The 56,326-nt window shown below is 47.2% G+C and carries 63 protein-coding genes, 1 pseudogene and 1 riboswitch (2 of these 65 running past the window's edge); of the genes and pseudogenes, 45 read left to right on the top strand and 19 right to left on the bottom strand.

The genetic code is table 11. The annotated features are described in order from the left end of the window. Nucleotides 1–43, bottom strand: partial view of a YvrJ family protein gene (locus HWY38_RS01535; RefSeq protein WP_012118419.1) — the 5' end (the start) only. It extends 113 nt beyond the left edge of the window; only the first 43 of its 156 coding nucleotides appear in the window; its start codon is at nt 41–43; the stop codon falls past the left edge of the window. 242 nt (nt 44–285) lie between these two features. Between HWY38_RS01535 and HWY38_RS01530 the strand changes: the two genes are divergently transcribed. The 5 genes from HWY38_RS01530 (at nt 286) to HWY38_RS01510 (ending at nt 4,628) form a co-directional block, all read left to right on the top strand. Next, nucleotides 286–822: a sigma-70 family RNA polymerase sigma factor gene (locus tag HWY38_RS01530; RefSeq protein WP_087920805.1), complete on the top strand. Its 537-nt coding sequence runs from the start codon at nt 286–288 to the stop codon at nt 820–822. After that, complete coding sequence (gene rsoA / locus HWY38_RS01525) at nt 819–1,055, top strand: sigma-O factor regulator RsoA (protein WP_003151778.1); 237 nt, start codon at nt 819–821, stop codon at nt 1,053–1,055. Before HWY38_RS01530 ends, rsoA begins: the two co-directional genes overlap by 4 nt. Nucleotides 1,056–1,227: 172 nt before the next feature. Continuing rightward, a complete protein-coding gene (locus HWY38_RS01520) occupies nt 1,228–1,947 on the top strand; it encodes a response regulator transcription factor (protein WP_003151779.1) in 720 nt (239 codons plus the stop codon). Beyond that, nucleotides 1,944–3,686: a sensor histidine kinase gene (locus tag HWY38_RS01515; protein ID WP_007613700.1), complete on the top strand. Its 1,743-nt coding sequence runs from the start codon at nt 1,944–1,946 to the stop codon at nt 3,684–3,686. Before HWY38_RS01520 ends, HWY38_RS01515 begins: the two co-directional genes overlap by 4 nt. Before the next feature lie 63 nt (nt 3,687–3,749). Further along, nucleotides 3,750–4,628: an SMP-30/gluconolactonase/LRE family protein gene (locus HWY38_RS01510; protein WP_088461649.1), complete on the top strand. Its 879-nt coding sequence runs from the start codon at nt 3,750–3,752 to the stop codon at nt 4,626–4,628. Nucleotides 4,629–4,679: 51 nt separating this feature from the next. On the opposite strand, the gene HWY38_RS01505 is transcribed toward HWY38_RS01510, so the two are convergent. After that, entirely contained in the window at nt 4,680–5,471 is a 792-nt protein-coding gene (locus HWY38_RS01505; protein ID WP_003151783.1) for an SDR family NAD(P)-dependent oxidoreductase, read from the bottom strand. 187 nt (nt 5,472–5,658) lie between these two features. Between HWY38_RS01505 and HWY38_RS01500 the strand changes: the two genes are divergently transcribed. The 11 genes from HWY38_RS01500 to HWY38_RS01450 all read left to right on the top strand — a co-directional run bounded on the left by HWY38_RS01500 (nt 5,659) and on the right by HWY38_RS01450 (nt 15,494). Next, nucleotides 5,659–6,603: an ABC transporter substrate-binding protein gene (locus tag HWY38_RS01500; protein ID WP_224181120.1), complete on the top strand. Its 945-nt coding sequence runs from the start codon at nt 5,659–5,661 to the stop codon at nt 6,601–6,603. Continuing rightward, the gene (locus tag HWY38_RS01495; protein ID WP_174737173.1) at nt 6,566–7,612 is read left to right on the top strand and encodes a FecCD family ABC transporter permease; all 1,047 of its coding nucleotides are present in this window, start codon (nt 6,566–6,568) and stop codon (nt 7,610–7,612) included. The genes HWY38_RS01500 and HWY38_RS01495 overlap by 38 nt, the downstream gene beginning before the upstream one ends. Continuing rightward, nucleotides 7,609–8,835 (top strand): ATP-binding cassette domain-containing protein, encoded by a 1,227-nt coding sequence (locus HWY38_RS01490; RefSeq protein WP_224181119.1) that lies wholly within the window; start codon nt 7,609–7,611, stop codon nt 8,833–8,835. The genes HWY38_RS01495 and HWY38_RS01490 overlap by 4 nt, the downstream gene beginning before the upstream one ends. Beyond that, nucleotides 8,832–9,401, top strand: coding sequence for a cob(I)yrinic acid a,c-diamide adenosyltransferase (locus HWY38_RS01485; RefSeq protein ID WP_025853870.1), 570 nt, complete (start codon nt 8,832–8,834; stop codon nt 9,399–9,401). The genes HWY38_RS01490 and HWY38_RS01485 overlap by 4 nt, the downstream gene beginning before the upstream one ends. Before the next feature lie 164 nt (nt 9,402–9,565). Further along, entirely contained in the window at nt 9,566–10,834 is a 1,269-nt protein-coding gene (locus tag HWY38_RS01480; RefSeq protein WP_014305787.1) for an MFS transporter, read from the top strand. Nucleotides 10,835–11,000: 166 nt separating this feature from the next. Further along, nucleotides 11,001–11,381: a protein liaI gene (locus HWY38_RS01475; RefSeq protein WP_003151789.1), complete on the top strand. Its 381-nt coding sequence runs from the start codon at nt 11,001–11,003 to the stop codon at nt 11,379–11,381. A gap of 13 nt (nt 11,382–11,394) precedes the next feature. Next, nucleotides 11,395–12,072, top strand: coding sequence for a stress responsive protein LiaH (liaH, locus tag HWY38_RS01470; RefSeq protein WP_160183011.1), 678 nt, complete (start codon nt 11,395–11,397; stop codon nt 12,070–12,072). 105 nt (nt 12,073–12,177) lie between these two features. Further along, nucleotides 12,178–13,047 carry a DUF4097 domain-containing protein gene (locus tag HWY38_RS01465; RefSeq protein WP_038459785.1) on the top strand — a complete coding sequence of 290 codons (870 nt, stop codon included), beginning with the start codon at nt 12,178–12,180 and terminating at the stop codon, nt 13,045–13,047. A gap of 26 nt (nt 13,048–13,073) precedes the next feature. Continuing rightward, nucleotides 13,074–13,805 carry a cell wall-active antibiotics response protein LiaF gene (liaF, locus tag HWY38_RS01460; protein ID WP_025853872.1) on the top strand — a complete coding sequence of 244 codons (732 nt, stop codon included), beginning with the start codon at nt 13,074–13,076 and terminating at the stop codon, nt 13,803–13,805. Beyond that, a complete protein-coding gene (liaS, locus tag HWY38_RS01455) occupies nt 13,802–14,884 on the top strand; it encodes a two-component system sensor histidine kinase LiaS (RefSeq protein WP_003151796.1) in 1,083 nt (360 codons plus the stop codon). Before liaF ends, liaS begins: the two co-directional genes overlap by 4 nt. Further along, a complete protein-coding gene (locus tag HWY38_RS01450) occupies nt 14,862–15,494 on the top strand; it encodes a response regulator transcription factor (RefSeq protein WP_003151798.1) in 633 nt (210 codons plus the stop codon). Before liaS ends, HWY38_RS01450 begins: the two co-directional genes overlap by 23 nt. A 42-nt stretch (nt 15,495–15,536) precedes the next feature. On the opposite strand, the gene HWY38_RS01445 is transcribed toward HWY38_RS01450, so the two are convergent. The 3 genes from HWY38_RS01445 to HWY38_RS01435 are packed head-to-tail and all read right to left on the bottom strand — an operon-like array spanning nt 15,537 to nt 19,163. Continuing rightward, complete coding sequence (locus HWY38_RS01445; RefSeq protein ID WP_224181118.1) at nt 15,537–16,649, bottom strand: Ger(x)C family spore germination protein; 1,113 nt, start codon at nt 16,647–16,649, stop codon at nt 15,537–15,539. Then, entirely contained in the window at nt 16,646–17,746 is a 1,101-nt protein-coding gene (locus HWY38_RS01440) for a spore germination protein (protein ID WP_224181117.1), read from the bottom strand. The genes HWY38_RS01445 and HWY38_RS01440 overlap by 4 nt, the downstream gene beginning before the upstream one ends. Next, nucleotides 17,721–19,163, bottom strand: coding sequence for a spore germination protein (locus tag HWY38_RS01435; protein ID WP_224181116.1), 1,443 nt, complete (start codon nt 19,161–19,163; stop codon nt 17,721–17,723). The genes HWY38_RS01440 and HWY38_RS01435 overlap by 26 nt, the downstream gene beginning before the upstream one ends. Before the next feature lie 116 nt (nt 19,164–19,279). Here HWY38_RS01435 and HWY38_RS01430 point away from each other — a divergent pair, with 116 nt between their 5' ends. Further along, a complete protein-coding gene (locus HWY38_RS01430) occupies nt 19,280–19,465 on the top strand; it encodes a YvzF family protein (protein WP_003151806.1) in 186 nt (61 codons plus the stop codon). Nucleotides 19,466–19,532: 67 nt separating this feature from the next. After that, the gene (gene fumC / locus HWY38_RS01425) at nt 19,533–20,921 is read left to right on the top strand and encodes a class II fumarate hydratase (protein WP_224181115.1); all 1,389 of its coding nucleotides are present in this window, start codon (nt 19,533–19,535) and stop codon (nt 20,919–20,921) included. A gap of 36 nt (nt 20,922–20,957) precedes the next feature. Here fumC and HWY38_RS01420 read toward each other — a convergent pair whose 3' ends face one another. Beyond that, entirely contained in the window at nt 20,958–21,833 is an 876-nt protein-coding gene (locus HWY38_RS01420; RefSeq protein ID WP_017418948.1) for a TetR/AcrR family transcriptional regulator, read from the bottom strand. A gap of 178 nt (nt 21,834–22,011) precedes the next feature. Between HWY38_RS01420 and spxO the strand changes: the two genes are divergently transcribed. Then, nucleotides 22,012–22,176, top strand: a complete 165-nt coding sequence (spxO, locus tag HWY38_RS01415) for an anti-adapter protein SpxO (RefSeq protein WP_007410067.1) — start codon at nt 22,012–22,014, stop codon at nt 22,174–22,176. Nucleotides 22,177–22,204: 28 nt separating this feature from the next. On the opposite strand, the gene HWY38_RS01410 is transcribed toward spxO, so the two are convergent. Then, nucleotides 22,205–23,560, bottom strand: coding sequence for a sensor histidine kinase (locus HWY38_RS01410; protein WP_007613652.1), 1,356 nt, complete (start codon nt 23,558–23,560; stop codon nt 22,205–22,207). Beyond that, nucleotides 23,557–24,234: a response regulator transcription factor gene (locus tag HWY38_RS01405; RefSeq protein ID WP_007410069.1), complete on the bottom strand. Its 678-nt coding sequence runs from the start codon at nt 24,232–24,234 to the stop codon at nt 23,557–23,559. The genes HWY38_RS01410 and HWY38_RS01405 overlap by 4 nt, the downstream gene beginning before the upstream one ends. Nucleotides 24,235–24,510: 276 nt before the next feature. Here HWY38_RS01405 and HWY38_RS01400 point away from each other — a divergent pair, with 276 nt between their 5' ends. Beyond that, nucleotides 24,511–25,869, top strand: a complete 1,359-nt coding sequence (locus HWY38_RS01400; protein WP_224181114.1) for a S1C family serine protease — start codon at nt 24,511–24,513, stop codon at nt 25,867–25,869. Between the two features lie 46 nt (nt 25,870–25,915). Here the strand turns inward: HWY38_RS01400 and HWY38_RS01395 are convergent, their stop codons facing one another. Both HWY38_RS01395 and HWY38_RS01390 read right to left on the bottom strand, forming a co-directional pair. Then, on the bottom strand, nt 25,916–26,380 hold the full coding sequence (locus HWY38_RS01395) for a Dps family protein (RefSeq protein WP_007410071.1): 465 nt from the start codon (nt 26,378–26,380) through the stop codon (nt 25,916–25,918). A gap of 89 nt (nt 26,381–26,469) precedes the next feature. Beyond that, complete coding sequence (locus HWY38_RS01390; RefSeq protein WP_224181113.1) at nt 26,470–27,312, bottom strand: oxidoreductase; 843 nt, start codon at nt 27,310–27,312, stop codon at nt 26,470–26,472. 132 nt (nt 27,313–27,444) lie between these two features. Between HWY38_RS01390 and HWY38_RS01385 the strand changes: the two genes are divergently transcribed. From HWY38_RS01385 to HWY38_RS01370, 4 genes and pseudogenes are all read left to right on the top strand, one after another. Next, entirely contained in the window at nt 27,445–29,226 is a 1,782-nt protein-coding gene (locus HWY38_RS01385; protein ID WP_224181112.1) for a M3 family oligoendopeptidase, read from the top strand. Between the two features lie 118 nt (nt 29,227–29,344). Beyond that, complete coding sequence (locus HWY38_RS01380) at nt 29,345–29,782, top strand: YusW family protein (RefSeq protein WP_224181111.1); 438 nt, start codon at nt 29,345–29,347, stop codon at nt 29,780–29,782. A 155-nt stretch (nt 29,783–29,937) separates the two neighbouring features. Further along, nucleotides 29,938–30,762, top strand: coding sequence for an ABC transporter ATP-binding protein (locus tag HWY38_RS01375; RefSeq protein ID WP_012118397.1), 825 nt, complete (start codon nt 29,938–29,940; stop codon nt 30,760–30,762). Further along, nucleotides 30,720–31,032 (top strand): annotated as a pseudogene (locus HWY38_RS01370) (YusU family protein). The gene HWY38_RS01375 and the pseudogene HWY38_RS01370 overlap by 43 nt, the downstream one beginning before the upstream one ends. 192 nt (nt 31,033–31,224) lie before the next feature. Here the strand turns inward: HWY38_RS01370 and HWY38_RS01365 are convergent. After that, complete coding sequence (locus HWY38_RS01365; RefSeq protein WP_224181110.1) at nt 31,225–32,265, bottom strand: ketopantoate reductase family protein; 1,041 nt, start codon at nt 32,263–32,265, stop codon at nt 31,225–31,227. Nucleotides 32,266–32,277: 12 nt separating this feature from the next. After that, on the bottom strand, nt 32,278–33,024 hold the full coding sequence (locus HWY38_RS01360) for an acetoacetate decarboxylase (RefSeq protein WP_150941401.1): 747 nt from the start codon (nt 33,022–33,024) through the stop codon (nt 32,278–32,280). 140 nt (nt 33,025–33,164) lie between these two features. On the opposite strand from HWY38_RS01360, the gene HWY38_RS01355 reads away from it, so the two are divergent. Beyond that, entirely contained in the window at nt 33,165–34,052 is an 888-nt protein-coding gene (locus HWY38_RS01355) for a LysR family transcriptional regulator (RefSeq protein WP_007613631.1), read from the top strand. Between the two features lie 110 nt (nt 34,053–34,162). On the opposite strand, the gene HWY38_RS01350 is transcribed toward HWY38_RS01355, so the two are convergent. The 4 genes from HWY38_RS01350 to HWY38_RS01335 all read right to left on the bottom strand — a co-directional run bounded on the left by HWY38_RS01350 (nt 34,163) and on the right by HWY38_RS01335 (nt 36,980). Further along, nucleotides 34,163–35,758 (bottom strand): MDR family MFS transporter, encoded by a 1,596-nt coding sequence (locus HWY38_RS01350; RefSeq protein WP_224181109.1) that lies wholly within the window; start codon nt 35,756–35,758, stop codon nt 34,163–34,165. 20 nt (nt 35,759–35,778) lie between these two features. Then, on the bottom strand, nt 35,779–36,240 hold the full coding sequence (locus HWY38_RS01345; RefSeq protein WP_007613619.1) for a MarR family winged helix-turn-helix transcriptional regulator: 462 nt from the start codon (nt 36,238–36,240) through the stop codon (nt 35,779–35,781). A 138-nt stretch (nt 36,241–36,378) separates the two neighbouring features. Continuing rightward, the gene (locus HWY38_RS01340) at nt 36,379–36,711 is read right to left on the bottom strand and encodes a spore coat protein (protein WP_003151830.1); all 333 of its coding nucleotides are present in this window, start codon (nt 36,709–36,711) and stop codon (nt 36,379–36,381) included. A gap of 11 nt (nt 36,712–36,722) precedes the next feature. Continuing rightward, nucleotides 36,723–36,980, bottom strand: a complete 258-nt coding sequence (locus HWY38_RS01335; RefSeq protein WP_012118389.1) for a hypothetical protein — start codon at nt 36,978–36,980, stop codon at nt 36,723–36,725. An 89-nt stretch (nt 36,981–37,069) separates the two neighbouring features. Between HWY38_RS01335 and HWY38_RS01330 the strand changes: the two genes are divergently transcribed. Next, a complete protein-coding gene (locus HWY38_RS01330) occupies nt 37,070–37,978 on the top strand; it encodes a proline dehydrogenase family protein (protein ID WP_224181108.1) in 909 nt (302 codons plus the stop codon). 29 nt (nt 37,979–38,007) lie between these two features. Here HWY38_RS01330 and HWY38_RS01325 read toward each other — a convergent pair whose 3' ends face one another. Further along, nucleotides 38,008–38,148, bottom strand: a complete 141-nt coding sequence (locus HWY38_RS01325) for a YuzL family protein (RefSeq protein WP_074534247.1) — start codon at nt 38,146–38,148, stop codon at nt 38,008–38,010. Between the two features lie 190 nt (nt 38,149–38,338). On the opposite strand from HWY38_RS01325, the gene HWY38_RS01320 reads away from it, so the two are divergent. The 19 genes from HWY38_RS01320 (at nt 38,339) to sufB (ending at nt 55,123) form a co-directional block, all read left to right on the top strand. Next, nucleotides 38,339–40,708 (top strand): 3-hydroxyacyl-CoA dehydrogenase/enoyl-CoA hydratase family protein, encoded by a 2,370-nt coding sequence (locus tag HWY38_RS01320; protein WP_032876630.1) that lies wholly within the window; start codon nt 38,339–38,341, stop codon nt 40,706–40,708. 10 nt (nt 40,709–40,718) lie between these two features. Further along, nucleotides 40,719–41,894 carry an acetyl-CoA C-acetyltransferase gene (locus HWY38_RS01315; protein ID WP_003151841.1) on the top strand — a complete coding sequence of 392 codons (1,176 nt, stop codon included), beginning with the start codon at nt 40,719–40,721 and terminating at the stop codon, nt 41,892–41,894. A gap of 19 nt (nt 41,895–41,913) precedes the next feature. Continuing rightward, nucleotides 41,914–43,698, top strand: a complete 1,785-nt coding sequence (locus HWY38_RS01310) for an acyl-CoA dehydrogenase family protein (protein WP_072589545.1) — start codon at nt 41,914–41,916, stop codon at nt 43,696–43,698. A gap of 113 nt (nt 43,699–43,811) precedes the next feature. Continuing rightward, nucleotides 43,812–44,168, top strand: coding sequence for an arsenate reductase family protein (locus tag HWY38_RS01305; RefSeq protein ID WP_003151843.1), 357 nt, complete (start codon nt 43,812–43,814; stop codon nt 44,166–44,168). Between the two features lie 59 nt (nt 44,169–44,227). Continuing rightward, entirely contained in the window at nt 44,228–44,611 is a 384-nt protein-coding gene (gcvH, locus tag HWY38_RS01300) for a glycine cleavage system protein GcvH (protein WP_003151844.1), read from the top strand. 54 nt (nt 44,612–44,665) lie between these two features. Further along, complete coding sequence (locus HWY38_RS01295; protein ID WP_003151845.1) at nt 44,666–44,902, top strand: YusG family protein; 237 nt, start codon at nt 44,666–44,668, stop codon at nt 44,900–44,902. Between the two features lie 69 nt (nt 44,903–44,971). Beyond that, nucleotides 44,972–45,337 (top strand): toprim domain-containing protein, encoded by a 366-nt coding sequence (locus tag HWY38_RS01290; protein WP_038459761.1) that lies wholly within the window; start codon nt 44,972–44,974, stop codon nt 45,335–45,337. A gap of 2 nt (nt 45,338–45,339) precedes the next feature. Continuing rightward, entirely contained in the window at nt 45,340–45,660 is a 321-nt protein-coding gene (locus tag HWY38_RS01285; protein WP_003151847.1) for a thioredoxin family protein, read from the top strand. A gap of 96 nt (nt 45,661–45,756) precedes the next feature. Then, a complete protein-coding gene (locus HWY38_RS01280) occupies nt 45,757–46,107 on the top strand; it encodes an SCP2 sterol-binding domain-containing protein (RefSeq protein ID WP_007410085.1) in 351 nt (116 codons plus the stop codon). 110 nt (nt 46,108–46,217) lie between these two features. Continuing rightward, a riboswitch (SAM riboswitch) is annotated at nt 46,218–46,324 on the top strand. Between the two features lie 105 nt (nt 46,325–46,429). Next, complete coding sequence (metN, locus tag HWY38_RS01275; protein WP_003151850.1) at nt 46,430–47,455, top strand: methionine ABC transporter ATP-binding protein MetN; 1,026 nt, start codon at nt 46,430–46,432, stop codon at nt 47,453–47,455. Beyond that, a complete protein-coding gene (locus HWY38_RS01270) occupies nt 47,448–48,116 on the top strand; it encodes a methionine ABC transporter permease (protein WP_072589543.1) in 669 nt (222 codons plus the stop codon). Before metN ends, HWY38_RS01270 begins: the two co-directional genes overlap by 8 nt. Before the next feature lie 13 nt (nt 48,117–48,129). Continuing rightward, a complete protein-coding gene (metQ, locus tag HWY38_RS01265; RefSeq protein ID WP_012118382.1) occupies nt 48,130–48,945 on the top strand; it encodes a methionine ABC transporter substrate-binding lipoprotein MetQ in 816 nt (271 codons plus the stop codon). Between the two features lie 92 nt (nt 48,946–49,037). Further along, nucleotides 49,038–49,415 carry a carboxymuconolactone decarboxylase family protein gene (locus tag HWY38_RS01260; RefSeq protein WP_044801961.1) on the top strand — a complete coding sequence of 126 codons (378 nt, stop codon included), beginning with the start codon at nt 49,038–49,040 and terminating at the stop codon, nt 49,413–49,415. A gap of 192 nt (nt 49,416–49,607) precedes the next feature. Beyond that, a complete protein-coding gene (locus HWY38_RS01255) occupies nt 49,608–49,760 on the top strand; it encodes a hypothetical protein (RefSeq protein ID WP_003151857.1) in 153 nt (50 codons plus the stop codon). Nucleotides 49,761–49,936: 176 nt separating this feature from the next. Continuing rightward, nucleotides 49,937–50,722, top strand: a complete 786-nt coding sequence (gene sufC / locus HWY38_RS01250; RefSeq protein ID WP_003151872.1) for a Fe-S cluster assembly ATPase SufC — start codon at nt 49,937–49,939, stop codon at nt 50,720–50,722. A gap of 17 nt (nt 50,723–50,739) precedes the next feature. Further along, nucleotides 50,740–52,053 (top strand): Fe-S cluster assembly protein SufD, encoded by a 1,314-nt coding sequence (sufD, locus tag HWY38_RS01245; RefSeq protein ID WP_224181107.1) that lies wholly within the window; start codon nt 50,740–50,742, stop codon nt 52,051–52,053. Then, nucleotides 52,053–53,273 (top strand): cysteine desulfurase SufS, encoded by a 1,221-nt coding sequence (gene sufS, locus HWY38_RS01240; protein ID WP_069448967.1) that lies wholly within the window; start codon nt 52,053–52,055, stop codon nt 53,271–53,273. Before sufD ends, sufS begins: the two co-directional genes overlap by 1 nt. Further along, nucleotides 53,263–53,706 carry a Fe-S cluster assembly sulfur transfer protein SufU gene (gene sufU / locus HWY38_RS01235; protein ID WP_003151877.1) on the top strand — a complete coding sequence of 148 codons (444 nt, stop codon included), beginning with the start codon at nt 53,263–53,265 and terminating at the stop codon, nt 53,704–53,706. The genes sufS and sufU overlap by 11 nt, the downstream gene beginning before the upstream one ends. A gap of 19 nt (nt 53,707–53,725) precedes the next feature. Further along, on the top strand, nt 53,726–55,123 hold the full coding sequence (gene sufB / locus HWY38_RS01230) for a Fe-S cluster assembly protein SufB (RefSeq protein WP_003151878.1): 1,398 nt from the start codon (nt 53,726–53,728) through the stop codon (nt 55,121–55,123). A 35-nt stretch (nt 55,124–55,158) separates the two neighbouring features. Here the strand turns inward: sufB and csn are convergent, their stop codons facing one another. Together csn and HWY38_RS01220 are read right to left on the bottom strand one after the other, a co-directional pair. Further along, entirely contained in the window at nt 55,159–55,995 is an 837-nt protein-coding gene (gene csn / locus HWY38_RS01225) for a chitosanase (protein WP_015387749.1), read from the bottom strand. 136 nt (nt 55,996–56,131) lie between these two features. Further along, nucleotides 56,132–56,326 carry the 3' portion of a DUF2691 family protein gene (locus tag HWY38_RS01220; RefSeq protein ID WP_224181106.1) on the bottom strand. It continues 270 nt past the right edge of the window, so the window shows 195 of its 465 coding nt (coding positions 271–465); the start codon falls outside the window, past its right edge — the gene reads right to left on this strand; it ends in the stop codon at nt 56,132–56,134.

The following is a 56,326-nucleotide window of genomic DNA, read 5'->3' as shown; positions in this document are numbered from 1 at the left end:
TGCCGATCTGTCTGACCGCTTCTTCTATAAAAACCTGATCCATTATCAGCCACCTCCTGACTTGACCTGCAGTCATGTATATAAGTGAAAGAAAGAGCGGCTCCTGTAAACCTGATATCCCGGTTGAGGGTCTTTTTTTTGTTCCGGCAAATCCGGGACATAAGGAGTGCGGAATCTTAGTCGGAAAGGAGTAGTTTACTTTTTTTTGCTTTCTTTCATTTAATTTAAATAGGGGGCGGTTTTATGGACTATCAAGTTCTTTTACGGTCAAAATGCAAGGAAATTATGAAACATCCGATCGTTAAACATTTTTTAAGTGACCCAAAGCATTACGAGAAATTTAAAAATGTGCTGGAACATTCAGACGAGAAGGATGCAAAATCACTGGACGACCATTTTAAACAGTTTTATAAGGAAATCCGGATCATCAAATATATGAACTCTATGATCCGGATTTTCTCCATCGATTTTGACAAGCGCATCCGTAAAAATCAGAAGCGCTATCCGCTGACGGTGGATCAGCCGGAGGGAGGTGAAGCGCTTCCCTATGAAATGGGAAAAGACGCGTATGAAGAGTTTCTGCGGAAGCAGGGGGATTTGAGCCAGCATGTCCAAAACCGTGATTTATACGAAGCGCTTCAGACGTTAACCGATAAACAAAAAAGCGTGCTGACGAATATTTATCTTCACGGAGCGACGATGAAGGAAATTGCCGAGTCGCTGGGTGAATCACGGCAGAACATTTCCAATATTCATAAAAAAGGGCTCGACAATCTCAGAAAGCAGCTGGACAAGCAAAAAAAGGGGGAAAATAAGCAGTGAACGGGCCATTTGACTTCAACAAAGAGAACACAGATACCGACGAAATGGAACTTTTGATTTCGCGTTTTTCGCCAATGATAAAAAAAAAACTGAGCAATACATCATACCAGGAAAGAGAAGATCTTGAACAAGAATTGAAGATTAAAATAGTTGAAAAAGCGGACATGCTGTTATGCCAGGAAGTGCCGGGTTTTTGGGAATTTATACTTCATCTTATAAATGAAAGCTCCTGACAAAAGCGGCGGGATGATTGATATTCCGCTCTGACAACGTGAGAAAAACGAGAAGAGATGTCCGTCTCGTTTTTCTTTTCTGTTTCCCCGCAAGACCTCCGCACTAAAAAGGTACCAAATCTTATCCATATAATGATATGATGAAAAAAACAAAGAGAAAGGAACGTCCAAGGTGGAAAATGCGTCAATTTTAATTGTAGACGATGAGAAGGCGATCGTTGATATGGTCAAACGCGTTCTCGTCAAAGAAGGCTATCACAACATTAAGACAGCCGGAAGCGCTGAGGAAGCGATCGAGTTTGTTAAACATGAAACCGCGGATCTGCTCGTACTGGATGTGATGATGGAAGGCATGTCCGGTTTTGAAGCATGCACCGAAATCCGGAACTATACCGACGCTCCCATCTTTTTTCTGACTGCCCGTTCTTCTGATGCGGATAAGCTGTCAGGATTTGCATTGGGAGCTGACGATTATATAACAAAGCCGTTTAATCCGCTCGAATTGGCGGCGCGGATCAGAGCGACGTTAAAGAGAACCTATAAGCGCGAAGAGAAAACGGCGGTAAAGACGTATTCATACAGCCATTTTTCCTATTCACCGCAAAACGCCGAGCTGATCGTCGGGGGCGAGCCCGTCAGCTGCTCCGCACAGCTTCTGCAGCTGCTTCAATATTTCTGTGAACACCCTGATGTGGTGCTCTCAAAAGATCAGATCTATGAAAAAGTATGGGGATATCCGTCTTACGGCGACAACAACACCGTTATGGTGCATATCCGCAAGCTCAGAGAAAAGATTGAAAAAGACCCCAGCAATCCGTCTTATATTGTAACGGTGCGCGGCCTCGGCTATCGGTTTATTCCCGATCAAGGAGAAAAAGGAACCCGGTCATGAGAATGCGCGGAAAATTTCTGCTCCACTTTTTCGGACAGCTGCTGCTTGTCATCCTGCTGATGTCCGTTTTGGCCGTCGCTTCTTTCTTCTATTTGGATTGGCGTTTCAGCGAAGCGGAAGCCAATGCGGGACTGACCAAAGCGACGGCAGACTCGTTTGAAGCGTGGCTTGATAAAAACGAAGACGGCACATGGGATGTCGATGAATTTTTAAAGATGTCAGTCAGAAAGCAGAAGGGCTGGCTGCAGATCATTAATGACAATGAAAAAACGGACTACGCCTACAGAGTGCCGAAAGACGTCCCGAGCCATTACAGCAGAAAAGACCTCTTATCCATTTATCAGTACCGGAATTTTGACAACTACAAGCTGAATTACTGGACGGTCACGATAAATGATGAGACCTATTTGATTCTGTTCGGCTGGAAATCCGCCAGTGAGCAGCTTCTCACTTACATCGAATCACAGGAGCCATCCCTCGCTTCCCTTTCTCAATATAAAAAAAGCACGGTTGATTATATTAAACGGGAAAAAGGGGCGGTTTACCTTCTCGAAGACAGCGGCAGACTGCTCGGGGATATCAACAGCACGAAAAAAGAACGGAACACTGTCAATGAGCTTGAATTGCTGAAATACAGTTCCAAGCCGTGGAATTACAAACGGGAAATTTCTTTTAAAAGACTCGATAAAACGAAATGGATGGTCGCGTCGGTGCCGAACCCCGTGTACATCCCCGATCACGAGTTTAACAAATCATTTTTGAGAAATGTGATGAAAACCCTCTTTCTCTTGATCGGAATCCTGGTATTTATGATCTGCATCTTGACCATCTGGTACTCTTTCCGTTTCGGCTGGCCGCTGTTTCATACCATCAAATGGCTCGTCAATTTATCAAAGGGCCGGCTTGAAGAACCGAAGAACCGCAAAGGACAGCCGGTCAGCAAAAACAAAAAAGGCAAAACAAAGCAGCCGTTCCGCTTTTTCGCCGAGATTTTCGAATCGATGGATCAGCTGACTGACACGCTGAAGCGGGATAAGAAAAACAGAGAAAAAATCCAGGCGACAAGGGAAGAATGGATCGCCGGGCTGAGCCATGACTTAAAAACCCCGCTGAGCACGATTTACGGCTACAGCATGATGCTTGAATCGAAGCAATACGACTGGACCCCCGAAGAAGTCAAAGAGATGGGGCAGATCGTCCGGGAAAAATCAGAATATATGTCGAAGCTGATTGAGGACTTAAACTTAACATACCGCCTCAAAAACGCGGCCCTCCCGATCGAACGGCGGCTGATCAACGTCGTGCCGTTTATCAGAAACGTCACGAACGATTTCACGAAAAACACGTTCTCGGAAGGCTATGACATCGCCTTTGAAACCAAAAAGGAAGACATTCTTTTCGCCATTGATGAAGCGTGGTTCCGCCGTGTTCTGGAGAATCTGCTGGCAAACGCGGTTAAGCATAATAAGAAAGGGACCGCCATTCGGGTCGTGCTTGAGGAATCAGCCGAACAGCTCATTCTGAAAGTGAAAGATAACGGAAGAGGAATGGACGACGAAACGATTCACCAGCTGTTTAACCGTTATTACCGGGGAACGAATACGAAAGGCCCGTCAGAAGGAACGGGACTCGGACTCGCCATTGCCAAGGAGCTGGTACACCTTCATAACGGAACCATCCATGTCAACAGCAGAATCAGCGCCGGAACGGTGATTACGATTCTTTTTAAAAAAGATTAAGTTTGGACGCCGCTTTGTCGGGAATAACAATAGAAGACTGACAAGCAAAAGAGGTGTTCACATATGGAAGCAGCATTACGAGCAGATACGAGAGCAGTTATCGGAGAAGGCCCTTTATGGGACAAGGATAAGGAATGCCTGTACTGGGTGGATATACTGGGCAGCCAGCTCCATATCTTCACTCCGGCTGACGGAATCAACCGTTCCGTTAAATTCAAATCATTTGTCACGGCTCTGGCCTTGTATTCAAAGGAAGAGCTGGTGATGACGATGAAAGATGGGTTTTACCTGTACAATCTTCGGGAAGACACATTGACGAAGATGAAGCAGCCGAGAGACATGCGGGAAGATATCCGTTTCAATGACGCAAAATGCGACCCGTCCGGCAGATTATGGGCGGGAACGACGAGCATGGAAGGCAAAGAAGAGGAGGCTTCGCTGTACCGTCTGAATACGGACGGCAGCCTTGCCAAAATAAAAGACCAGGTCTCCACCTCGAACGGTTTGGATTGGGATCGGGACCGAAACTTGATGTACTATATCGACACTCCGACGCAGGAAATCGTCTGTTATGCATACGATCCTGAAACCGGGGCCGTATCAGATCCGAAAACGGTCTACCGCTTTCCGGAATCGCAAGGATCTCCCGACGGAATGACCATTGACCGTGACGGAATGCTGTGGGTGGCTCTGTTCGGAGGCGGCCGTGCCGTCCGGATTGACCCGTTTTTGCATAAGGAAATTGCATCTATCGAAGTTCCGGCGAAATACGTCACCTGCTGCGCGTTCGGGGGCAGAGACTTGAACACGTTATACATTACGACCGCGACAGAAAAATTGACGGAAGCCGAAAGACTTGAGCAGCCGCATGCGGGCGGCCTGTTTTCAGCAGAGCTTGAGACGGGCGGCTGGGAGCCGGTTCCGTTTGCAGGCATGATGTAAAAAAAAGCCCTGGCATATGGGGAAGTTCCCATTGTGCCGGGCTTTTTTGTGTTAAATGGAGCGGATGATGCCGCCTTCAACCCGCTGTGCGGTGCCATTAATGGCAGAAGCCGCTGATGAAGCGAGAAATACAATCGTATTGGCGACTTCTTCCGGGGTTGCATAGCGCTGAATCAAAGATGTCGGCTCATTCACTTTAAAATAATCCCGGACGAAGCTGTCCGTGTCTTCTCCGGCAGCCTTTGCGGCTCCTTCCATGTAAGAAGCGACGCCTTCGGTCCATGTAGGTCCCGGCAGCACGGAGTTGACCGTGACATTTGTGCCTTTCGTCATTTCAGCCATTCCCCGGGACAAGCTGATTAACGCCGTTTTCGTCATTGAATACGGAATCATTTGCGCAAGCGGTTTGACTCCGGCTTCACTGGAGATGTTCAGAATCCGTCCGCTGTTTCTTTCGAGCATTTGCGGCAGAAAACGCCGGCACAGGCGCACGGCGCTCATAACATTCACTTCAAAATACCGAGTCCATTCGTCATCAGACACCTCAGCGAAGTCCTTTACTTCAAAAAAGCCGAGGTTATTGACGAGAATATCGACTTCCCCGATTCCGCCGGCGCGCTTGATCAAGTCATCTGCCTCATCCTGACGCGATAAATCCGCAGCGATGCCGTGAACCGTTCCGTAAGCGGAAAGCTCCTCAACCGTCCGTTCCACAGTTTCTTTTTTTCTTCCGTTTACAATCACCTCGGCGCCTTCGGCTAAAAAGCTTTTTGCCGCGGCTTTTCCGATCCCGGAAGTTGATCCTGTAATCAACACGAGCTTTCGTTCAAGCTGTAATTCCATGATAATCCTCCTTTTTACGCCATTGTGTAACAGTATACATGATGAATTTTAGTGTGTACGAACAATTTGCTTTCATGCAAAAAGGCCGGATATACAAGCCTTAAAGACTTATAGTATAATTACTGCGAAAAAAGGATACGAATGTCAAAGAGACAATCGTTTACCATAATCAGGGGGAGTTAAAAGAATGAAGAAGATCACTGCCGTCTGGGCGGCGCTCTTTGTCACCGCCTTTGTGATCGCCGGCTGTTCCGGCGCACAGGAAGAAGGAAGCGCGGCCAAACAAAAAGCCGTCTCAACCGAAGCATTCCCGGTAACCATTAAGGATGCCGCGAACGAAAAAGTAACCATAAAGCAGGCACCGGAAAAAATCGTTTCCCTCATGCCGAGCAATACGGAAATTACATACGCGCTCGGACTGGGAGATAAGGTCGCAGGCGTTACGACAAATGATACATATCCGAAAGAAGCGGTAAAAAAACCGAAAGTCGGAGATATGAATGTGAACGCTGAAAAAGTCATCGCGCTGAAGCCGGATCTCGTGCTTGCCCACGCGTCCTCTATGTCCGCTTCCGCCGATGCGATGAAGCAACTGAAAGATGCGGGCATCACCGTCTTAACGGTCAATGATGCGCAATCGTTCCAAGACGTGTACAAATCAATCAGCATGATCGGAAAAGCGGCCGGCAAAGAAAAGCAGGCGGATCAGCTGATCAAATCGATGAAATCCGACCTTTCCGGCATAGAAAAGAAAGCGGCGGCCATTTCTGAAAAAGACGAAAAGAAAGTATTCGTCGAAGTGTCTCCTGACGGCTACACGACGGGGAAAGGCACGTTTATGAACGAAATGCTTAAAGATATACACGCGAAAAACGCCGCCGGCAGCCAGACCGGCTGGGTGCAATTGACGGATGAAGCGATTGTCAAAATGAATCCGGACGTCATCATTACGACAGACGGCGTAAAGGCCGCTGAAGTGGAAAAACGCGCCGGCTGGGGTGCCGTCAATGCGGTCAAACACCACAATGTCTATTCTGTTGATCCTGACCTTGTCACACGCTCAGGCCCGCGCCTTGTCAAAGGGGTCGAGAAGCTTGCGGAAAGCGTTTATCCTGAAACGTTTAAAAAGTAACCGCCCGCTGGCCTACACGGTCAGCCTGCTGTTTTTAGCCGTTTGTACGGCACTCGGCATTTCAATCGGCAGTCTGCATATTCCTTTATCCGACGTTTTTTGGATCGGGATCGGCCGGACATCCTCGGCTGACCCTATGAATGTAAATATTATGATGAATATCCGTTTGCCGAGAGTCGTTCTGGCCGCTCTTGTCGGAGCCGCGTTATCCATTGCGGGGGCGGCGTTTCAGGGACTTCTGAAAAATCCGCTCGCCGACCCTTATACACTCGGGGTATCTTCGGGAGCCTCGGCGGGAGCCGTTATCACCTTGTTTTTCGGCATTCAGATTCCCGTCATCGGCCGGTTCACACTACCGGTTGTCAGCATCGCCGCAGCGATTGCGGTCATGGCGGCGGTTCTGTTTTTCAGCCGCCTCGTTCATGCGTCGATGTCGGTTTCGACGCTCATTTTGACAGGCATCATCATGAATTCTTTTCTCGGGGCTCTCATTTCGCTTGTGATCGCTTTAACGGGAAATGATCTGCTCCCAATTGTCCGCTGGCTGTTAGGAAGCGTGTCAATGAGGGGCTGGGGCTATGTCGCGCTGTTTCTGCCTTTTTTTCTGGCCGGGACGGCGCTTCTGCTTATCAATGGCAGAGAATTAAACATTATGACTTATGGAGAAGAAAAGGCAAGGCTGTTAGGCGTCAGTACGGGAAAAAGAAAACTGCTGATGATCGCCGCCGGATCTCTGCTGACGGGAGGAGCGGTTGCCGTCTCGGGGACGATCGGATTTGTCGGCCTTGTCATTCCCCACGTGACACGGCTTTTATGGGGAACGGATCATCGCCATTTACTGCCGCTGTCAGCATTGACGGGTGCCGGGTTTCTCATTTTGGCGGATTTGTTTTCCCGCACCGTCATTGAGCCTGTCGAATTGCCGATCGGCATTATGACGGCTTTGGCGGGAGCGCCTGTATTTGCCTTGATTCTGCTTCGCCAGCATCATGGAGGGAAACGCTTATGATCAGGGTGAGCAGCCTGTCCGGCGGGTACGGAGGCCGGATGATTGTGGAAGATGTCAGCTTTACCGCCGGAAAAGGTGAATTTGTCGGCATACTCGGTCCGAACGGCTCAGGAAAAACAACGCTGATGAAATTGCTGACGGGAATGCTCTCTCCGTCAAAAGGCGAGGCGCTCGTCGCAGGCAGGCCCGTCGGCGGATACAAGCCGCGGGAACTTGCGAAAATCATGGCCGTTTTGCCGCAGCATACGGAGCAAGCTTTTACATTTACCGTTAAGGAAACAGTGTCCTTCGGCAGATATCCGTATCAAAAAGGACTCTTCAGACAGATGGATCAACATGACGAAGACATTGTCCGGGAAGCGATGGAAATGACGGGCATCGACCGATATGCGCAGCAATCCGTCCGCAATCTGAGCGGAGGGGAGCGGCAGCGCGTCTATCTGGCGCAGGCGCTGGCTCAGCAGCCAGAGGTGCTGTGTCTGGATGAGCCGACGACCTTTCTTGATCTCAAATATCAGAAAGACCTGCTTGATACGGTGAAGCGGCTGACGAGAGAAAGAGGCCTGACGGTCATCAGTATTTTTCACGACCTAAACGCCGCAGGCCAATATTGTGATCAGCTTCTGATGATGAAAGACGGACGCGCTTTTCCGAAGCAGACGCCGGATCAGGCTTTGAAAAAAGAGACGATTGAAGACATTTACGGCATCACTGTCAGCGCTGTTGCCCAGCAATCGTCGCCGAAACCGCTGATCGCTTTCATGCCGGAAGGGCGGGAGGAAAGAGAGCCCGTCAGCGTTCCGTTCGCCTCTCTGATAAACAAAAGCGGAAATACCGTAACGCTTCATACAGAACGGCCGTTCAGAATGTTGTCAACCGCATCTGACGGCCCGGGCTTTTCGTGGAGCCGCCGGCTTTCCGGCTCAGCGGCCGCTGGTTTGATCTGCCGTACGTTTGATTCGGTCACAATTGCCGTGACTGCGCAGCATACCGTTTGGGTGCTGATCAGCGGATGTTTATCGGAACAGGGATTTGTAAGGCTGTTAACGGCAGCGGCTGAAGCGAGAATGCAGGCTCTTTCCGGCAGACAGGCAAAAGGCGACATTGTCATTTGTGCCTTGCAGACAGGAGAGGCGATGGACGTCCCTCACGCGGAAAGAGCCGTCAGAAGAGGAACCGCGGCATGTGTAAAAGCGGCGGAAGAAGGAGGAATACAACGATGAAGCTGTATACAAAAACCGGCGATAAAGGACAAACAAGCCTGATCGGCGGCAGAACGGATAAAGACAGTCTGCGGGTTGAAAGCTACGGGACGATCGATGAGCTGAACAGCTTTATTGGGCTTGCGCTTGCGGAGCTAGATAATTGTGAGAATTGCGGTGATGTGAAAGCCGAACTCCGAAACATTCAGCATGAGCTGTTTGACTGCGGCGGCGACTTGGCGACGGTCACTGAACATAGAAGCTATACATTAAGAGAGACATCTATTTCCGCATTGGAAGACTGCATAGACCGTTACACGGCTGAAGCGCCCCCGCTTGAGAAATTTATTCTTCCGGGCGGGCATAAGGCGGCTGCTCAGCTTCATATCGCGCGGACCGTCACAAGACGGGCTGAGCGTCTCGTCGTGAAACTGGGCAAAACAGAAGAGATAAACGATACGGTGATGCGTTACTTGAACCGCCTGTCTGATTATTTTTTCGCGGCGGCAAGAGCAGTTAACGCAAGACAGGGCGTTCAGGATATAGAGTATGAAAGAAGCGCCGCGGTATTCCGTGATGATGAATAACGTTTTGTTCAGCCGGCAGCAGCAAGCCGGCTGTTTTTTTATAGAGATATCCATCAATTGAACCTTTATTGACAGAAGGAAAATGTATCTTATGCATTATTGACTGAAAAATTAAAAAATGAGATATTAGAAGAAACATTGTAAAATAATGGGGGATTTGATAGATGGATACATATAATAAGAGCGAGAGCATCTGGAATAAAAATTTCACCCTTCTGTTTATCTCGAGGCTTGTTAAATTGTCGGGCGACGGTTTTGCCTTTAATTCCATTCTGTGGTTTTTGATTTTTGACGGGGAAGGCGCGATCGGCACGTCCCTGCTCATTGCGGTCACGTTCCTTCCGGAGGCGATGCTGGCGCCGATTACCGGGCCTTTTATGAAGCAGCATACGCTGAAGTTCTGGATGTATTTCTCCGATCTCACGCGCGCGGCGGTCGTGTTGATCATTCCGGTCTGTTACTTTAACGGTTTTTCTCCTTTATGGTTTGTCATGCTTCTCATGATTTTGCATTCAGCCACGGGAGCCGCTTATAATCCTGCATCTATCTCATTAATCCCCAATATTGTCGGAGAAAACAGCCTGCAGAAAGCGAATGCGGTCATCCAGTCATCAGGCCAGATCGTCAGACTTGCCGCCATTACGCTGAGCGGGGTGTTCTTAACATTTATCAGTCCCGCTTATTCTTTGTTTATCGCTCTTATATTCTATCTTCTATCAGGTTTTCTCGTACTCTTTATGTCATACCAAGTCCAGCATGCCAAAGAGGATACCGTCGCCGTCAGACAGCGCGGGACGTATTTCGGAAGGCTCAAACGGGGTTTCGTTCTTGTCAGGAAACACCAGATTTTATACCCGCTCGCCATCTATTGTATCTTCATGAATTTTGCGGCCGCTCCGTGGGAGGCGCTCTCTGCCGTTTATGTCGCCGAAGATTTAAACATGCCGCCGATCATCTACTCGCTTTTGAAAGCGACAGGCACGGGCGGAGCCTTTTTAATGGGTTTTATTTTGGCTAAGGTGAAGGTGAACAAATACGGTCTCCTGTTTGTGTCAGCGGGAATCATAGAAGGGGCGGCATTTTTCATCACCGGCCTCAACACTTTTCTGCCGCTCGTCTTCCTCGCCGCGTTTGCGTTCGGATCTGCCGTCAGCGCGATTAATGTGCCGGAATATACGATTATTCAGACGTCTGTGGACCATGATGATCAGCCGCAAGTCTATGCCGTCATCCATATGATCTCAAACATATCCATTCCGCTCGGCGCGGTTCTTTGCGGATACGCGGCTAACGCCTTCGGTCCCGGAAAAGTCATTGCCGCCGGCGGTCTCGTTGAAGTCCTGTCCGGTCTCGGAATATTGCTCTTTACGAAGCTGGCCAAAGCTGAACGCTCAGATCTCATCAGGGAAAAAGAAGCGAGCATCAGAATATAGATTTTTCGTGAAACGCCCTGCGCCGTCCGGTGCAGCGGCGTTTTTTTATGCGAAGGTCCGGGGGGTTATACGACTCCGGTCTGATATGAAAATCAATCTCTGACTCGTTTTGCCGGCCGCGGGATTTGTTTATAGTAAAGACAAGGAAAACGAAAGGAGGATCTGCATGAATATAAATGTAAAAACGGCAGGCGGCTTTCTGCTGATTGTGTTCGGACTTTCAGTCTTTTTCGGAGGAGGCCATTTCGCATTTATCATCCCGCTGGCGATCGGAGGCCTGATGCTTTACTGGGGAATCAAACGTTTTTCAAAAGGCCGGGCGGTATCGGGTATCATCGCGGGCTTCATCGGAGCTATGATTCTCGTCGGTTCTCTTCCATTTATCGTTGCCATCGGACTGGCCGGCGCCATGGTGTATTTCGGGTGGAAGATGATGAAGCAGGGCGGCTCAGACACCGCTTCCCGCCAGTATGAACCGGAAGCGGCATCACCGGGCTATCAATCCGGATTTGACACTGAATGGGAAGAATTTCTGAAGAAAAAATAAGGAGGAAGACAAAATGGTCTTAAAAAGAATAAGAAATATGTTCGTCGCATCTGTTAACGAAGGGCTTGATAAATTAGAAAATCCGAAAGTCATGCTGAATCAATATGTGCGTGATATGGAAAGTGACATCGCTAAGGCGAAACAAACGATTGTCAAACAGCACACGATCGTCCATCAGTTTAAGAAAAAACAGGAAGACGCCTCCGAAACGGCGGCAAAACGGAAAAACCAGGCTCAGCTTGCTTTTGACGCCGGGGAAGAGGAGCTTGCAAAAAAGGCGCTGACTGAAATGAAATACCTTGAGGGAAAAGCGGCCGAACATGAAAAAGCGTATGAGCAGGCGAAAACACAGCTGGCAGAGCTGAAAGAGCAGCTGGAAACTTTAGAAACGCGCCTTCGCGACGTAAAGGATAAAAAACAGGCGCTCATCGCCCGCGCCAACGCGGCAAAAGCGAAGGAACATATGAACGCTTCTTTCGACAAAATTGACAGTGAAAGCGCCTACAGAGAGTTTCTTCGAATGGAAAGCCGCATTGAAGAAATGGAAGTCCGCGTCAAATACGGCACTTCAGCTGAGGCGAACACAGAATACAGCCGCTCCCAATATTCAGACGAGGTGGAAGCTGAGATTGAAAAAATGCGCTCGCTTTCTCTGGAGAAAACAGAGCGTCAAAAAGCGGCTCATGAATAATGTGCACAAGGGAAGATCGGCGCGTTTACGCCTCTTCCCTATACGCACGTATCAATTCTCCGGCTTTTCCTTTATAATAAAATGAATGAAAAAGGATGGAACGTAATGAAGCGTAAGATTGCCAAAGGACTGATGGCGGCGTCCGTTCTGATCTGCTGTCTGTTTTTGGTGAAAGAAGTGTTTGCCGGGCGTTTTTTTCCGCTGTACGAAACAGAAGCAGAATCGGCAAGCATACCGCCGCGTGCCGTCAACAGCCTGTCGGTTTCATCGGAACAGACGGATGTGAAAATCATCGCGGAAGCGCGGAATGATATCGCGGCAAACATGACGGGACCGGCGGGGAAAATGTTTGTCCAAAGCAGGGGAAAGACCCTCAATCTCAAAGCGAAGGAGAAAGGGTTCCAATTTCTGAATCTCTTTCAGCGCCCTCTGCTGATTGTCCGCATTCCGTATGATTATCATCGGGACATCACCGTCCATACGTCAAACGGCAGCATTGCCGTTGACGGAAACAAGGGGCTGTCTCTTACGCACCTCAGCGTCCGTTCTGTAAGCGGGAATATGTCGCTGAAGCACGTGAAGACGGATGTGTTTGAAGCGAAGGGGCTGTCGGGCAATCTCACAGCAGCAGGCCTTGCGGCAAAAACGGGGGCTGTCCGCTTATCCTCGGGACATGTCGGGCTTCAACATGCGGCGGGCGCCCTTGACGTGCGGGTCGCTTCCGGCAGTGTCGACGCCTCGCTTGAGACGGCGGATGCTCCCGTATCCGTCAGGCTTGCGAGCGGCAGCGCAGCGATCAGCCTGCCGAAAGACGGAAGTTTTACGGTGAACGCCGAGACGGCAAGCGGAAGGATCCGGCCGTCTTATTCCTTTGAGAAGACGAGTAAGGAAGGCGGGGCATTTACCGGCATGAAAGGCAGCGGCGCCAGGCCGATTGATATAAAAGTGACGAGCGGCAATATTGCACTGCAATAGTCAAGGAAAGGAGGGGCAAGCAGCTGATGGCAAAAAAACAGATTCTCGGACTTATCATCGCCTTATTAGGCGTCAGCATGTTTTTGCGTATTATCGGCATCGGCGACTTCTTGTTTTGGCCGCTCTTTTTTCTGATCACAGGCTATATTTTTAATAAATATTCCCGCGGCTGGCTCGGCTCCGTCCTGTATATCTTCGCCGCTTTTTTATTTTTGAGGAACCTGTTCAGCGCCACCTTTAACCTGTTCGGCTATGCCTTCGCCGCCTTTCTCATATACGCGGGCTACAGGCTCCTGAAAGGAAAGCGCGTGTATGAACATAAAGAGAAGAAAATCAATCTTGAAAAAGAAGAGCAGCCAAAGCCTTCCGCCCAGACGGAAAGCAGACAGCCGGACCTCCGCAGCTTTTTTATCGGCGAGCTCCGGATGATGAAGGACCCGTTTGAGCTGAATGATTTAAATGTTTCCGGATTCATCGGCGATGTGAAAATTGATTTGTCAAAAGCGATGATTCCCGAAGGAGAAAGCACGATGACCATCAGCGGTGTCATCGGCAATGTCGATGTGTACGTCCCGCCGGATATCGAAGTGTCCGTCAGTTCATCGGCTTTTATCGGCGATATGAACCTGCTCGGCTCTAAGAAAAGCGGCATGGGCCCGAATCTTTATAAAGTATCGTCTGAGTACGGCGACTCGCCGCGGCGGATTAAAATTTCAATTTCTTTATTCATCGGCGATGTGGATGTGAAGTATTTATGAGGAAAAAATTACTCGCCAATATTCAGTGGCGCGCCATGCGGATGACTGCGGGGCTCAGTCTGCTCCTTTGTGCGGTGTTTATTACGCTGATGCTGCTGTATTACGGGCTTGACCCGATGCTGCTGTTTTCTTCCGGCTGGTTCGGTATTCCGTTTGTGGTCATCCTGCTTCTGGCGTCTCTTTCGGCCGGATTGATTTCCGGTTATGTATACGGCGGCCGCCTGAAAACAAGAATGGATACACTGATTGAAGCGGTTTTGAAATTTGAAAACGGCAATTTCGCTTATCGGGTGCCGCCGCTCGGCGATGATGAAATCGGCCTGGCGGCAGATCAGCTTAACGAAATGGCCAAGCGGGTCGAGCTCCAGGTCACATCGCTGCAAAAGCTCTCCAACGAGCGGGCGGAATGGCAGGATCAAATGAAAAAATCGGTCATCACTGAAGAACGCCAGCGGCTGGCGCGCGATTTGCACGATGCCGTCAGCCAGCAGCTCTTTGCCATTTCTATGATGACATCCGCCGTCTTAGAGCAGGTGAAAGATGCGGATGACAAAATCGTCAAACGGATTCGCATGGTTGAACATATGGCGGGGGAAGCGCAAAACGAGATGAGAGCGCTGCTATTGCATCTGCGGCCCGTCACTTTAGAAGGAAAAGGCTTAAAAGAAGGGCTGATTGAGCTGTTAAAAGAGTTCAAAGCGAAGCAGCCGCTGGATATTGAGTGGGACATCAGCGATACGGGTGTGTCAAAAGGTGTTGAAGACCATCTGTTCCGCATCGTGCAGGAGGCGCTTTCCAACGTTTTCAGACATTCAAAGGCGACCAAGGTCACCGTCAGACTCGGCGCGAAACATCAAAAGCTGCAGCTTAAAGTCATTGATAACGGGGCGGGTTTTACGATGGATCAAGTGAAAGCATCCTCATACGGGCTGCATTCCATCAAGGAAAGAGCGAGTGAAATCGGCGGCATAGCGGAAATTATCTCGGTTAAGGGAAAAGGCACACAGATCGACGTGAAAGTCCCGATTTATCAGAAAACAAAAGGAGAGAACGACAGTGATTCGAGTGTTACTGATTGATGATCATGAGATGGTCAGGATGGGTCTGGCCGCATTTTTAGAAGCACAGCCGGACATTGAAGTCGCCGGTGAAGCATCAGACGGGCAGCAGGGCGTCGATCTGGCCGCAGAGCTTTTGCCGGATGTGATTTTAATGGACCTTGTCATGGACGGCATGGACGGCATCGAAGCGACAAAACAGATCTGCGCGAAACTCAATGACCCGAAAATCATCGTGCTGACGAGCTTTATTGATGACGACAAAGTGTATCCGGTGATCGAAGCGGGAGCGCTCAGCTATTTGCTGAAAACGTCCAAGGCGGCAGAAATAGCAGAAGCCATCAGAGCGGCTGCCAAGGGTGAACCGAAGCTTGAGTCGAAAGTGGCGGGAAAAGTGCTGTCAAGGCTGCGCCATTCAGAGAATCAGCTTCCGCATGAAACGCTGACGAAAAGAGAACTGGAAATCCTCTGTCTCGTCGCGGAAGGCAAGACGAATAAAGAGATTGGTGAAGAGTTGTTCATTACGATTAAAACGGTGAAAACCCACATTACGAATATATTGTCAAAGCTTGATGTCAGTGACCGCACGCAGGCAGCCGTATATGCCCACCGCAATCATCTCGTGACATAAGAAAAGGAGAGCGGCGCCAGCACACTCTCCCGAGGGACGGGGTCATTGGGACATTCCCTTTGTTCCGAAATCCCTGATGGCGACTTTGACTTTGTATTCAATATCCGATTCACTGAAGTGATGATCCCAGTCAGAGGACATCTTTTTCCATTTATCGGGATAATGAATCCGGACTTGATCGCCTAACCCGGTAATATCCACTTTCAACTCATGCTGCATGTAATCAATGAATGCCATGACATCTGAATGAATGCTGCGTTTTACCGCGTTTTTGATTTCATTTATATAGGACTCTTTGAAGGAATCTTCTTTCGGGTTCCAATCCTCAGACAGACGGCCTTCAACAAACCGGGTAACGATAAACTTGAATTTTCCATTTTTATATTTTGTTTTCACATTATATTTGCTGGAAAATACCTCGAAGGATAAATAATGATTGTCATGCTTTGCAAACGTGACGCCTCCCTTTACCGTGCCTGTGAACAGGTTCATATTCTGGACTTGTAAAGGCGTTAAATTCGCATACCAGAATTTATTTTTAATAATGGTAGCGCCCCAGATTTCCAGTCTGCTGCCCACTTGGCGCACTTGAGGAAGGGCAAAGGTCTCGCCTTTAGCGATTTTCTCTGATATTTCCCCCAATGTCACGGGCTCCATCATCCGGATGGTGACCGAATTATTCTCCGTTAAGTCATAGATCGTATTTGACGCAGGTTCTCCCTGGTCACTGATTTTGAAAATATCTTTCGTTTTATCCGGCACCGTCATCACATTGCAGCTTCTTCTCGTACCGTTGTCTCTGATAAATTGGTTCATCAGTGCGTCAAGCGGAATGTCATCCTTTAACAGCGCTTCGGAAAACAGCATGATACGCAAGTGCTGGGAGAAAGCGGGGTGGTTTTTTAACGATGCCGTCCTTAAGGCTTGGTGAACGGTTTCCCCGGAAGTGGAAGTCACCTTTGTCGGATTGCTTGATGTCGACTGCTGGGAACTTGCTTTTTGCGGGATCAGAATCTGCTGCGTCACTTCCACGTTTTCTTCCTCGGGTTTATCGAGCCCGACGCCGATAACGAGGCTCAAGTCTTCTAAATTCCGGCTGTCCCAGCACCCGGCCAAAAGCAATGAGCAAAGCATAATTACGATGTATTTCTTCATTGCGCTTTTTTCACCTTCCTTTTTACAGCGACGACTGCAAACATCAGTAAAGGCAGCAAAAAGAAAACCAAAAAGATATAGCCGAGAATATCACTGAACAGCATCAGCTTGTTCGCATCCTTTGGCATCAATGACCCCAAGAATGTCGCAATGCCTACGAAGATGATCCCTTTTTTCTGCTTCAGTCCGAAAATTTTATTAAGACCTGATGTCGCGAAATATCCGTACGATACATAGGTAGCGAAAAATTGAATAATCCAGACAACAAGCAGAAAGGACTCGAACCTTTCAATAAAAAGCCCTTTGATTTCAAATGATTGAAAGAGCGCGATCGTAGGCCAGATCATTGTTTTGACATCCTGGGTGGTTAAGGCGCCGACGACGAGAACATAGGTAATGATGTATAAAATAATCGGGATGCCAAAGCCCATGGCCGACATGCGGAACGTGTGCTTTTTATTTTTGAGGTACTCGGGGAGAAACAGCATAATCTCAATTCCCAAAAAGGAAACTGAAACGACGGTTAAGGAGGCCATAACGGGAGAAAACCCCTGTCCGAGCACCGGCCGCAGATTGTCCAGATCAAATATTTTAAAGCTGAAAGAAAACACCACCAGCAAAATAATGATCGTAATCGTTAAATAGAAAGGAAAGAGCCTGCCGATATCGCTCATGCCGCCGATAATCAAATAAACGGAACAGGCGATAAAGATAAACAGCGTGACCGGCACGGGCGTTCTTTCCAATAAAAAGAACTTGACCATTTCCGCCATCGCCCGGGCTTCGAAACTGGCGACTCCTATAAAATAGAGACAGATCATAAGATTGACGATATTTCCCGCCCATTTGCCGAGTCCTTCATTCATATAATCAAATAATGATCCGTACTGATGCTTTTTCATAATGACCGTATTGAGATAAATCAACAAGATAAAGATGACGCCTTCCAGACATAACGCGATCCAGCCGTCCGGCGAATTCGCCCTTGATGACAGCGCCCGCGGCATGGTGAGGAGTCCCGCGCCGAGCATCGTGTTTGAAATCAATGCTGTCCCTTGATAGCTTGTAAGCTTATTGTGAGTTGTTTTCTGGCTCATTTACGTTTTTCGCCTCTTTTGGTTGATTTTTAATAGGGAGACGGAGAATAGAGTCGTTGGCGTTTTTTAAGCTGAAAAATCCATTCGGCGAGAAATACGGAGAACCGAAGCTTCGCTGTCTCGATAAATGAGTGTAGATCGCCAGCATAAATAAAATCATGCCGTACAGCCCGAAAGCTGCCGCGGTAAACATCGAAATGAAACGGAGTACACGGAATGAAAGCCCCATTCCGTACTGCGGCACCGTAAATGAAGCGAGCGCGACAATGCTGACCACGATGACCATGATGGAACTGACAATATTCGCTTCAACGGCCGCCTGACCGATGACGACTCCGCCCACCAATCCGATCGTCTGGCCGAGCGGGTTAGGAAGCCTCAAACCCGCTTCTCTCAGCAGCTCTATCGTGATTTCCATCACCATCGCTTCAATGATAGGCGGGAAGGGAACGTTTTCTCTGTTCGCCGAGATAGTGACTGCAAGCGGCGTCGGCAGAAGCCCTTGGTGAAACGAGACGAGGGCGATATAAATGGCTGAAAAAAACAGTGTGATAAAAATAGACGTAAACCGCAGCGCCCGAATGAGCGAGGCGGAAATCCACCGTTCATAATAATCGTCGGGAGACTGCATTAAAATTCCTAAAGAAGCCGGAACCACCAGCGCAAACGGCGAGTTGTCGACAAGGATGGCGACGCGGCCGTTAAACAAGGCGGAGGAGACTTTATCAGGCCGTTCCGTATTTTGTATTTGCGGAAACGGCGAATACTTATTATCCTCAATAAGCTCCTCAAGCGTACCAGAATCCTGAATGTCGTCCAGCTTCACTTCGCTGAGGCGCTTTACAACATCGCTGACGACAGACGGGGCAGCCTCATCATCTATGTACATGACAGTGGCGTATTTTAACTTGCTTTCTCCGAGCGGAACCTTTTTCGTTTTCAGCTTTGGGTGGTTCGTCCGCTGCCTGATCATGGCGACGTTCGTATCAGAATCTTCTATGAAGGCGATTTTCGGACCTCTTACGACTTTTTCGGATGTGGGTTCATTTACGCTTCTTTTTTCTCTTTTTCCCGTGGACAAAATGTATACGCTGTCAAGTCCGTTAATAAACACGGCGCATTTTCCCCGCAGAATGGAGATGACTGCTTCCTTCGATGTAAAGACGGGACGGGCGTCAATCTTATCAAGACGTTTCGCCACCGTATCCAGCGTCAGAGTGTCTTCCTCCCGAAGCAGCGTTTCAATCGCTTCTTTTATTTTGTCTTCATCGTTCATTTCACTCAGATACATATAATAAAAAACAAGCCCGTTCGGAAGCATCTTTTTGTTTTGAACCAGGTCATCATTCTGTTCTACGTGGGGAAGCACCAGTGCCAGGTTAATGTGTATGTATTCCTTGAATTCCGATTGCGCCATCGACAGTCACCCGCCTTCCAATCCTTAATTGAGGTTATCTTTTCCTGTTAAAAAAATGATATACTATGATAAAGTATTTAATGGTACAAGTTTTTTTATGAAAGCGGAGGAGAGATGTGGCACAAGTCAGACTGGCAGGAAATGCCGAAGAAATTGAACAGCTCATCAAATCATTTGAAGCGCATTACGAAGTGGCTTACACGTCGAAAGAATACCGTAAAACAAATCCGAAGTATAAATACTCAAAGGATTCGCGCGTCTATCTTGAGCTGAAATTAAAAACGGCCAAGGCCGAAAAATAAAAAGGGTTTCATCTGTTACTGGCGAATAATACTCAGGGTGAAGCAACTGTTATGGAGGGATACATAAATGGACTACAGAATTGAAAAAGACACCATGGGAGAAGTTAAAGTTCCGGCAGATAAATTTTGGGGCGCTCAGACACAGCGCAGCAAAGAGAACTTCAAAATCGGTTCAGAAAAAATGCCTCAGCGTGTTGTGAAGGCGTTTGCAATATTGAAAAGAAGCACAGCGATCGCCAACGAACGCCTCGGCAACTTAGAGTCTGAAAAAGCACAGGCGATTGCCGCTGTATGTGACGATGTTTTAAACGGCAAATACGACGATAACTTTCCGCTCGTTGTCTGGCAGACGGGAAGCGGCACGCAAAGCAACATGAACATGAATGAAGTGGTGGCCAACCGCGCGACTGCTTTATTGAAAGAAAAAAATTCCGAGCTGAAGATTCATCCGAATGATGACGTTAACCGCAGCCAAAGCTCAAACGATACATTCCCGACGGCGATGCACGTTGCGGCGGTTCTTGCTGTATATGAGCAGCTCGTTCCGGCGCTTGATCAGCTGCGCGCGACGCTTGATGAAAAAGCGAAAGCTTATCAGGATATTGTGAAAATCGGACGCACGCATTTGCAGGACGCCACTCCGCTGACGCTCGGACAGGAAATCAGCGGCTGGGTATACATGCTTGACCGTTCGAAAGAAATGATTCTTGAGTCAACGGAAAAAATCCGCGCGCTTGCCATCGGAGGCACGGCAGTCGGCACGGGAATCAACGCCCATCCGCAGTTCGGTGAATTCGTCGCGGAAGAAATCACAAAAGTAACGGGGCAGACATTCAAGAGTTCGCCTAACAAATTCCATGCGCTGACAAGCCATGATGAAATCACTCACGTTCACGGCGCGTTAAAAGCATTGGCTGCCGACCTGATGAAGATTGCCAACGATGTCAGATGGCTGGCCAGCGGCCCGCGCTGCGGAATCGGCGAAATCGTCATTCCTGAAAATGAGCCGGGAAGCTCTATCATGCCTGGCAAAGTCAACCCGACGCAAAGTGAGGCGCTGACAATGATCGCCGCGCAAGTGATGGGAAATGACGCGACAATCGGATTTGCGGCCAGCCAAGGAAACTTCGAGCTGAATGTCTTCAAACCGGTTATTATTTATAACTTCCTGCAGACCGTGCAGCTGCTCAGTGACGGAATGAATTCCTTCCATGACAAATGCGCTGTCGGTATTGAGCCGAACCAAGAGACGATTCAGGAAAATCTCTCTAACTCATTAATGCTTGTTACGGCGCTTAACCCGCACATCGGTTATGAAAACGCCGCGAAAATCGCCAAGCTTGCCCACAAAGAAGGCCTGACGCTGAAAGAAGCGGCATTACAGCTGGACCTTCTGACAGAAGAACAATTTAATGAAATGGTGCGTCCGGAAGATATGGTGCACCCGAAAGCATAAAAAGAAAGAACGGCTGCAGTCATTGCGGCCGTTCTTCTAAATAAACTGCTGTTTCAGTAAAAATCTGAGCTGTTCTGCATCTTCAGCCAGCAGGTCGGATTCCTTCAAATTCAAAATCATTCCTTTGATGATTGCCGGTTTCGGCGACTTTTTCTTCATTTCCGCTTCCAGAATATCCAAGCTCTCGGTGAATTCAGATGCTTGCGCCTTGTCCATCGTGCCGATGCGCGTGCGGAGGGTCTGCAAGATCGATTGACTTAAAGGATCGGGCTGCCCGTTATGAAGGGGCCCAAACAGTGAGCTTGCCTCATCAAGAGAAATAAACGCTTCATCATGTCTGTCCGCCATTCCGTTTACGATGTCATCAATTCTGTGAATCACGGTATTTGCCAGAAGCGAAGGCTGTACGGACCGGCCGGTCAGAATGAGATATTCAAGATACATCTGACTGATTCCTTCTATTAAAAAACAAAGCTCGGCTGTGTATGGTTCAGCTTTTTCTCCGTAAATAGCAAGAAGACTGTCGATATGAAACTGCAGGATCGACCGGCGGATTCTCTTTCCGCACTGCGCCGCTTCCTCGGTATAAGGAAGTGAACCGTCTTTCATCTGCACGGTAATAAAATCTTGATGGGCGAGAATCGATTCGTAAAACACCGCAAGCTGTTTTTGGTAAGCGGCTCTCGGACTGTCACCCTCCGTTTGGATCGTCGTGATTCGGGTAAACGTTTTATCATAGTAGTAATTCAGCATGGATAGAAGCAGTGCTTCTTTGGAAGGAAAGTAAAGATAAAAAGCGCCTTTTGAGATTTTGCATTCATCGGCGATTTCCTGAACCGATGTAGATTTGTACCCTTTTCGGGCAAACAGTTTTATTGCTGCTTCAATGATCAGCTTTTCTTTTTCCTTCAATGGTTCCACCCTTTCGGAGCCAGGAGGCTGGCTTATGCTTCTCGTGTATGACTATATGGTCATATTGATATTCCGTAAATTTAACCTGATTGTAACTTGTTTTTTTGTTTTGTTTTATTTATATTATAAAGTGAGCTGACCGAATGGTCAAAGTTCTGGCGAAAGGGTGAATCTGAAAATGAAAGAATTAGATGAAATGATCAGCCGCTTGCGAAACAGAGGAATTAAAGTCGAAAAGGTGAAATATCCGAAAAAGACAATTTGTGAAAAGAAATGGGTTCATCAATGCCAAAAACCGCTGAAAACAAACTATAGAGATTTTAACGGCTACTCCTTCACATAAAAAAAAGACTGCAATGAAACACTACAGTCTACTTTGGTATGATAATTCGGTAGATTACACCTGATTGGCCATTTTCAATTGAAATTGATGCTTTATGCAGGGTTAAAATCCGTTTTACGATGCTGAGTCCTATGCCGAACTCGCCTTTCTTCCCTTTATTAAAAGGCTCGTACAAGCTGGATAGCATCTCATCCTCAATCGGAGGCCCGTCATTTTCAACCGTCATGACAATCTGCTGCTGATTTTGGCTGATCCGAATGTGAATCGCCGTCTCTGCATAGCGGATTTGATTTTCGAGAATGTTTTCAAGAAGTTTGCTCCATTGTTCCGGATCACCGGGCATCATTAATGCATCTTCTGTTTCAACGGTCCACGATAATTCCTTCCGGGCCCATTTGAGCCGTTCAATGACTTCTTCCGTGACCTTCACAATGTCAAATGTCTCATGGTGCACCCGCTGCTTCATTAAATAATCAAGCTTCGTTAAATATAATAAATCCTTAATTTTCTTCTCAAGTTTTTCTGCTTCGCCTTCAATGACATCAATTGTGGTTTCCAGATCCCCCTTAGGAAAAATCCCGTCCTTTATTGATTGAGTATAGCCCCTTATCACCATGACAGGCGTTTTTAAATCATGAGAGATATTTTGCAGGAGCGTTCTTTCCGTTTCGTCTTTTTGCACCAGCTTGCTCCGCATGTCTTCAATGGTATGGCCTAATTTTCCGATTTCGTCTTTTCTGTCGACGATGACCGGATCATCCCAATCCTGTTTTGAAATCCGTTTGACATGCTTCTCTAAGGAAACGAGCGGGCGCGAGAGATATTTGGCAAGCCAAATCGCCGGAATCCAGCTTAACAAAATCACGCCGGCAATGATAAAGAGCAGCTGCTTGAACAGGGTGAATGCCAGATCATCACGATAAGAATCAAGGGCGTAAGACAGCATCATCGCATCCTGGCCGTTAATGGTGAGGCCTTTTTTAATGACGAAAAACACTTTTTCCCCGCTGATGTCCGCGCTGTATCGTTTCGTGACGCTGTGCTGGCGGCCCGCGAGCTTGTACACCTTATGGATAAAGGAAGAAGAAAAGTAGTTCAAGTCTTTGTCACTGGCCGATTCCTCCCGTTCAGGCAGAAGAACGTGCTGAACGGATCGGAAAGTCGTCGGAGCGGTCGCATCCTCGCTGTAATATCCACGCTCGATCGATCCGGGCAGCCGGTACTCCGTCAGTACATGCTGTTCATTTTCAATGGTCGTATACGTTTCATCCGTGAAAAAATTACGCAGCGTATTTGAGAACAGCACGAGAAGCAGAATCGAAATGGCTAAGAGGATGCCTGAGATGACCACCCATATTTGAAAAGCAAGCGGCTTATTTTTCATGACGTCATCATCCTGTAGCCGAATCCGTAAATGGTCTCAACCTTTAATCCGGGCATTTTTTTTCTCAGCCTCCGCACAAGATCATCGACCACCCGGTCAGTGCCGAAATAATCATGGCCCCATATTTTCAGCAGAATATCTTCTCTGGAAAAGGGGTGTCCTTTATGGTGAAGAAATAAAAGCAGCAGATCAAATTCCTTAGACGTCAAATTGACCAGGCTGCCGGTTTCATCATAAACCTCTCGGGCATCTTCGATCACATTGTAGGAAGAAACGGTGATACCGGTTTTCTTTGCGGCGGGCTGTTCTTTATACACGAGCTCGAGCAGCTTCTGGACCCGTATAATAAGTTCTCTCGGCAAAAAAGGCTTGGCGATATAATCATTGCTTCCAAGCTCTAACCCGAGGACTCTGTCAATATCGGCATCCCGCGCGGAAATGAAAATGACGGGCACATCGGGATCTTTTTCTTTTATTTCTTTTATCAATGTATAGCCGTCCGTATCCGGAAGCATGATGTCAAGAATCCACAAGTGGGGAGACGGCTGCATCTGCTTTCTGGCATCTTCGCCTTTTGTGAAAGATGTAATGTTCCAGCCTTCATTCTCTAAATATTTTGTGAGCAGTTCATTCAGGTTATCCTCATCTTCAACTAGATAAATGGTGTATGACAAGGCATTTCACATCCTTTCAACGTCATTATACTAGTTTTAACACACTCAAGCCGCATTTTCATAATTTCACATATTCTTTTCATTTTTATCCCACGATGTTTGTTTATGATGTGTATAAGGGAAGAAAGGAAGAAAAAAAGCGGGGAAGATAACATGTTCAAACACATTTTGTTTTGGAGCTTTGCTTTTCTCCTTATTATTGGGACAATAGAACTTGTACATGCGATGAATATGTAATCGATAGAATGAAAACATGCTGAAGGAGTGTGCGTGAATATGAACGATCATCGAGATGACGGCAGAAGCCGTGATCAGTCAGATCTTTCACATACGGAGCAAAACAGAAATGAACAGCAGCAGATCAGCCATCAGGAGCCCGAGCTGCTCGAAGGCCCCGTCTCGAAAGCGGAAAACGAGACGGCGTCGGGTACGGAATTTGAAAAAACGGCTGCCGTGAAAAAAGAAAAAAAACGGAGAGCCGCTTGGCTGAGCCCGGTTTTAGGCGGCATTATCGGCGGAGGCCTCGTGCTTGGCATTGTGCCGAACCTGCCGGGTGAGCAGCATAAGACAGAAGCCGTTTCTGATACGAAACAAGTTCAGTCTTCGAATTTTACGTCAACGCCTTTGAAAAATACCTCAAGCGTAGCGGATATGGTGGAAGATTTGGAGCCCGCGATTGTCGGAGTGTCCAACTACCAAGCTTCGCAAAGCAGCCAGTTCGGACTTGACGGCGGTTCAAGCTCTGAAACGGAAAGCGGCACGGGGTCAGGCGTCATCTTCAAAAAAGACGGCGAAAAAGCGTACATCATTACAAACAACCATGTCGTAGAAGGGGCGAACAAACTGTCGGTCACTCTTTACAATGGGAAAACCGAAACGGCAAAGCTTGTCGGAAAGGATGCCATCAGCGACTTGGCTGTATTGGAAATCAGCTCGTCCAATGTCAAAAAAGCAGCCAGCTTCGGGGATTCCTCCAAGCTCCGCATTGCCGATAAAGTGATTGCCATCGGCAACCCGCTCGGCCAGCAGTTTTCCGGGACTGTCACACAAGGTGTCATCAGCGGGCTGAACAGAACGGTAGACGCCGATACATCCCAAGGCACAGTGGAAATGAACGTGATTCAGACGGATGCGGCGATTAACCCCGGAAACAGCGGCGGCCCGTTAATCAACTCAAGCGGCCAGGTCATCGGGATCAACAGCATGAAAGTCAGTGAAAACGGCGTGGAGTCACTCGGCTTTGCCATTCCGAGCAATGATGTAGAACCGATAGTCGACCAGCTCCTTGCAAAAGGAAAAGTCGAGCGCCCGTTTTTAGGTGTGCAGATGATTGACATGTCCCAAGTGCCGGAAACCTATCAGGAAAACACGCTCGGACTGTTCGGCGACCAGCTGTCTAAGGGTGTTTACGTAAAAGAAGTGCAATCCGGCTCACCGGCTGCGAAAGCGGGCATTAAATCCAATGACGTCATTGTACAATTGAACGGCAAAGATGTCGGCAGCAGCGCCGATATCAGACAGATCTTATATAACCAGCTGAAAATCGGCGATAAAACGACTGTTCAAGTGCTCAGAAACGGAAGCAAAAAGACGCTGAACGTCACATTAACGAAACAAACCGAAAGCGCAAGCTGAACGCATAAAAAAAGCTGAACCTTCAACTGAGGTTCAGCTTTTTTCGTCATTCTCCCAAGTAGGCTGACAGCATCCACACATGCTTGTCCGCTTCTTCAACTAATCCGACAAACAGGTCGGCAGTTGACGGGTCATTTTGTTCCTCGGCGATGCCGATGACAAATTTTGATTCGCGGCTGATTTGTTTATAGTCTTGAACCAGTGATTCCACCATTTCAGAAGCCGTTTTTTCCTGGCCTTCATCCGTAATGGAAGCTTGTTCAAGGTAAGTGTGTAAAGTCGCCGCAGGCTGTCCGCCGATGGCCAGAAGTCGCTCTGCGATGGCATCCGCCGTTTCCGCCGCTTCGTTATACAGTTCTTCAAATTTTTCATGAAGCGTAAAGAAGTGAGGGCCTTTTACATACCAATGAAAGCGGTGCAGTTTAGAGTAAAGGATAAACCAGTTTGATAATTGTGTGTTCATTGATTTCTCAACAAGAGTTTCAGTTTTTTTCGCGTTTTGTGTATTCATATTCATCGTCCTCCCTGTGATCTGTTAATTTAATTATACCACGTATCAAATAAAAATCAATACTAAATTATAATAATTATAATTTAGGTTCAAGTGAACAGCTTTTTCTTTATAATCGATTCCCAGGCGGACCACGGAAAGAGTGAGCGGAAAGCCAATGTGAGCTTAACGCCCCTGCCGATCGGATACCGCAGTTTCTTCAGCCGTTTCCTTTGTGCCAATTGATAAATCAGCTCCGCTACGTCATCAGGATCGCCGCTTTTGGATGCGTTGGCTTTGAAGTAAGCTTCGATTTGCTGATAATAGCGGTAATAGGGCGAATCTTTGCCGGGTGCCGTAAGATGATTGGAGAGAGACGTCTCCCAAATAGACGTTTTATAGGAGCCCGGTTCTATTAAAGCGGCATCAATTCCTAAAGGCAGCAGTTCGAGGCGCAGGCTCTCTGTAAACCCCTCAACCGCGAATTTGGAAGAGACATACGGAGATAGAGCCGGGAAACCGGTCAGTCCGCTGATACTGCTGATATTGAAGATTTTCGCCCCGCTATGTTTTCGCATATAAGGCAGCACGGTTTTTGTGACGTGAACCAGGCCGAATACATTCGTTTCATACTGTTGTCTGTAATGTTCCATCAGCACATCTTCAATAAACCCACCGTACGCAGTGCCGGCGTTATTGACGAGCAGGTCAATCGGTCCGAAACCGCTGATGGTGTTCCCGAAGTCAGACACCGACTGCTCATTTGTCACATCTAAAGAAACGACCGTAACATGTTCGGATGCACCCGCTTGAGCGGCGGCCTCTTTCAGTATTTCAGCTTTCTCCGGCTGTCTGGCTGTTGCGATGACGTGATAAGACCGGGCGAGCTTCAGCGCTGTCAGCAGTCCGAATCCGCTCGTCGCGCCGGTTACAATGGCAATTTTTCTGTTCATCTTATAATCCTCCCCGTTTGTGCTTATCTCATAGTGTATATCATCTCGCGGAAAGAAGGAGAAATCGTTCGGAAATATGTCAGAATTGTTTTATAATGGAGTCAGCTTCGGATAGAAAGGGGTAAAGAAAAGATGGCATTAGAGGGATTGAAGGAAACATGGGATTTAAACTCCATTTTTGAGGGCGGGAGCCGGTCGGAAGAGTTTCAGCAATACATACAAGAGCTCAAAAAGCATCTAAGCGCTTTTCAACATGCGGCTGAAGCGTTTACAGTTCCGACGCATGCGGATGAAAGCCGGGAGCTGATCAATCTGATTGATAGGTTTGAACGGTCAGCGATCATGATCAGGCAGGCGGGAGCGTTCGTCGGCTGTCTTCAGGCTCAGAACACTCATGATCAGAAAGCGAATGAATGGAGGGCGCGGATCAATCAGCTGAGCAGTGATTTTAAATCCGCTCTGGTCACCCTTGACGATACACTTGCCCGGATTGACGAGCGGGTCTGGGAGGAGCTGCTGCAAAAACCGGAACTTCAGGATCTCACATATGTTTTAAATGAAAGAAGAGACCGGGTCAAAGAGAAGCTCAGCGCTTCAGAAGAAAGGCTGATTGAAGGCCTGGCCGTTGACGGCTATCACGCATGGGGCGACCTGTATAATGCGGCTGTCGGCAGAATGAAGATTCCGTTTGAGGATAAAGAGCTGTCGGTCGGCCAAGCGGAAAATATGATGGCGCACCCGGATCGCCGCATCAGACATCAAGTGTTCAAAGAGCTTAATGAAGCGTGGAAAGGAGAAGAGGAGCTTTTCGGCAGCACGCTGAATCATCTGGCCGGCTTCCGCACGGAAATCTATAAAGCGCGGGGCTGGAAAAGCGCTTTGGAAGAGCCGCTTGCGATCAATCGGATGAAAAAAGAAACGCTGGATGTGATGTGGCAGGTCATTACCGATCATAAAAAGCCTTTTGCTGAATACCTGAATCGAAAGGCGTCTCTTTTAGGGCTTGAGCGGCTGAACTGGTATGATGTGGGCGCGCCGATCGGCGAGGCTCCGAAAGAATACACATATGATGAAGCGGCCAATCTGATCGTCAGCCAATTTTCGACGTTTGGCAAAAAGCTGTCCGCATTTACGGAAAAAGCGTTCCGCGATCGGTGGATAGAAGCGGAAGACCGCAGCGGCAAACGGGTCGGCGGTTTCTGCACCAGCTTTCCCGACAGCGGAGAATCCCGGATTTTTATGACGTTTTCCGGAAGCGCTTCGAATGTATCGACGCTGGCGCATGAGCTCGGTCACGCGTTCCATCAGGAGGCTATGCTTCAAGTGCGGCAGCTGAACAGAGCCTACGCTATGAATGTCGCTGAAACAGCCTCGACCTTTGCGGAAATGATCGTCGCCGACGCCGCTTTGAAACAAGCGGGGACAAAGGATGAAAAGCTGTTCTTGCTTGAAGATAAAATTCAAAGAAGCGTAGCCATGTTTATGAATATTCATGCGAGATTTTTATTTGAAACGCGTTTTTATGAAGAGCGGAAGCAGGGCGTCGTTCCGGCTGAGAAACTGAATGAACTGATGGAAGCGGCGCAGAAAGAAGCGTTTTGCGATTCATTAGGGGAATACCACCCTCATTTCTGGGCGTCAAAACTGCATTTTCATCTTACGGGAGTGCCGTTTTACAACTTTCCGTATACGTTCGGTTATTTATTTTCGCTTGGAATATATGCAAGAGCTCTTCGGGAAAAAGCGGATTTTGAAGAAAAATATATCGCGCTTTTGTGTGACACGGCTTCGATGACTGTTGAGGATTTGGCGATGAAGCACCTTGGAGCGGATCTGACGGAACGGTCGTTTTGGGAAGACGCGGTCCGCCTTGCCGTACAGGATGTGCAGGAATTTTTAGAGCTGACTGAATGATAATCTTGAGATGAACCGGCCGGAGTGTTACCGCTCCGGTTCTTTTTTGTTTAATGAATGACAGCCGCCTCCCTTGGAAATACCTAAAAACGATCGGAATGGAATGGGAGTGAATCGCATGAAATGGTTCAGGACGGCGGGCGTTTTATGTCTTACGCTGATGCTGATTGCCGGCTGCCGATTGAATGAAGAAAAACGGGAAGCGGAACAAGACAGCACACCCGTGTCATCCGCGAAGCCGGTTCCTTACAGCAGCTTTTCCCTTCGCGTCAGCTACGGAGCCGGGGAGCATAACCGCTATGAAGGTTTGTATGAGAGAAAAGGCGGTCATGAAAAGGCGGACATCCGGGACAAGCTCTCAGGGGTTCACAGAGAGGGCGAGGAAGCGCTTGATGAAATGAAGATGATCCTTGGAGAACTTGCCGTAAACAGCCGGATGCAGGAAAGCGAGGTCGTCCGGCAGGTGCTCTCGGCTTTTAATTTGGACAGCCGCTATGACCATTTTTATCTGATACTGAAAAAGAACGATGGAGAAATGACGGAAATAAAAAAATAACCGCCGTCCGCTGCTTTTTTGCCCAAAACTAATTGATAATGATATTCAGAGTCATTAATTTCTGTTACAATATAATCATGATCTCACGTTGAATGTTTAGGCAATTTGTTTATATACATAGTGTTGGGAAACTCAAAAAAGGAGCGGTTAGCGGTATGAGTGCAATTTCTACAGAGACGCTGAGCTTAGGGTACGGAGAAACTGTTATCATTGACGAATTGGATGTCGCGATTCCAAAAGGCGAAATCACTGTATTGATCGGAAGCAACGGCTGCGGAAAATCGACGCTTTTACGTTCATTGGCCCGGCTGATGAAACCGAGGGGCGGTTCTGTGCTTTTAGAAGGAAAAGCCATCGCTAAGCTTCCGACGAAGGAAGTGGCAAGAGAGCTCGCTATTTTGCCGCAGAGTCCGTCAGCTCCCGAAGGCCTGACGGTGCATCAGCTTGTGAAGCAGGGAAGATACCCTTATCAAAGCTGGCTGAAGCAATGGTCCAAAGAGGACGAAGACGCAGTGGCAAAAGCGCTTAAAGCGACGAAGCTTGAGGAAATGGCCGACCGTCCTGTGGATTCCTTGTCAGGCGGACAGCGCCAGCGCGCATGGATTGCGATGACACTCGCTCAGGATACGGATATCATTCTGCTTGATGAGCCGACAACTTATCTCGACATGACGCATCAAATTGAAATTCTTGATTTGCTGTTTGAATTAAATGAAAAAGAAAAACGCACAATCGTCATGGTGCTGCACGACCTCAATCTGGCATGCCGTTATGCCCATTATCTGGTCGCCATTAAGGATAAACAGATTTACGCAGAGGGCCGTCCCGAAGAAGTCATCACTTGCGAGCTTGTACAGCAGGTCTTTGCGATGAACTGCCAGGTAACGCAAGATCCGCTGTTCGGCACGCCGCTTTGCATTCCGCACGGACGCGGCAGATGTATCGTGCAGGAAGCGGCCCTCACCGCCCGATTGTCATAGTCATGAAAAAGGGAAGGGAACGGTATGGAAGAGAAACTGCAGCAGCAGCTGGACGGCCTGCTTGAGAAATACACGGAACTATTGCTTGGCGAAACAAACCCGGATGTAAAGGAAGAAGTCAGGCAGTGGATTTTGTATACACATATCGCAAAAAGCATGCCTCCGCTCGTCAAACATTGGAATCAATCCTACCCGGACGCCAAAGAGGGCATCAAAGCTGCGATACAGCATATTAAACAGCTCAATGAAGCACACAGAAAAAAACAATAAAAAGCTTTCGGCATCAAAGAGAGGTGCCGGAAGCTTTTTTTGCTGAAAATGAATCAATAAAGGCGCCATTCAATTCATAGGCGAAGAACTTTAATGTAACTAATGCACCCGTTTGTTTACGTATATGTCTTCCGCTTGCTGAACCAAGAAAAAAGGACCGCCGCAGCAATCCCTTTCTCTCTTTCCTATATATCACATTTCCTTTCGGCTACGTAATAACTCTTCAAATGCTTTTATATTTGTATCAAAATTGGGCACTGTTTGGGATTCCTCGGCACATTTGACTTGTGCCACAACCAAATCATGAAAAGGTGTTGAACTGCCAGTACCTTCTGCCATTTTGGGAATAACTCCATTAATATAATCAATTTCAGTTTTACGTTTTTTCTCAAGATCCTGGAGCATACTTGCTCTTAGCAGCCTGGATGGTTCCATGGCTGACCTAAATGTTTGGATACGTTCAGGAATATCATTTTCACTTCTTAATTCCAAAGATTCTAAATCAAGGCCGCCCATTTTCGCAAATTTGACACCATTGGCGTGTCCAACCTTAATCGTCTCATCTGCGATATGGACTGCACTAACAATGCCGATTTCATGGTCAAGAATGTCTCCGTATTCTCCGTTTAATGCTGCCGATAAACCACTGAATGCATTATTGATAAGTAATTTTGACCACTTCGTTCCAACTAAATTATCGGAAATATGTGTTCCGCCGATAAGGTCTAAAACCGATTTAATACGCTGGATTCTTTCTGTTGTTTCACCATGTAATTCTCCAATTTGAAAAGCGTACTCTTTAAATTGAGTATACTCAGTTGTAAGTCTGGATACGCCCGGCTCAATAAACGTAGCACCAAATTCAACAGAACCTGCAATAACACGTTCATCACCAACGATCGAAGCAACTTTCTGTTCAGGTATACCGTTTTGCAAGGAACATACTACACTGTCATCCTTTAAAAAAGGCAGCAACTCTTTAAGAATGGAGTCATTATATAATTGTTTCGTCAGAAGTAATATTAAATCATACTTGCCTGACTTGTTTTCAGGGGTAATGGCTTTCACCTTTGCTTGAAATTCCGTTGTACCAACTACTTTAGCACCTATTTGATTTAGAGTATCTACATGTTCTTTGTACGAATCAATCAATTCGACATCCATTCCGCCAGCAGACAGATATGCTCCAACTATGGTTCCTAAAGAACCTGCTCCTAAAACTGCAATTCTCATTGTAAACGCTCCTTATTTTTCCTCTAAGTAGTTATAAACCGGCTGTGCTGCATTTAAGGTTAAATCTGTAAGGATATGAGATGCTGAAACGACTTCTAATACAGGCAAATCTGCAAGCGGTGCCAGAGCATGTTCAAATAATTGAAGCCGTGCCGGTCCAGCCCAGGCACCTTTAACTTCTATATTCGTTATTTGCGTTCGCACCAAATCACAAACCCTTAAATCACCATTGTAATCAGTAGCAATCTTAACCATAAAATTAGGTCGGCAAATTTCTCTTTTCGCTTTTTCCTTGTCCATTTCGAAATGTTTATATCCCATAGTCGCAGTTGCCACACGAAGACTGCCATAATCCAATGTGCCAACAAGAGTATCAGAGTCTATATACAGCTTAGGGGCACCCAATTTCTTTGGATATGCAGTAAGTTCCCGTCCGCTTGCAATAGCCGGGAAATTGTCAACATACATAGAATGTACATAATCTCCTTCTTCACCATTAAAGCTGACAGGGATGACTTGTCCTGCCTCTGTATAGGCGCCAAGTCCGGAAACATCGGGCATCCACATCACTTCGAATTTCACTAAAGGTTCAGTAATTTCAAGAGGTTCTGGCACTGCCGCACGTAAAGCTTTTTCATCCGTTCGGTAAATAATATTAAGATATTCCCGGTTAACAAATTTATAGGTTGGCACGGGGTAAGCAGGTGATGTTAAAGGTGTGTTTAAATTTTTAACAATGTTATTCACATCAATTTTCATAGTATGAGACCCCTTTCTTTTTCTTTTTTATGTTTTTTCAATTTAACTATGCTATTATCTTACATTCGCATTTACATTTAATCTAATACATAATAAGGTATATATATATTTATTGAAATAAATGATGGGGGTGCAGACAGGTGGAATTGCTGCAGCTAAAATACTTTCAGACAGTTGCCTATACTGAACATATTTCTAAAGCGGCAGAACAATTAAAGATTGCCCAGCCTTCTTTAAGTCTCACTATAAAAAGACTTGAGAATGAACTGGGAACAACCTTGTTTGAGAGAAAAGGCAGAAATATTAAGCTGAGTTCAGCAGGGAAAATTCTTTTAAAACATGTAAACAGGATTTTTACTGAGATTGAAAATGCACAAACAGAAATTCAATTGGAGGAACATCAAATTTCTGACACCATCAGAATATCTATTTCCAATCCAAGATTCCTTGCAGGACTGATGAGTGAATATATCAACCGCTCCCCTCAATCAAAAATTCTTCAAGCTATCGGAGTTAAAAGCGAGATCATAACAAGTTTAAAAAAAGGGGACATTGATTTAGGAATAACAGGTCATCCGATTCAAGATGAAGAGATAGAGAGTTGTGTGCTGGTAAATGAAGATATTGTTCTGGCTTTGCCCTCAAACCACCGATTTACGGGTAAAACAGAAATTTCTTTACGCCTTGTCGCCGATGAACCATTTATTACCCTTGCTAATAATGAAGAGTATAGCGGTTTTACAGCCTCGCTTTGTGAGAAAGCTGGTTTCACCCCAAATATTGCATTTGAGGCAGATTCTCATTTACTAGTCGAGATTTTAAAGCTGGATCAAGGTGTGGCGTTGCTTCCCATTTCAGTTTGCAGAACATTGGGGCTGAATTTTATAAAAGTGACTGATCACTCTGCTTCATATCCAGTCGGCTTATCTTGGATGAGACATAAGCTGTTGTCTTCTTCGGTAAGAAATTTTCGTGACTTTATTATGTCGTACTATAAAGATAACTATGAAATGTTTAAAGTTTATTAAAGGGTTTCATCATTATTTTATTGAATTTCCCCCATTTCCAATGAGGCGGAAGACTGGTCATTCCCAGATGATATAAAAAAATCCCGCGGCATCCGCGGGATTTTTCTTTGTTAAACGGCTTTCGCCTTTTCTTCTTGTTTGCCTGTCTTTTTGTTTGTCAGTTTAATTGATTTAACAAACAGCGTGAGGATCAATCCGGCAGCGATAAAGGCCAGGCCTGTGAAAAACACGCTGTGAAGCGAATCCATCAGTGACGTTTTCAAAACCGGCACGATATGGGAAGAAAATGCGGCCGGAATCTGCTTAATCGATTCCTGGCTGAACAAGGATTGAAGCAGCCCTTCAGGATTCTTGTCAATCATACCTTTAAACTGGGCGGCAAAGGCACTTGCCTGTTTCGGCAGTGAGTCTAAGTAAGGCACCAGTCTGTCGGTTAAAAGGCTTCCTGATCTGGCATTCATGATAGCGCCGAGCACCGTAATGCCGAACGTTCCCCCGATCATCCGGAAAAATTGGCTTGAAGAGGTCACAACACCCAGCTCTTCTTTTGAAAACGTTTCTTGCAGAGCGAGCGTGAGAAGCGGCATGACGAGCCCCATTCCCAGACCGATCACGGCCATATAGCATGTAGCCGCGAGCTTGCTTGTATCCAGCTGCAAAGTCGTTAATAAGAAGAAGCCGACGGCCATGATCAGCATGCCGATCATGATTTGCGGTTTAATACCGATCTTATAAACCAGCTGGCCTCCGATAATACTTGTGATAATCATAGATACCATCATCGGCGTCATAATCGTGCCGGACGCGGTGGCGCTGACTCCGATAATTCCCTGCATAAAGAAAGGAACAAACGTGACGGCGCCGAACATGCCGATACTCATGAAAAAGCCGATCAGATTCAATACGGTAAACGTTCTGTTTTTAAACAGGTACATCGGCAGAATCGGTTCTTTTGCTTTGATTTCAGCAAAAATGAATCCGACAATCCCGGCAAGTGCAAGCGCAAAGAGACCGAGAATCTGCCAAGAGCCCCATGCGTAATCCTTTCCTCCGAAGCTGAGCGCGAGGAGGAGGCTGACGATTCCGACGATCATTGTGAAAATGCCGGCGATGTCAAAGTTAATCGGCCCGGTCTGTTTTCTGCCTTGAAGTCCTCTTGCGATAAAGATGACGGCTAAAATTCCGACAGGCAGGTTGATATAGAAAACCCATTTCCAATTTAATGAGTCAACAATCCATCCTCCGATTTGCGGGCCGATCACGGAAGCAAGCCCGTAAATCGCCCCGAAAAGCCCTTGGAACTTGGCACGCTGTTTCCCTGTGAACAAATCCCCGATGACGATCATAGCCATCGGCATCATGACACCGCCGCCGATTCCCTGAAGTCCGCGGAAAATAATCAGTTCCGTCATGTTGCTGGCCATTCCGCACAGTGCGGAAGCTCCCATAAAAATCAATAAACCTGACACATAGACGACGCGGCGCCCCAATAAATCTGCAAGTTTCCCCGCAATCGGAACGATCGTCGTCGAAGTTAAAAGATATGCCGTGGTCAGCCACGTCATCATGCTTAATCCCCCGAGGTCACCCACGATTTTAGGAATCGCCGTTCCTACGATGGTGCCGTCAAGGGCTGAGAAAAACATGGCGATGATTAAGCCGGTTATTAATAATGTGCGTTTTGGATCTTTCTTTTCAATGCTCATGTTTCGGCAGCTCCTCTTTTCTATTCGTTTTCTTTTTGATCAGCCGCGTATTTCTCGGCTGCTTCAGCTACTTTGCGGATGATGTTCACGGACTGAATCAGTTCATCGTCAGTCAGAACGGACAGGTTTCGCGCCAGTATCGCTTTCCGTCCTTCCACAACATCTTCGAATTTTGTTTCGCCTTTTTTGGTGAGGCTGATGTCGATGACGCGTCTGTCCTGCTGGTTATGTTTGCGGACGATAAGTCCTTTTTGTTCGAGGCGGTCGGCCATCAGCGTCACTGCGCTCGGTTTTACCTCCATGCGTTCCGCAATTTCGGAAACTTTGCAGCTCCCGTATTTTTTCAGGCTGGCTAAAACAAATAATTGGGCAGGCGTCACCTCGTGTTTTGCCATGCTTTCCACCATTTCAGGCTGTATGTTTTGCAGCAGCGTCTGAAGAGATTTCTGGATATCAGACACATATTGATCCGCGTTTTTCATAACTCCTCCTCATCTTGTTCCTTGAGAAAATAATTAACATTAGTTAAATATAAATAAGGATTAATGATAAGTCAATCTTTTTGTGCAAAAATAAAAAAAGGATTGATGCTTGTCGAAAACATCAAATCCTTCTTCGTTTTACTGCTGGTAGGGAGACTGCTGCTGAATGGTCTGCCGGAACTTCTGATACGATTGCTGAAGCTTTTGGGTATCGGCTGCTTCAATGGAATACCAGCCATTTTGAAACATCACATCGTATAATCTTCTTTGCGCTTTTTGTGACTCATCGAAAATCGCCTGAATATCTTGATAAAGAGACTCGTGGCTGAACTCGTGCAGGGCTGTGCAATATGAAGCCGTGATGTATTTTTCCGTCGTCAGCAGCTCATTCACCAAGTCTCTGTCATTCATTTGCGCCGTATTGGGCACGGGCGTCTGCGGATTCGTGATTTTTTGATTTTGCTGTTCCATGTATTGTCCTCCTATTGCATATAGCCTGTTGTTGTCTGTCCGCCTTGATCGGGGTTCAAGCGGCCCAATATGTGCTGATAATGTTTCTGATGCATCCGGCCGATTTGATCAAGCTCTTGTTTTAACGTCTGATTCTGGCAGTGTTCCGCCATAAAATGCGCCTTTTTCATGGCAAGCAGATTCCAGTTCAGCATGTCCTCAAGATACAAATGGTCTTTCGTTGAGATGACGGCAGGCGGCAAGTTTCCGTTCTGCTCTTGGTTGTTCATATAAACGCCTCCTTCAATTCTGTTCTTTTTAGCTTTCTCTGGGACCGGAAATTCATACACGAATAAAAGAAAAAGGAGGGAGTTCATCTTTGCTGCGGAGCATATGTTTATTTTTGTCGAAAAATAAAATGCTTACAAAATTCGCCCAGGCTTACGGAATCCGCTTCGGTGCGGGAAGGTTCGTTGCAGGGGAAACACTCACGGAAGCTGTGAAAACGGTAAAGCGGCTGAACCAAAAGGGGCTGTCGGCTTCGATTGATTATCTAGGTGAATATGCGGGGTCAGAGAAGGATGCGAAAAGGACGGCGGAAGAATGTAAAAAAGCAATCAGGGCGATTGCCGAGAATCAACTGGATTGTGAGCTGTCGCTGAAATTAACATCCATCGGTCTGGATATTTCCGAGAAACTCGCGGAACAGCATGTCAGAGACATATTGACGGAGGCAAAAGAACGCGGCGTGCCTGTAACGATTGATATGGAGGACTATTCAAGATGCGGCCGTACACTTGAGCTGTATAAGCGGTGCAAACCGGATTTTCCGATGCTCGGCACCGTCATTCAGGCTTATTTGTACCGCGCAGCTGAAGACATCAGCGGTCTGATGCCATACAAGCCGCGGCTCAGGCTTGTAAAAGGCGCTTATAAAGAATCGGCGGCCGTTGCGTTCCCTGATAAAAAAGCAACCGATCTTCATTTTCAGCAGCTGATTAAACTGCAGCTTTTGAGCGGCCATGAAACGGCGGTGGCGACACATGATGATGACATCATTTCTTATACGAAAACACTCATCAGCGAGCATCAGATTCACCGGGAGCAGTTTGAATTCCAAATGCTGTACGGCATCAGAACGGAGCGCCAGAAGGAGCTTGCCGAAGAAGGATACAGGATGAGGGTGTATGTCCCGTACGGAACCGATTGGTACGGGTACCTGATGAGAAGAATTGCCGAGCGCCCGGCAAATGCGGCGTTTGTGCTGAAAGGGATCTTCAAAAAATAACGGCTGCTCCAAAAAGCAGCCGCAGCATGTTATTCCATGTTTTCTTTTTTATATTGCTGATTTTGGCTCGTCCGTTTGCCGCCGCCGTATTTTTGCTTCGGTCCCGCATTTCCTTTCATGCTGGCCGCGCTCACTGCGGCAGAAGACGGATCTTTTCTCCCTCGCACCATTCCCTTCACCTCCGGGTTTAAGTTTCCCGCCCGCGCCATGGAACATGCGGAAGCCGAAAAATTTAAAAAAATTCCATATTTGCTATTGAAGTCATCCTGAAAATCTTTTAAGATGAAAGAAGAAAAGGGTTTCATTTTTTTTGCCGAAAAAATGAATGACTATTCATTCAAAGTTCAAGGGGGATGACTCATGCACAAGTTTATAAAGAAAGCAGCCGTTCTCGGATCAGGCGTTATGGGGTCCGGAATTGCCGCGCACTTGGCTAACATCGGAATTCCCGTCCTGCTGCTTGATATTGTGCCAAACGAGCTGACAAAGGATGAGATGAAAAAAGGGCTGACATTAGAAAGCCCGGAGGTCCGCAGCAGGCTGAGCCGATCGGCCATGCAAAAGCTGCTGAAGCAAAAACCGGCGCCGCTGACTTCGGCTGCCAATCTCGACTATATAACGGCGGGGAATTTGGAAGATGACGCAGCTCAATTGAAGGATGCTGATTGGATTATTGAAGTCGTCGTCGAAAATCTTGACGTAAAAAAACAGATTTTCTCACTCGTTGATGAATACCGGAAACCGGGAAGCATCGTGTCGAGCAATACGTCCGGTATCTCCGTCACAAAAATGGCGGAAGGCCGATCTGCCGATTTTAAAGCTCATTTCTTAGGAACCCATTTCTTTAATCCGGCCCGCTACTTAAAGCTTCTGGAAATCATTCCGATTCAGGAAACAGATCCTGACGTGCTGGAGTTTATGACTTCATTTGCAGAAAACACGCTTGGGAAAGGTGTCGTCATCGCAAAAGACACGCCTAATTTTATCGCCAACCGCATCGGTACGTACGGCCTGCTGGTCACGGTAAGAGAAATGCTTTCTTCCGGCTGCCGCATCGGCGAGGTGGACACGGTGACCGGGCCTTTGATCGGCAGACCGAAAAGCGCGACCTTCAGAACCCTTGACGTTGTGGGGCTTGATACGTTCGCCCATGTGGCAAAAAATGTGTATGATAAAGCCGACGGCGCTGAAAAAGACATGTTTAAGCTTCCTGAATTTATGAATGACATGCTGAAAAACAATTGGCTGGGCAGCAAATCAGGCCAAGGTTTTTACAAAAAAGAAGGTAAAACAATATATGAACTCGATCCGCTGACCATGACATACGGTGAGCGTTCGAAAATGAAGACGCCCGCGTTAGAAGCCGCCAAACAGGCAAAGGGTGCCAAAGGCAAAATGAAAGCGCTTGTATATTCCGATGACCGCGCAGGACGCCTGCTTTGGAATATCACATCGCAAACACTTTTATACTCAGCCCGGCTTTTAGGTGAGATCGCTGATGATATCAAAGCAATTGATGACGCCATGAAATGGGGCTTCGGATGGGAGCTCGGACCGTTTGAGATGTGGGATGCCATCGGCGTCAGAAAATCAGCGGAGCGGCTCGAAGAAGAAGGCGCAGCACTCCCCGGCTGGGTGAAAGAAATGCTTGATCAGGGCCATGAAACATTTTATATGAAGGAAAACGGAACACCATTTTACTATTCAGACGGCCAATACAGGGCTGTGAAAGAAAATCCGAAACGGATCAGCCTGCAAACGTTAAAAGAAACAAAAGGCGTGATCAGTAAAAACAGCGGCGCAAGTCTGATTGATCTCGGCGATGATGTCGCGCTGCTGGAATTTCATACGAAAAGCAACGCGATCGGCTTAGACATTATTCAGATGATTGACAATGCGCTTGAGGAAACGGAGCGGAATTATAAAGGACTTGTCATCGGAAACCAAGGCAGACATTTCTGCGCGGGAGCAAACCTTGCGATGATTTTGATGGAAGCTCAGGATGATAACTTCATGGAAGTCGATTTTGTCATCCGCCGTTTTCAGCAGACGATGCTGAACATCAAATACAGCGCTAAACCCGTTGTCGCGGCGCCATTCGGGATGACACTCGGCGGCGGCACGGAAGTCTGTCTCCCGGCGGCACGCGTTCAGGCGGCGAGCGAATCGTATATGGGTCTCGTTGAAACCGGCGTCGGCCTTATTCCGGGCGGCGGAGGAAACAAAGAGCTGTACATGAATTATTTGGACGGCGGAAGTGAACTGATGGACGCGGCCATCAAAACCTTTGAAACAATCGCGCTTGCCAAAGTGTCCGGTTCGGCACACGAAGCCCGTGATATGAAGATTTTGTCCGCGGCTGACCGTATCAGCATGAATCAGGATCACCTGCTGCACGATGCGAAACAGCTGGCTGCTTCCTTATATGACAGCGGATACCGCCCGCCTGCCCGCAAAAAAGTGAAAGTCACCGGAGAAACCGGCTGTGCGGCATTACTGCTCGGAGCAGACCAAATGAGACGGTCGGGTTATTTATCCGATCACGATATGAAGATTGCGAAGAAGCTGGCCCATGTCATTGCCGGCGGAAGAGTCCCGTTTGGCACGGAGGTTTCAGAAGAATATTTACTCGAGATTGAAAGAGAAGCCTTTTTAAGCCTCGCTGGCGAGGCGAAATCACAAGCGAGAATGCAGCATATGCTCGTCAAAGGCAAACCTTTACGGAACTAGGAGGGTGTTTATGAGAGAAGCAGTCATTGTGGCCGGTGCGAGAACCCCGGTCGGTAAAGCGAAAAAAGGATCGCTTGCAGCCGTTCGTCCTGATGATTTAGGCGCGCTTTGTGTAAAAGAAACGCTGAAACGGGCAGGCGGCTATGAAGGAAATATCGATGACTTAATTATCGGCTGTGCAACACCTGAAGCCGAACAAGGATTAAATATGGCGCGGAATATCGGTGCGCTGGCGGGGCTTCCTCATACGGTGCCGGCCATTACGGTGAACCGCTACTGCTCTTCCGGACTCCAATCCATCGCTTACGGTGCTGAAAAAATCATGATCGGCGCGGGTGACACCGTCATTGCGGGCGGTGCGGAATCCATGTCGCAAGTTCCGATGATGGGGCATGTGACCCGCCCGAATATTGCTTTGGCGGAGCATGCGCCTGAGTATTACATGAGCATGGGGCACACAGCGGAGCAGGTCGCCGAAACGTACGGCGTATCCAGAGAAGACCAGGATGCATTTGCCGTCCGCAGCCATCAGAATGCCGCAAAAGCCCTTAAAGAAGGCAAATTCAATGACGAAATCGTGCCGGTTGAAGTATCGCTGACAGAAGTCGGTGATGACCATAAGCCGCGGAAAAAACAATTTACCTTTTCTCAAGATGAAGGCGTTCGTCCCGGCACATCGGCTGACGTCTTGGCGAAGCTCCGTCCGGCTTTTTCTAAAACGGGAACCGTGACGGCCGGGAACTCTTCACAAACAAGTGACGGCGCGGCGGCTGTCATGCTGATGGATCGCGAAAAAGCTTCGTCGCTCGGATTGGCGCCGCTTGTCAAATTCCGTTCCTTTGCCGTAGGCGGCGTTCCGCCTGAGGTAATGGGGATCGGTCCGATTGAAGCTATTCCGCGGGCGCTCAAGCTTGCCGGACTCGAATTACAGGATATCGGACTTTTTGAATTGAATGAGGCCTTTGCTTCACAGGCCATTCAAGTCATCAGATCGCTTGGGATAGATGAAGAAAAGGTGAACGTCAACGGAGGCGCCATCGCCCTCGGACATCCGCTCGGATGCACGGGAACGAAGCTGACCCTGTCACTCATTCATGAAATGAAACGGAGAAACGAGCAATTCGGCGTGGTGACGATGTGCATCGGAGGCGGCATGGGTGCTGCCGGCGTATTTGAGCTCATTTAAAACAAGGGGGAAACGAAGCATGAAACAGGAAACGGTGAACGTCAAAAAAGGCGGCAGCTTTCTGATTGAAGAGACGGGATATGATCAAATATTCACTCCGGAGGACTTTACAGACGAACATAAAATGATCGGCAAAACGACAGAAGACTATGTCGTAAACGATGTGCTTCCTTATATCGATGAAATTGAAAACCATCAGTTCGAGCATTCGGTCAGACTGCTGAAAAAAGCCGGAGATCTCGGCCTCCTCGGAGCAGACGTGCCTGAAGAGTACGGCGGAATCGGCCTGGATAAAATCAGTTCAGCCTTCATTACGGAAAAGTTTTCACGTGCCGGCAGCTTTTCGCTGTCTTACGGCGCTCACGTCGGTATCGGCTCATTGCCGATCGTGTTCTTCGGAACGGAAGAACAGAAAAAAAACTATTTGCCGGACTTGGCTTCAGGACAAAGAATCGCGGCATACGCCTTAACTGAGCCCGGTTCAGGTTCAGATGCCCTCGGCGCGAAAACCACGGCTGTTTTGAATGAAGCGGGCACACACTATATTCTTAACGGAGAAAAGCAATGGATTACAAACTCCGCCTTTGCAGATGTCTTTGTCGTCTACGCTAAAGTGGACGGAGATAAATTTTCCGCATTTATCGTAGAAAAGAACTATCCGGGCGTGTCAACGGGCCCGGAAGAGAAAAAAATGGGGATTAAGGGTTCATCGACAAGAACGCTGATTTTAGATCAGGCGGAAGTCCCAAAAGAAAACCTTCTCGGCGAAATCGGAAAAGGCCATGTCATCGCTTTTAATATTCTGAATATCGGGCGCTACAAGCTTGCCGTCGGCACAATCGGCGCTTCAAAACGGGTGATTGAGCTGTCTGCCGCTTATGCGAACCAGCGCCGGCAATTTAAAACGCCGATCTCAAGCTTCACGCTCACTCAGGAAAAGCTTGCGACGATGTCAGCGCGGCTTTATGCGATGGAGAGCTCTGTATACAGAACCGTGGGCTTATTCGAAGATAATATGAGCAGACTGACGGAAGCGGAGCAAAAAGACGGACGCGAAGTCGCAAAGTCAATCGCCGAGTACGCGATTGAATGCTCGCTCAACAAAATGTGCGGTTCTGAAACGCTTGATTACATTGCCGACGAAGGCGTTCAAATTCACGGCGGTTACGGATTTATGCAGGAATATGAAGTGGAGCGTGCCTATCGCGACTCAAGAATCAACAGAATTTTTGAAGGCACAAATGAAATCAACCGCCTGATCGTAACGAGCACGTTCCTGAAAAAAGCCGTAAAAGGTCAGCTGCCGCTCTTTGAAAAAGCAAAAGCGCTCCAAGAAGAACTCATGATGCTGATGCCTGAAGAGCCGGGCTCAGAACCTCTTGAACAGGAAAAATACATTGTCAGACAGGCGAAAAAGATCGCCCTCTTGACAGCGGGTCTCGCGGCGCAGAAATACGGCAAAGAGATCGAAGGCGAGCAGGAAATCATGGTAAACATTGCCGATATTGTCAGCGCGCTGTACGCTTTGGAGTCTGCCGTCCTCAGAACGGAAAAAGCAATTGCGGCGGACGGTGCCGAAAAAGCCGCGCAGAAGCTGTTATATACGGAAATCTTTGCCCAGGAAGCCCTTCAGAACATTGAAGCGCACGCCAAAGAATCACTGATCGCCATGGAGGAAGGAGACTCCCTCCGCATGATGCTTTCCGTGCTGCGCAAACTGACGCGCCTGACGCCGAAAAACCTCATTCAGAAAAAACGTGAAGCGGCAGCCGCCGTCTTCCGTGAAGAAAAATATACGGTCTGATCACATGCTGAAAGCGCTCCTTCATCAGGGGCGCTTTTTCACGAAGCAACGTTATAGGTTTTTACAAGTGATTGTGTTAAAATAACGACGATCATTTACAAGGGGTGAAGAAGATGTCGTTAAATTTTTACTGGTACCCTAAATGCGGAACGTGCCGTAATGCGAAAAAATGGCTGGAAGACCGCGGTAAGGAAATAAACGAAATACATATCGCGGAGGAAACTCCGTCGAAAGAAGAAATTAAAGACCTCTATGAAAAGAGCGGTCTTGAGCTCAAAAAGTTTTTCAACACGAGCGGAATGAAATACCGCGAGCTGAACTTAAAGGAAAAACTGTACCACATGTCAGAGGATGAACAGCTTGAACTCCTGGCATCAGACGGTATGCTCCTGAAACGCCCGATTACGACAGACGGCGAAAAAGTCACTGTCGGCTTTAAAGAAGACCAATTCGAAAAATATTGGATGTAATGCCAGGTTCAAAGAATTATGGTATCTTCTTATTATAAGAAAAAAATGGAGGGATTTAGATGAGCACACCGAAAGATATGCGTTATTCCAAAGAGCACGAATGGGTCAAAGTTGAGGACGGAAAAGCCCGCATCGGGATTACACATTTCGCGCAAGCCGAACTTGGCGACATCGTCTTTGTCGAGCTTCCGGAAGTCGGCGCCGAAATTAAAGCGGACGAGCCATTCGGCAGCGTGGAATCCGTCAAAACCGTTTCCGAACTGTACGCACCGATTAACGGAACGGTGACGGAAGTGAACGAAGACCTTGATGACAGTCCTGAATTCGTAAACGAGTCTCCGTATGAAAAAGCGTGGATGATCGTCGTGGAACCGGCTGATGCTGAAGAAATCGAAAACCTCATGACTTCCGAGCAATATGACGAAATGACACAGGAAGACTGATCGGATAGCAAACGGGCCATTTGGACATTCTATCTGTAACGGGAGGTGTCTAAAATGGCTTTTGATAAACAAAAGGTCGATGTGACGGAGAACGTTACGGGCCGCTTTCAAAACGGCCGGTTTTCCTTGTTTCATGAAAATGAAGCCATCGGCGAGATGACAGGCATGGACCAGTACGAGCTCAAACAGGGCTTTTCATTTGAAAATCAAAAATTTTATAAAACAGCCGATGTCATAAACGGCAGCGATCCGAAATATGTCGATTGCGATTATGAGAATGGCTGGTGTTAACAGTTGGCGGTGAATTTCACTGCCTTCTTTTTCAATCTGACGCTAAAACAATCGGCAGGTGACGCGCTTATGTACAATGGAGATGAAAAGGTCATTATCGTAGAAGGAAAATCTGATAAAATCAAAGTCAGCGAAGTGCTCATCGAACCCGCGGAAATCGTCTGTACAAACGGGACGATCGGCCAAACCGAACTGGAAGATTTGGCGGACCGCCTGTTTGACAGAGACGTCTATATTTTAACAGACGCAGATGACTCCGGAGAAAAATTAAGAAGACAGCTGAAACGGGAGCTTCCCGAAGCGCGCCATATTTATATAGACAGAACATACAGGCAAGTCGAGTCGTGCCCGGGCCATCATCTCGCATCTGTGCTGATCAGAGCCGGCTTTGATGCTGACACTGTATTTTTGAAAAAGAACGACCTGAGGTGGTAATCATGAAAGAACTCCAAGAAAATGAACTCGAATCGATTCAGGATGACGTTTATCTCCTGTATTTGTACACCCCGTTTTGCGGCACATGCCAGCTGGCGTCCAAAATGCTTACTGTCGTCGAAGAAATGCTGCCCGGCGCCGCCTTCTATAAAAACAACGTGAATTATTCCCCCGCATTCGCCAAAGCCTATCAGATTGAAAGCGTTCCGTGCTTTTTGCTGTTTAAAGGCGGAGAGCTTGTTGAGAAAGGATACGCCTTCCGCTCCGTTTCCTATTTATATGAGCTGATTAAACAAAAAACATCGCAAACGTTCCCGATGTGACAATATTTACAGGAAAATGTCGTGCGGTTTATAAAGGGTTCTGTCCGTTAAAAAGAGAAAGTGTATGTATGGCCATTAAAACAGGAGGTTATACGAGTGGAGAAAATAGAAGTTTCAGAGAATGACGGACAGCATCTGTTTTTGAAACCGCTATTAAACGCCTCAACGCTGCTGATTACATTCCAAGGAGAAACAGAAGCCTTAACGGTCTCAATTAACGGACAGGGAGAAATGAGAAAAACGTCGGTTTCAAAGGAAAAATCTAATTTGACCTTTTACGGAAACCAGACGGAAATCATCCATCTCCTGCATGGTGATGTCTCTTTGCAAAAGCTTATCCAAAGCGGAAAACTCAAAGTGAAAGGATCATTCAGAGCGCTGCTGAAGCTGGAGGCCATCCTCTGGCTGACAAACGGATTTTTTCAGGCGATCAGTAAACGGCCGTAACTGCCAATCTACTATGTGACAATAGCTTCCAATATTTATTTTATTGACTTTTTATCATTCGCCGTGCTATTCTACAGTAAGAATTTCCGGACGAAAATACGATATGTTTTCTCTTATCAAGAGAGGTGGAGGGAAGTGCCCTATGAAGCCCGGCAACCATCAACAATGTTGAAATGGTGCCAATTCACTCGAAGCGGTCTGCTTTGAAAGATGAGAGAAAGGCCTTTTTCAATAAGCCTTTCTGCTCATTTTTGCAGAAAGGCTTTTCTTTTGCGGAGAAACCCGGAAGATTTCTTAGAATAGTGTAAGGCGGGTGATTGCTTTGATCCATCTTCAAAATGTTTCAAAAATTTACAAAGCGAAGCATGGGGATGTCAATGCTGTCCAAGATGTCACTCTTGATATCAAAAAGGGCGAAATATTTGGAATTATAGGATATAGCGGAGCTGGTAAAAGTTCCTTAATCCGTCTCCTGAACGGCCTTGAAAAGCCGACGTCGGGAACCGTGGAAGTCGCGGGGACGGAATTAAATAAAGTAAGCAGCCGCGGACTGAGAAAAGCGCGCCAGGAAATCAGCATGATCTTCCAGCATTTTAACCTTCTGTGGTCGCGCACCGTCCGGGAGAACATTATGTTCCCGCTGGAAATCGCCGGCGTGAAAAAAAGCGAACGGGTCCGCCGCGCTGATGAATTGATTAAACTGGTCGGATTAGAGGGGAAAGAAAAATCTTATCCGTCGCAGCTGAGCGGCGGTCAAAAGCAGCGTGTCGGCATCGCCCGGGCGCTCGCCAATAATCCGAAAGTCCTTCTGTGTGATGAAGCGACATCAGCGCTCGATCCGCAGACGACCGATTCAATTTTGGATCTTTTATCCGATATAAATGACAGACTCGGTCTGACGATCGTGCTCATTACCCATGAAATGCACGTCATCCGAAAAATCTGCAACAGAGTCGCCGTCATGGAAAACGGGAAAGTCGTTGAAGAAGGCGAAGTACTCCAAGTTTTCAGAAACCCGCGCGAACCGATGACGAAGCGTTTCGTTCAGCAGGTGACAGAACCGGAGGAGACGAAAGAAACCATCCAGCATTTTCTGCAGGAAACAGCGACAGGAAAAACGATTCAGCTTTCATTTGTCGGGCAGGCCGCTGAGCAGCCCCTCATTACGGAAATGATCCGAAACTTTGATGTGGACGTCAATATTCTGCAGGGGAAAATTTCACAGACGAAGGACGGAGCCTACGGTTCTTTATTCATTCATATTGACGGTCAGGAAAAAGAAGTAGAAAACGTGATCCGGTTCATCAAAGACAAACAGGTAGAAGCAGAGGTGATCACAAATGTTTGAAAAATGGTTCCCGAACGTTGATATAACCGAGCTGTGGACGGCCACATACGAGACCCTTTATATGACGGTCATTGCTTTAGTTTTTTCATTTATCATAGGAGCGATTCTCGGTCTTCTGCTCTTTTTAACGGGCAAGGGAAGCTTATGGGAAAATAAAATCATTAACACCGTGATTGCGGCGGTCGTTAATATTTTCAGGTCTATTCCGTTTCTTATTTTAATTATTCTGCTTCTCGGTTTTACTAAGTTTTTAGTCAGATCGATTTTAGGGCCGAACGCCGCATTGCCGGCGCTGATTATCGGCTCCGCGCCGTTTTACGCCCGTCTTGCGGAAATTGCGCTGCGGGAAGTCGATAAAGGAGTCATCGAAGCTGCCAGATCAATGGGAGCAAAGACATCGACGATTATCTTCAAAGTGCTGATTCCTGAATCAATGCCTGCGTTAATTTCAGGCATCACCGTTACGGCCATCGCCCTGATCGGATCTACCGCCATTGCCGGCGCCATCGGTTCAGGCGGACTCGGAAACCTTGCATACGTAGAAGGCTACCAGTCCAATAATACGGATGTAACGTTTGTAGCGACAGTATTTATACTCATCATCGTCTTTATCATTCAGATTATCGGTGATGTGATTACAAATATAATAGACAAAAGATAAGGGAGGATTTACATTGAAAAAGATTGTATTAAGTGCGCTGCTGCTTGTGTTCGCGGGAGTTTTGGCCGCCTGCGGATCAAACGGCTCAAATAAAAAGGAAATCGTCGTCGCCGCGACAAAAACACCGCATGCTGAAATCTTAAAAGAAGCGGAACCGCTCTTGAAGGAAAAAGGCTACACATTAAAAGTAAAAGTGCTGAACGATTACAAAATGTACAACAAAGCGTTAGCTGATAATGAAGTGGATGCGAACTACTTCCAGCACGTTCCTTACCTTGAACAGGAAATGAAAGAAAATAAAGATTACAAACTCGTGAATGCCGGAGCCGTTCACCTTGAGCCATTCGGAATTTACACGAAAAAATACAAATCACTGAAAGACCTGCCTAAAGGCGCGACCATCATCATGACTAACAATGTCGCTGAACAAGGCCGTATGCTGGCGATGCTTGAAAAAGCCGGACTGATCACACTTGATCCGAAGGTAAAAACGATTGAAGCCACTACGAAAAACATTACGAAAAACCCGAAAAACCTGACATTCAAAAAAATCGCCCCTGAATTAACGGCGAAAGCATATAATGAAGAAGAAGGCGATGCAGTCTTCATTAACGTCAACTATGCGATTCAAAACAAACTGAATCCGTTAAAAGATGCGATTCAAGTGGAATCAACGAAAAACAACCCGTACGCAAACATCATCGCCGTACGCAAAGGTGACGAAAAATCAGAGAAAATCAAAGCGCTTATGGAAGTGCTTCACTCTAAGAAAATCAAAGACTTTATTGAGAAAAAATACGACGGAGCCGTGCTTCCCGTATCTGAATAAAGCGAAAACCCCGGATGAATCATCCGGGGTTTTTTTCGGGTATTAATCGGAGAACTGTCCATAATAAAAAGGAAGGTTAACGATTGGAGGGAATGGCAGTGGCTCAATACCAGGAAAACGGAAAAAGCGTGCATGACGCATTGAAACAATATAAAGAAGGTTTAGGTATATTCGAGCAAAAAATGCCGATGATGGGGCGGAAGTTTAATGAATTTACTGAACAGTGTTTCTCAGCGGATTCATTAACTGAAAAAGAGAAACAATTAATCGCTCTGGGCATCAGCATCAGCGCTCAAGATGAATTTTGCATGATTTATCATACGAAGGGCTGCCTTGACCAAGGGGCGACAGAAGAAAACATCCTTGAGGTCATCAGCGTCGCGGCGGCATTCGGGGGCGGCGCGGCTCTCAGTCAGGGAGTGACCCTCGTGCAGCAGTGTATTCAGGAATTCGGACATACGACGCATTAGAATGAGCAATCGTGTGAATACCGTTTTTCAGATAAAGCGAGTGCCGGTTTCCGGCACATTCGAAAGGATTCAGGGGCACACCCTCTTTGGCCGGAGCAGCGGATCATTGTTACAATAGAAACAAATATATGAAGGGATTGATTCATTATCTGCACCAGCCACGAGAGACTGGACCTTGACTATACGCCTGAAATGGAAAAAGCGATGCAGAAGTCACACGGCATCGGCTACGAGGAATACGGACGGCGTCTTTCAAAAAGGATGGAAGTCGAACGGCAGAGGGAGCTTGAATATCAAAAAAGCAAGTTCCTCGCAGCGCAGCTTAATGAGAAAATCGGTCAGTAAAAAAGGGTGGATTTCCGCCCTTTTTCTGTTTCAAACAGCTTTAATTACGCCTTGATCTTTGATAAACTTTAGGAATGTTCCGGGTAATATAAAAAGTTGTATTTACTTTTCATTTGTTATAAAATTAGAATGAGAATAAATTGAGAATAATGATTATATATTTTGGAGGTATAGATATGGCTGCTTCAACATTAACGATCAAGGATCTTCACGTTGAAATCGAAGGAAAAGAGATCTTAAAAGGTGTAAACCTTGAAATAAAAGGCGGCGAATTCCACGCTGTCATGGGGCCGAACGGTACCGGTAAATCCACGCTCTCAGCAGCGATTATGGGACACCCGAAATACGAAGTTACAAAAGGAAGCATCACGCTTGACGGCAAAGATGTACTGGAAATGGAAGTGGACGAGCGCGCTCAGGCGGGTCTTTTCCTTGCGATGCAGTACCCAAGCGAAATCAGCGGTGTGACAAATGCCGATTTCCTTCGCTCTGCGATTAACGCACGCCGTGAAGAAGGCGATGAAATTTCTCTTATGAAATTCATTCGCAAAATGGACGAAAACATGGAGTTCCTTGAAATGGACCCTGAAATGGCGCAGCGTTACCTGAACGAAGGTTTCTCAGGCGGGGAGAAAAAACGCAACGAAATCCTTCAGCTTATGATGATCGAGCCGAAAATCGCCATTCTTGACGAGATCGATTCAGGTCTTGATATCGATGCGCTTAAAGTCGTTTCTAAAGGAATCAACAAAATGCGCAGCGAAAACTTCGGCTGCTTAATGATCACTCACTACCAGCGCCTTCTGAACTACATCACGCCAGATGTCGTTCACGTTATGATGCAGGGACGCGTAGTGAAATCCGGCGGCGCGGAGCTTGCACAGCGCCTTGAAGCGGAAGGTTATGACTGGATTAAACAGGAACTAGGCATTGAAGACGAAACTGTAGGCCAAGAAGCGTAAGCGTTAGGGGGATAATCATGACATTGGAAACGAAACTATCCGTAGATCAGGAATATGTCAAAGGCTTTTCCGAAAAGCATCAAGAACCTGCCTGGCTGAAAAACCTGCGCTTACAGGCTCTTGAAAAAGCTGAAGATCTGCCGCTGCCTAAGCCTGATAAAACAAAAATCACAAATTGGAACTTTACAAAGTTCAACAAGCATACAGTAGAAAACGCGCCGCTTGCTTCTTTAGAAGATTTAGCTGATGAAGCAAAAGCGCTGATCGATATCGAAAACGAAGACAAAACGTTATATGTGCAGCGTGATCAAACGCCTGCTTTCCTTTCTCTTTCAAAAGAACTGAAAGACAAAGGCGTTATTTTCATGGACATCTTAACGGCTGCCCGTGAGCACAGCGACCTCGTTGAGAAATACTTCATGAAAGACGGCGTAAAGGTCGACGAGCATAAACTGACTGCGCTTCATGCGGCATTAATGAACGGCGGGGCATTCCTTTATGTTCCTAAAAACGTTCAGGTGGAGACGCCTGTTCAGGCCGTTTACGTTCATGAAAGCAATGACACGGCATTGTTCAACCACGTGCTGATCGTCGCTGAAGACCACAGCTCCGTCACTTACGTTGAGAACTACATCAGCACGGTGAATCCGAAAGAAGCGGTATTCAACATTATCAGTGAAGTGGTCACAGGTGATAATGCCAGCGTGACGTACGGCGCCGTTGACAACCTGTCAGCAGGTGTCACAACATACGTCAACCGCCGCGGAGCCGCGCGCGGACGAGACAGCAAAATCGAGTGGGCGCTCGGACTGATGAACGACGGCGACACGATTTCTGAAAACACGACAAACCTCTACGGAGACGGCACATACGGCGATACGAAAACCGTAGTTGTCGGAAGAGGAGAACAGACGGAAAACTTTACGACGCAGATCATCCACTTCGGTAAGGCTTCTGAAGGCTATATCCTGAAGCACGGAGTCATGAAAGATGCCGCATCTTCCATCTTTAACGGAATCGGCAAAATCGAGCACGGCGCGTCTAAAGCAAACGCTGAACAGGAATCCCGCGTCCTGATGCTGAGTGAAAAAGCACGCGGAGATGCAAACCCGATTCTCTTAATTGATGAAGACGATGTAACTGCAGGACATGCGGCATCTGTCGGCCGTGTGGACCCGATCCAGCTTTACTACTTAATGAGCCGCGGAATTCCGAAAGAAGAAGCGGAGCGCTTAGTCATTTACGGATTCCTTGCTCCGGTGGTAAAAGAGCTTCCGATTGAAGGAGTTAAGAAACAGCTCGTCTCCGTCATCGAAAGGAAAGTAAAATAATGAATATCACCGATATTCGTGAACAGTTCCCGATCCTTCATCAGCAAGTGAACGGACATGACCTCGTGTACCTTGACAGCGCGGCGACTTCCCAGAAGCCGCGTGCTGTCATTGAAGCAGTGGATCAGTATTACAGCAAATACAATTCCAATGTTCACAGAGGCGTTCATACTCTTGGCACGAGAGCGACAGACGGCTATGAAGGTGCGCGTGAAAAAGTCCGCAAGTTTATCAATGCGAAGTCAATGGCTGAGGTCATTTTCACAAAAGGCACGACAACTTCACTGAATATGGTAGCGCTGAGCTATGCCCGCGCCAGCTTAAAACCCGGTGATGAAGTGGTCATCACCCAAATGGAGCATCATGCGAATATCATTCCGTGGCAGCAGGCAGTAAAAGCAACCGGCGCGACTTTAAAATATATCCCGATGCAGGAAGACGGCACGCTTTCGCTGGACGACGTCCGGCAGACTGTCACAAGCCATACGAAGATCGTGGCAGTCGCTCATGTGTCAAACGTGCTCGGCACGATCAACCCGATTAAAGAGATCGCCAAAATCGCTCATGACAATGGCGCTGTCATCGTGGTGGACGGGGCGCAGAGCACACCGCACATGAAAATTGACGTTCAGGACCTGGATTGCGACTTCTTCGCGCTTTCTTCCCATAAAATGTGCGGCCCGACGGGAATCGGCGTGCTGTACGGCAAGAAAGAACTGCTTGAGAATATGGAGCCGGCCGAATTTGGCGGCGAAATGATCGACTTTGTAGGGCTTTATGAATCAACTTGGAAAGAGCTTCCGTGGAAATTTGAAGCAGGCACGCCGATTATCGCAGGCGCGATCGGATTGGGAGCCGCGATTGATTTTCTTGAAGAGATCGGACTCGACGAGATTTCCCGGCATGAGCATAAGCTTGCAGCCTATGCGCTTGACCGTTTCGAGCAGCTGGACGGCGTGACGATATACGGTCCGAAAGAGCGGGCGGGACTTGTGACATTTAATCTTGATGAGGTTCACCCTCATGATGTCGCGACTGTCCTCGATGCTGAGGGCATTGCGGTCAGAGCCGGCCATCATTGCGCCCAGCCGCTCATGAAATGGCTGGATGTATCTGCTACTGCGAGAGCGAGTTTTTATCTGTATAATACAGAGGAAGAGATCGATAAGCTCGCGGAAGCCCTCCAAAAGACAAAGGAGTACTTTACAAATGTCTTTTAATGCAAATTTAGATACATTATACAGACAAGTGATCATGGATCATTACAAAAATCCGCGCAACAAAGGGGTTTTGGATGACAGCATCGTCGTCGATATGAACAACCCGACTTGCGGCGACCGGATCAGACTGACAATGAAGCTTGACGGCGATACCGTTCAGGAAGCGAAGTTTGAAGGGGAAGGCTGTTCCATCTCCATGGCTTCAGCTTCCATGATGACGCAGGCCATTAAAGGAAAAGATATTGATACCGCCCTTTCCATGTCTAAGATTTTCTCAGACATGATGCAAGGGAAAGAGTATGACGACTCAATAGATCTCGGGGATATTGAAGCCCTTCAAGGCGTTTCGAAATTCCCGGCCCGGATTAAATGTGCCACCCTTTCATGGAAAGCACTTGAAAAAGGAGTCGCTGGCGAAAAAGGCGGCAATTAAAAGATTGGAGTGAAAATGGATGGCTAAAAAAATGCCTGAAATTGGTGAATACAAGTACGGTTTTCACGATAAGGACGTTTCCATTTTCCGTTCAGAGCGCGGATTGACAAAAGAAATCGTAGAAGAAATTTCACGCATGAAAGAAGAGCCTCAATGGATGCTTGATTTCCGCCTGAAATCTCTTGAGCATTTCTACAACATGCCGATGCCGCAGTGGGGCGGGGATTTAAACTCTTTAAACTTTGACGAAATTACGTATTACGTAAAGCCGTCTGAGCGTTCAGAGCGTTCTTGGGATGAAGTGCCTGAGGAAATTAAACAGACATTTGACAAACTCGGTATTCCTGAAGCTGAGCAAAAATACCTTGCCGGTGTTTCTGCACAGTACGAATCCGAAGTTGTGTACCACAATATGAAAGAAGATCTTGAAGCGCAAGGCATTGTCTTCAAAGACACAGACAGCGCGCTGAAAGAAAATGAAGACATTTTCCGCGAGCACTGGGCGAAAGTCATTCCGCCGACTGATAACAAGTTTGCGGCGCTGAACTCAGCTGTTTGGTCCGGCGGATCTTTCATCTACGTGCCTAAAGGCGTGAAGGTTGAAACACCGCTTCAAGCTTACTTCCGCATCAACTCTGAAAACATGGGTCAGTTCGAACGTACGCTGATCATCGTTGACGAAGAAGCAAGCGTTCATTACGTAGAGGGCTGTACGGCTCCTGTGTACACAACAAACTCGCTTCACAGCGCGGTTGTTGAAATCATCGTCAAAAAAGGCGGCTACTGCCGTTATACAACAATTCAAAACTGGGCGAACAACGTTTACAACTTAGTAACGAAACGTACGGTTTGTGAAGAAAACGCGACGATGGAATGGGTTGACGGAAACATCGGTTCTAAATTAACGATGAAATATCCGGCTGTCATTCTGAAAGGTGAAGGCGCGCGCGGCATGACGCTCTCTATCGCTCTTGCGGGCAAAGGACAGCATCAGGACGCAGGTGCGAAAATGATTCACCTTGCACCGAATACGTCATCCACAATCGTATCAAAATCGATTTCGAAACAGGGCGGAAAAGTAACATACCGCGGTATCGTCCACTTCGGACGGAAAGCGGACGGCGCCCGTTCAAACATCGAGTGTGATACGCTCATTATGGATAATAAATCAACTTCTGATACAATCCCTTACAATGAAATCCTGAACGACAACATTTCATTGGAGCACGAAGCGAAAGTATCAAAAGTTTCTGAAGAACAGCTTTTCTACTTGATGAGCCGCGGTATTTCTGAAGAAGAAGCAACAGAAATGATCGTTATGGGCTTCATCGAGCCATTCACAAAAGAACTTCCGATGGAATACGCAGTTGAAATGAACCGTTTGATCAAGTTCGAAATGGAAGGCTCCATCGGTTAATAGTAAAACCCCGCCATATGGCGGGGTTTTTTTGTTTATTGAATAGTGAAATTTCCGTATTCGCTTGACCGGACATGAATCGGCCCGTTTAAATTGTAGTTCTTCTCTTTGACAATATCGCGGAAAACGTCGACACGGGCAACCGATTCTCTCCATTCATCCTGGGTGTCCTCATCTGCCGGATTCATCAGATCGTCATAGCGTACATCCAAGAATTTATTGAGCCATTTCTTCTCGTCCGTTCCGTCTTTCGGTGACCCGCCCATTTTTTTGTTCGTGCGTTTAATCAGGGCATAAAAGGAGTCTGGATCATCACCGTCACCATGCTGAATCACCGTATCGTACATCACCGCTTTGGCCAAGGCCGTTTTCAGTCCGGCATTTTCTGAACGTTTCATCGCCGGCTGATAATACAAGCTGTCGTTTACCTTATCCTGGGCAGCGCGGAAGGCTTTATCATTGCCAAGTGAGCGCCAGGCAGAAGCGAATCCTTTCAGATTGCTGATGTCATCGCTTTCGTCCTTCGCAAGACGACGCAATTCAGGCAAATACTTTTTCAATTTGTTATTCGGCACCGCTTTCGTGTATACTTCGACTACTTCCAGCGCATCTCCGGTAGCCGTCGTAAAGCCGGCCCGCCCGCAAGTGTAACCTCTTCCGTCATCCAACGCTTCAACATATCCATATTGGATTTCCGTCTTTCCGTTTTCAAAAATGCTGGTCAGCTGTTCCGCCCGGCGCTTCTGATCCTTATTCAGCCCGGCCGCAAAAACCGTACCGCTCATCATCAGGGTAAAAAACATGGTGAAAATAAGAGATGAAACCGCCGTCTTCTTCCAAAAACCTGCTTTTTTCTTCAAACTGATTTTCATTGCCATACCCCTTTCATATGTAAGTTACGCACTCAGTATACATGAGGGGGTGATTTTTTTGTTGAAAACACACGAATTTGTCAATATTTTGAATCCTAAGCCCTATCCAGCGCTTCATAAAAAGAACGCACCACCTTCACCAGACAGACAATCCCGTTCTCGCATCATTCTTATCTGTAACATAGTCAACGCGGTGAAACCCGCATTGTACAGCCTGCTGAAAAAGGGCTTCGAGCATGTCCGGATCTTTGCAATATAACGTTACATACGAGCAATCTGCGATGAGAAGCACAAGTTTACAGGAACTATCCAAATATTCCTCATACGTATT

Source organism: Bacillus sp. KS1 (assembly GCF_020075515.1).
Taxonomy (GTDB): Bacteria; Bacillota; Bacilli; order Bacillales; family Bacillaceae; genus Bacillus; species Bacillus velezensis.
The sequence above is the reverse complement of the archived record's forward strand: the minus strand, read 5'-3'. Positions and strand labels throughout refer to the sequence as shown.

Bases quoted from the DNA above. Each gene is read 5' to 3' on its own strand.
- HWY38_RS01530 (WP_087920805.1), top strand. From the start codon at position 286: ATGAAACATCCGATCGTTAAACATTTTTTAAGTGACCCAAAGCATTAC.
- HWY38_RS01515 (WP_007613700.1), top strand. From the start codon at position 1,944: ATGAGAATGCGCGGAAAATTTCTGCTCCACTTTTTCGGACAGCTGCTG.
- HWY38_RS01510 (WP_088461649.1), top strand. From the start codon at position 3,750: ATGGAAGCAGCATTACGAGCAGATACGAGAGCAGTTATCGGAGAAGGC.
- HWY38_RS01505 (WP_003151783.1), bottom strand. From the start codon at position 5,471: ATGGAATTACAGCTTGAACGAAAGCTCGTGTTGATTACAGGATCAACT.
- HWY38_RS01500 (WP_224181120.1), top strand. From the start codon at position 5,659: ATGAAGAAGATCACTGCCGTCTGGGCGGCGCTCTTTGTCACCGCCTTT.
- HWY38_RS01490 (WP_224181119.1), top strand. From the start codon at position 7,609: ATGATCAGGGTGAGCAGCCTGTCCGGCGGGTACGGAGGCCGGATGATT.
- HWY38_RS01485 (WP_025853870.1), top strand. From the start codon at position 8,832: ATGAAGCTGTATACAAAAACCGGCGATAAAGGACAAACAAGCCTGATC.
- HWY38_RS01480 (WP_014305787.1), top strand. From the start codon at position 9,566: ATGGATACATATAATAAGAGCGAGAGCATCTGGAATAAAAATTTCACC.
- HWY38_RS01475 (WP_003151789.1), top strand. From the start codon at position 11,001: ATGAATATAAATGTAAAAACGGCAGGCGGCTTTCTGCTGATTGTGTTC.
- liaH (WP_160183011.1), top strand. From the start codon at position 11,395: ATGGTCTTAAAAAGAATAAGAAATATGTTCGTCGCATCTGTTAACGAA.
- HWY38_RS01465 (WP_038459785.1), top strand. From the start codon at position 12,178: ATGAAGCGTAAGATTGCCAAAGGACTGATGGCGGCGTCCGTTCTGATC.
- liaF (WP_025853872.1), top strand. From the start codon at position 13,074: ATGGCAAAAAAACAGATTCTCGGACTTATCATCGCCTTATTAGGCGTC.
- liaS (WP_003151796.1), top strand. From the start codon at position 13,802: ATGAGGAAAAAATTACTCGCCAATATTCAGTGGCGCGCCATGCGGATG.
- HWY38_RS01445 (WP_224181118.1), bottom strand. From the start codon at position 16,649: ATGAAGAAATACATCGTAATTATGCTTTGCTCATTGCTTTTGGCCGGG.
- HWY38_RS01440 (WP_224181117.1), bottom strand. From the start codon at position 17,746: ATGAGCCAGAAAACAACTCACAATAAGCTTACAAGCTATCAAGGGACA.
- HWY38_RS01435 (WP_224181116.1), bottom strand. From the start codon at position 19,163: ATGGCGCAATCGGAATTCAAGGAATACATACACATTAACCTGGCACTG.
- fumC (WP_224181115.1), top strand. From the start codon at position 19,533: ATGGACTACAGAATTGAAAAAGACACCATGGGAGAAGTTAAAGTTCCG.
- spxO (WP_007410067.1), top strand. From the start codon at position 22,012: ATGAAAGAATTAGATGAAATGATCAGCCGCTTGCGAAACAGAGGAATT.
- HWY38_RS01410 (WP_007613652.1), bottom strand. From the start codon at position 23,560: ATGAAAAATAAGCCGCTTGCTTTTCAAATATGGGTGGTCATCTCAGGC.
- HWY38_RS01400 (WP_224181114.1), top strand. From the start codon at position 24,511: ATGAACGATCATCGAGATGACGGCAGAAGCCGTGATCAGTCAGATCTT.
- HWY38_RS01395 (WP_007410071.1), bottom strand. From the start codon at position 26,380: ATGAATACACAAAACGCGAAAAAAACTGAAACTCTTGTTGAGAAATCA.
- HWY38_RS01390 (WP_224181113.1), bottom strand. From the start codon at position 27,312: ATGAACAGAAAAATTGCCATTGTAACCGGCGCGACGAGCGGATTCGGA.
- HWY38_RS01385 (WP_224181112.1), top strand. From the start codon at position 27,445: ATGGCATTAGAGGGATTGAAGGAAACATGGGATTTAAACTCCATTTTT.
- HWY38_RS01380 (WP_224181111.1), top strand. From the start codon at position 29,345: ATGAAATGGTTCAGGACGGCGGGCGTTTTATGTCTTACGCTGATGCTG.
- HWY38_RS01375 (WP_012118397.1), top strand. From the start codon at position 29,938: ATGAGTGCAATTTCTACAGAGACGCTGAGCTTAGGGTACGGAGAAACT.
- HWY38_RS01365 (WP_224181110.1), bottom strand. From the start codon at position 32,265: ATGAGAATTGCAGTTTTAGGAGCAGGTTCTTTAGGAACCATAGTTGGA.
- HWY38_RS01360 (WP_150941401.1), bottom strand. From the start codon at position 33,024: ATGAAAATTGATGTGAATAACATTGTTAAAAATTTAAACACACCTTTA.
- HWY38_RS01350 (WP_224181109.1), bottom strand. From the start codon at position 35,758: ATGAGCATTGAAAAGAAAGATCCAAAACGCACATTATTAATAACCGGC.
- HWY38_RS01345 (WP_007613619.1), bottom strand. From the start codon at position 36,240: ATGAAAAACGCGGATCAATATGTGTCTGATATCCAGAAATCTCTTCAG.
- HWY38_RS01340 (WP_003151830.1), bottom strand. From the start codon at position 36,711: ATGGAACAGCAAAATCAAAAAATCACGAATCCGCAGACGCCCGTGCCC.
- HWY38_RS01335 (WP_012118389.1), bottom strand. From the start codon at position 36,980: ATGAACAACCAAGAGCAGAACGGAAACTTGCCGCCTGCCGTCATCTCA.
- HWY38_RS01325 (WP_074534247.1), bottom strand. From the start codon at position 38,148: ATGGTGCGAGGGAGAAAAGATCCGTCTTCTGCCGCAGTGAGCGCGGCC.
- HWY38_RS01320 (WP_032876630.1), top strand. From the start codon at position 38,339: ATGCACAAGTTTATAAAGAAAGCAGCCGTTCTCGGATCAGGCGTTATG.
- HWY38_RS01315 (WP_003151841.1), top strand. From the start codon at position 40,719: ATGAGAGAAGCAGTCATTGTGGCCGGTGCGAGAACCCCGGTCGGTAAA.
- HWY38_RS01310 (WP_072589545.1), top strand. From the start codon at position 41,914: ATGAAACAGGAAACGGTGAACGTCAAAAAAGGCGGCAGCTTTCTGATT.
- HWY38_RS01305 (WP_003151843.1), top strand. From the start codon at position 43,812: ATGTCGTTAAATTTTTACTGGTACCCTAAATGCGGAACGTGCCGTAAT.
- gcvH (WP_003151844.1), top strand. From the start codon at position 44,228: ATGAGCACACCGAAAGATATGCGTTATTCCAAAGAGCACGAATGGGTC.
- HWY38_RS01295 (WP_003151845.1), top strand. From the start codon at position 44,666: ATGGCTTTTGATAAACAAAAGGTCGATGTGACGGAGAACGTTACGGGC.
- HWY38_RS01290 (WP_038459761.1), top strand. From the start codon at position 44,972: ATGTACAATGGAGATGAAAAGGTCATTATCGTAGAAGGAAAATCTGAT.
- HWY38_RS01285 (WP_003151847.1), top strand. From the start codon at position 45,340: ATGAAAGAACTCCAAGAAAATGAACTCGAATCGATTCAGGATGACGTT.
- HWY38_RS01270 (WP_072589543.1), top strand. From the start codon at position 47,448: ATGTTTGAAAAATGGTTCCCGAACGTTGATATAACCGAGCTGTGGACG.
- HWY38_RS01260 (WP_044801961.1), top strand. From the start codon at position 49,038: ATGGCAGTGGCTCAATACCAGGAAAACGGAAAAAGCGTGCATGACGCA.
- HWY38_RS01255 (WP_003151857.1), top strand. From the start codon at position 49,608: ATGGAAAAAGCGATGCAGAAGTCACACGGCATCGGCTACGAGGAATAC.
- sufC (WP_003151872.1), top strand. From the start codon at position 49,937: ATGGCTGCTTCAACATTAACGATCAAGGATCTTCACGTTGAAATCGAA.
- sufD (WP_224181107.1), top strand. From the start codon at position 50,740: ATGACATTGGAAACGAAACTATCCGTAGATCAGGAATATGTCAAAGGC.
- sufS (WP_069448967.1), top strand. From the start codon at position 52,053: ATGAATATCACCGATATTCGTGAACAGTTCCCGATCCTTCATCAGCAA.
- sufU (WP_003151877.1), top strand. From the start codon at position 53,263: ATGTCTTTTAATGCAAATTTAGATACATTATACAGACAAGTGATCATG.
- sufB (WP_003151878.1), top strand. From the start codon at position 53,726: ATGGCTAAAAAAATGCCTGAAATTGGTGAATACAAGTACGGTTTTCAC.
- csn (WP_015387749.1), bottom strand. From the start codon at position 55,995: ATGAAAATCAGTTTGAAGAAAAAAGCAGGTTTTTGGAAGAAGACGGCG.